Annotated in this window: 57 protein-coding genes and 1 tRNA gene (2 of these 58 cut by a window edge); 26 read left to right on the top strand and 32 right to left on the bottom strand. The window is 46.8% G+C overall.

Annotation, left to right across the window (positions count from 1 at the left end; translation table 11 throughout):
- The 4 genes in view from ASC40_RS00860 to ASC40_RS00845 are tightly spaced (at most 12 nt apart) and all read left to right on the top strand, a layout consistent with a single transcriptional unit that may run on beyond the window.
- A protein-coding gene (locus tag ASC40_RS00860; protein ID WP_055437904.1) for a DsrE family protein crosses the window boundary here: on the top strand, positions 1–64 show its final stretch. The gene continues 293 nt to the left of window position 1, outside the view; 64 of the gene's 357 nt are visible here — the last part of the coding sequence; the start codon falls outside the window, past its left edge; it ends in the stop codon at positions 62–64.
- A complete protein-coding gene (locus ASC40_RS00855; protein ID WP_055437903.1) occupies positions 61–408 on the top strand; it encodes a DsrE family protein in 348 nt (115 codons plus the stop codon). The genes ASC40_RS00860 and ASC40_RS00855 overlap by 4 nt, the downstream gene beginning before the upstream one ends.
- 12 nt (positions 409–420) lie before the next feature.
- Positions 421–759 carry a hypothetical protein gene (locus tag ASC40_RS00850; protein ID WP_055437902.1) on the top strand — a complete coding sequence of 113 codons (339 nt, stop codon included), beginning with the start codon at positions 421–423 and terminating at the stop codon, positions 757–759.
- The gene (locus ASC40_RS00845) at positions 752–1,081 is read left to right on the top strand and encodes a TusE/DsrC/DsvC family sulfur relay protein (protein WP_055437901.1); all 330 of its coding nucleotides are present in this window, start codon (positions 752–754) and stop codon (positions 1,079–1,081) included. Before ASC40_RS00850 ends, ASC40_RS00845 begins: the two co-directional genes overlap by 8 nt.
- Positions 1,082–1,092: 11 nt before the next feature.
- Here the strand turns inward: ASC40_RS00845 and serS are convergent, their stop codons facing one another.
- The 6 genes from serS to lrp form a co-directional block, all read right to left on the bottom strand.
- Positions 1,093–2,385, bottom strand: coding sequence for a serine--tRNA ligase (gene serS, locus ASC40_RS00840; protein ID WP_055437900.1), 1,293 nt, complete (start codon positions 2,383–2,385; stop codon positions 1,093–1,095).
- Between the two features lie 19 nt (positions 2,386–2,404).
- Positions 2,405–2,770: a fluoride efflux transporter CrcB gene (gene crcB / locus ASC40_RS00835; RefSeq protein ID WP_055437899.1), complete on the bottom strand. Its 366-nt coding sequence runs from the start codon at positions 2,768–2,770 to the stop codon at positions 2,405–2,407.
- The gene (locus ASC40_RS00830; protein WP_055437898.1) at positions 2,763–4,103 is read right to left on the bottom strand and encodes a replication-associated recombination protein A; all 1,341 of its coding nucleotides are present in this window, start codon (positions 4,101–4,103) and stop codon (positions 2,763–2,765) included. Before ASC40_RS00830 ends, crcB begins: the two co-directional genes overlap by 8 nt.
- On the bottom strand, positions 4,090–4,728 hold the full coding sequence (gene lolA, locus ASC40_RS00825; RefSeq protein WP_055437897.1) for an outer membrane lipoprotein periplasmic chaperone LolA: 639 nt from the start codon (positions 4,726–4,728) through the stop codon (positions 4,090–4,092). Before lolA ends, ASC40_RS00830 begins: the two co-directional genes overlap by 14 nt.
- Before the next feature lie 25 nt (positions 4,729–4,753).
- A complete protein-coding gene (locus ASC40_RS00820) occupies positions 4,754–7,183 on the bottom strand; it encodes a DNA translocase FtsK (protein ID WP_055437896.1) in 2,430 nt (809 codons plus the stop codon).
- Positions 7,184–7,309: 126 nt separating this feature from the next.
- Positions 7,310–7,801 carry a leucine-responsive transcriptional regulator Lrp gene (gene lrp, locus ASC40_RS00815; RefSeq protein WP_055437895.1) on the bottom strand — a complete coding sequence of 164 codons (492 nt, stop codon included), beginning with the start codon at positions 7,799–7,801 and terminating at the stop codon, positions 7,310–7,312.
- A gap of 156 nt (positions 7,802–7,957) precedes the next feature.
- Between lrp and ald the strand changes: the two genes are divergently transcribed.
- The 4 genes from ald (at position 7,958) to infA (ending at position 11,246) form a co-directional block, all read left to right on the top strand.
- Positions 7,958–9,085 (top strand): alanine dehydrogenase, encoded by a 1,128-nt coding sequence (gene ald, locus ASC40_RS00810; RefSeq protein ID WP_055437894.1) that lies wholly within the window; start codon positions 7,958–7,960, stop codon positions 9,083–9,085.
- Positions 9,086–9,246: 161 nt separating this feature from the next.
- Positions 9,247–10,206, top strand: a complete 960-nt coding sequence (gene trxB / locus ASC40_RS00805) for a thioredoxin-disulfide reductase (protein ID WP_055437893.1) — start codon at positions 9,247–9,249, stop codon at positions 10,204–10,206.
- Between the two features lie 32 nt (positions 10,207–10,238).
- Entirely contained in the window at positions 10,239–10,970 is a 732-nt protein-coding gene (aat, locus tag ASC40_RS00800; RefSeq protein ID WP_055437892.1) for a leucyl/phenylalanyl-tRNA--protein transferase, read from the top strand.
- 57 nt (positions 10,971–11,027) lie between these two features.
- Positions 11,028–11,246 (top strand): translation initiation factor IF-1, encoded by a 219-nt coding sequence (infA, locus tag ASC40_RS00795; protein ID WP_008489926.1) that lies wholly within the window; start codon positions 11,028–11,030, stop codon positions 11,244–11,246.
- A gap of 26 nt (positions 11,247–11,272) precedes the next feature.
- Here infA and clpA read toward each other — a convergent pair whose 3' ends face one another.
- Positions 11,273–13,546, bottom strand: coding sequence for an ATP-dependent Clp protease ATP-binding subunit ClpA (clpA, locus tag ASC40_RS00790; RefSeq protein WP_055437891.1), 2,274 nt, complete (start codon positions 13,544–13,546; stop codon positions 11,273–11,275).
- 42 nt (positions 13,547–13,588) lie between these two features.
- On the bottom strand, positions 13,589–13,897 hold the full coding sequence (clpS, locus tag ASC40_RS00785; RefSeq protein ID WP_055438494.1) for an ATP-dependent Clp protease adapter ClpS: 309 nt from the start codon (positions 13,895–13,897) through the stop codon (positions 13,589–13,591).
- 248 nt (positions 13,898–14,145) lie between these two features.
- Between clpS and cspD the strand changes: the two genes are divergently transcribed.
- The gene (gene cspD / locus ASC40_RS00780) at positions 14,146–14,358 is read left to right on the top strand and encodes a cold shock domain-containing protein CspD (protein ID WP_055437890.1); all 213 of its coding nucleotides are present in this window, start codon (positions 14,146–14,148) and stop codon (positions 14,356–14,358) included.
- A gap of 62 nt (positions 14,359–14,420) precedes the next feature.
- Here cspD and yejK read toward each other — a convergent pair whose 3' ends face one another.
- Positions 14,421–15,464: a nucleoid-associated protein YejK gene (yejK, locus tag ASC40_RS00775; protein ID WP_055437889.1), complete on the bottom strand. Its 1,044-nt coding sequence runs from the start codon at positions 15,462–15,464 to the stop codon at positions 14,421–14,423.
- A gap of 53 nt (positions 15,465–15,517) precedes the next feature.
- On the opposite strand from yejK, the gene ASC40_RS00770 reads away from it, so the two are divergent.
- From ASC40_RS00770 to ASC40_RS00760, 3 genes are all read left to right on the top strand, one after another.
- The gene (locus ASC40_RS00770) at positions 15,518–15,757 is read left to right on the top strand and encodes a DUF1414 domain-containing protein (protein ID WP_245622150.1); all 240 of its coding nucleotides are present in this window, start codon (positions 15,518–15,520) and stop codon (positions 15,755–15,757) included.
- A gap of 15 nt (positions 15,758–15,772) precedes the next feature.
- Positions 15,773–17,377 carry a DUF3413 domain-containing protein gene (locus ASC40_RS00765; RefSeq protein ID WP_055437887.1) on the top strand — a complete coding sequence of 535 codons (1,605 nt, stop codon included), beginning with the start codon at positions 15,773–15,775 and terminating at the stop codon, positions 17,375–17,377.
- 74 nt (positions 17,378–17,451) lie between these two features.
- A tRNA-Pro gene (locus ASC40_RS00760) sits at positions 17,452–17,528 on the top strand.
- Positions 17,529–17,531: 3 nt separating this feature from the next.
- On the opposite strand, the gene ASC40_RS00755 is transcribed toward ASC40_RS00760, so the two are convergent.
- From ASC40_RS00755 to ASC40_RS00735, 5 genes are all read right to left on the bottom strand, one after another.
- The gene (locus ASC40_RS00755; RefSeq protein ID WP_055437886.1) at positions 17,532–19,448 is read right to left on the bottom strand and encodes a sensor domain-containing diguanylate cyclase; all 1,917 of its coding nucleotides are present in this window, start codon (positions 19,446–19,448) and stop codon (positions 17,532–17,534) included.
- A 102-nt stretch (positions 19,449–19,550) separates the two neighbouring features.
- Positions 19,551–20,948: a GTPase/DUF3482 domain-containing protein gene (locus ASC40_RS00750; RefSeq protein ID WP_055437885.1), complete on the bottom strand. Its 1,398-nt coding sequence runs from the start codon at positions 20,946–20,948 to the stop codon at positions 19,551–19,553.
- Complete coding sequence (locus tag ASC40_RS00745; protein WP_055437884.1) at positions 20,939–22,213, bottom strand: DUF2868 domain-containing protein; 1,275 nt, start codon at positions 22,211–22,213, stop codon at positions 20,939–20,941. Before ASC40_RS00745 ends, ASC40_RS00750 begins: the two co-directional genes overlap by 10 nt.
- A 132-nt stretch (positions 22,214–22,345) precedes the next feature.
- A complete protein-coding gene (locus ASC40_RS00740) occupies positions 22,346–22,582 on the bottom strand; it encodes a hypothetical protein (protein WP_055437883.1) in 237 nt (78 codons plus the stop codon).
- A gap of 188 nt (positions 22,583–22,770) precedes the next feature.
- Positions 22,771–24,597, bottom strand: a complete 1,827-nt coding sequence (locus tag ASC40_RS00735) for an ABC transporter ATP-binding protein (protein WP_055437882.1) — start codon at positions 24,595–24,597, stop codon at positions 22,771–22,773.
- Positions 24,598–24,726: 129 nt separating this feature from the next.
- On the opposite strand from ASC40_RS00735, the gene ASC40_RS00730 reads away from it, so the two are divergent.
- Genes ASC40_RS00730 through ASC40_RS00720 form a run of 3 tightly spaced genes read left to right on the top strand, consistent with a single transcriptional unit; the run spans position 24,727 to position 27,693 of the window.
- Positions 24,727–26,406: a carbon starvation CstA family protein gene (locus ASC40_RS00730; RefSeq protein ID WP_055437881.1), complete on the top strand. Its 1,680-nt coding sequence runs from the start codon at positions 24,727–24,729 to the stop codon at positions 26,404–26,406.
- 2 nt (positions 26,407–26,408) lie between these two features.
- On the top strand, positions 26,409–26,681 hold the full coding sequence (locus tag ASC40_RS00725; RefSeq protein WP_055437880.1) for a cory-CC-star protein: 273 nt from the start codon (positions 26,409–26,411) through the stop codon (positions 26,679–26,681).
- 16 nt (positions 26,682–26,697) lie between these two features.
- Positions 26,698–27,693 carry an ArsA family ATPase gene (locus tag ASC40_RS00720; protein WP_055437879.1) on the top strand — a complete coding sequence of 332 codons (996 nt, stop codon included), beginning with the start codon at positions 26,698–26,700 and terminating at the stop codon, positions 27,691–27,693.
- Positions 27,694–27,711: 18 nt separating this feature from the next.
- Here ASC40_RS00720 and ASC40_RS00715 read toward each other — a convergent pair whose 3' ends face one another.
- A complete protein-coding gene (locus ASC40_RS00715) occupies positions 27,712–28,302 on the bottom strand; it encodes a YqaA family protein (RefSeq protein WP_055437878.1) in 591 nt (196 codons plus the stop codon).
- A gap of 23 nt (positions 28,303–28,325) precedes the next feature.
- Positions 28,326–29,702 carry a M28 family metallopeptidase gene (locus ASC40_RS00710; RefSeq protein WP_055437877.1) on the bottom strand — a complete coding sequence of 459 codons (1,377 nt, stop codon included), beginning with the start codon at positions 29,700–29,702 and terminating at the stop codon, positions 28,326–28,328.
- 77 nt (positions 29,703–29,779) lie between these two features.
- Between ASC40_RS00710 and ASC40_RS00705 the strand changes: the two genes are divergently transcribed.
- The gene (locus tag ASC40_RS00705; RefSeq protein WP_055437876.1) at positions 29,780–30,802 is read left to right on the top strand and encodes a zinc-binding alcohol dehydrogenase family protein; all 1,023 of its coding nucleotides are present in this window, start codon (positions 29,780–29,782) and stop codon (positions 30,800–30,802) included.
- A gap of 40 nt (positions 30,803–30,842) precedes the next feature.
- On the opposite strand, the gene ASC40_RS00700 is transcribed toward ASC40_RS00705, so the two are convergent.
- Positions 30,843–31,280, bottom strand: a complete 438-nt coding sequence (locus ASC40_RS00700) for a hypothetical protein (RefSeq protein ID WP_055437875.1) — start codon at positions 31,278–31,280, stop codon at positions 30,843–30,845.
- Between the two features lie 137 nt (positions 31,281–31,417).
- Here ASC40_RS00700 and ASC40_RS00695 point away from each other — a divergent pair, with 137 nt between their 5' ends.
- From ASC40_RS00695 to ASC40_RS00685, 3 genes are all read left to right on the top strand, one after another.
- The gene (locus tag ASC40_RS00695; protein ID WP_055437874.1) at positions 31,418–32,563 is read left to right on the top strand and encodes an efflux RND transporter periplasmic adaptor subunit; all 1,146 of its coding nucleotides are present in this window, start codon (positions 31,418–31,420) and stop codon (positions 32,561–32,563) included.
- A gap of 3 nt (positions 32,564–32,566) precedes the next feature.
- On the top strand, positions 32,567–35,677 hold the full coding sequence (locus tag ASC40_RS00690) for an efflux RND transporter permease subunit (protein WP_055437873.1): 3,111 nt from the start codon (positions 32,567–32,569) through the stop codon (positions 35,675–35,677).
- Positions 35,678–35,742: 65 nt separating this feature from the next.
- Positions 35,743–36,264: a DUF2937 family protein gene (locus tag ASC40_RS00685; protein WP_055437872.1), complete on the top strand. Its 522-nt coding sequence runs from the start codon at positions 35,743–35,745 to the stop codon at positions 36,262–36,264.
- On the opposite strand, the gene ASC40_RS00680 is transcribed toward ASC40_RS00685, so the two are convergent.
- The 5 genes from ASC40_RS00680 to ASC40_RS00660 form a co-directional block, all read right to left on the bottom strand.
- The gene (locus tag ASC40_RS00680) at positions 36,261–36,596 is read right to left on the bottom strand and encodes a hypothetical protein (protein WP_055437871.1); all 336 of its coding nucleotides are present in this window, start codon (positions 36,594–36,596) and stop codon (positions 36,261–36,263) included. The two genes, ASC40_RS00685 and ASC40_RS00680, sit on opposite strands and share 4 nt — an antisense overlap.
- Positions 36,597–36,630: 34 nt before the next feature.
- A complete protein-coding gene (locus ASC40_RS00675) occupies positions 36,631–37,149 on the bottom strand; it encodes a YgjV family protein (protein ID WP_055437870.1) in 519 nt (172 codons plus the stop codon).
- Between the two features lie 68 nt (positions 37,150–37,217).
- Positions 37,218–38,891: a M28 family metallopeptidase gene (locus ASC40_RS00670; RefSeq protein WP_055437869.1), complete on the bottom strand. Its 1,674-nt coding sequence runs from the start codon at positions 38,889–38,891 to the stop codon at positions 37,218–37,220.
- A gap of 11 nt (positions 38,892–38,902) precedes the next feature.
- Positions 38,903–39,358 (bottom strand): DUF192 domain-containing protein, encoded by a 456-nt coding sequence (locus ASC40_RS00665; protein ID WP_055437868.1) that lies wholly within the window; start codon positions 39,356–39,358, stop codon positions 38,903–38,905.
- A gap of 113 nt (positions 39,359–39,471) precedes the next feature.
- Positions 39,472–40,437 (bottom strand): DUF4382 domain-containing protein, encoded by a 966-nt coding sequence (locus tag ASC40_RS00660; protein WP_055437867.1) that lies wholly within the window; start codon positions 40,435–40,437, stop codon positions 39,472–39,474.
- Between the two features lie 236 nt (positions 40,438–40,673).
- On the opposite strand from ASC40_RS00660, the gene ASC40_RS00655 reads away from it, so the two are divergent.
- Positions 40,674–41,609, top strand: a complete 936-nt coding sequence (locus ASC40_RS00655) for a gluconeogenesis factor YvcK family protein (RefSeq protein ID WP_055437866.1) — start codon at positions 40,674–40,676, stop codon at positions 41,607–41,609.
- A gap of 2 nt (positions 41,610–41,611) precedes the next feature.
- Positions 41,612–44,314: a M14 family metallopeptidase gene (locus ASC40_RS00650; RefSeq protein ID WP_082432417.1), complete on the top strand. Its 2,703-nt coding sequence runs from the start codon at positions 41,612–41,614 to the stop codon at positions 44,312–44,314.
- 7 nt (positions 44,315–44,321) lie between these two features.
- On the opposite strand, the gene dcd is transcribed toward ASC40_RS00650, so the two are convergent.
- Together dcd and apbC are read right to left on the bottom strand one after the other, a co-directional pair.
- Positions 44,322–44,906, bottom strand: a complete 585-nt coding sequence (gene dcd, locus ASC40_RS00645; protein WP_055438492.1) for a dCTP deaminase — start codon at positions 44,904–44,906, stop codon at positions 44,322–44,324.
- A 16-nt stretch (positions 44,907–44,922) separates the two neighbouring features.
- Positions 44,923–45,951 carry an iron-sulfur cluster carrier protein ApbC gene (gene apbC / locus ASC40_RS00640; RefSeq protein WP_169782077.1) on the bottom strand — a complete coding sequence of 343 codons (1,029 nt, stop codon included), beginning with the start codon at positions 45,949–45,951 and terminating at the stop codon, positions 44,923–44,925.
- Between the two features lie 142 nt (positions 45,952–46,093).
- Between apbC and metG the strand changes: the two genes are divergently transcribed.
- The 4 genes from metG (at position 46,094) to msrB (ending at position 50,226) form a co-directional block, all read left to right on the top strand.
- The gene (metG, locus tag ASC40_RS00635) at positions 46,094–48,130 is read left to right on the top strand and encodes a methionine--tRNA ligase (protein ID WP_055437865.1); all 2,037 of its coding nucleotides are present in this window, start codon (positions 46,094–46,096) and stop codon (positions 48,128–48,130) included.
- Positions 48,130–49,320 (top strand): class I SAM-dependent rRNA methyltransferase, encoded by a 1,191-nt coding sequence (locus ASC40_RS00630; protein ID WP_055437864.1) that lies wholly within the window; start codon positions 48,130–48,132, stop codon positions 49,318–49,320. Before metG ends, ASC40_RS00630 begins: the two co-directional genes overlap by 1 nt.
- Positions 49,321–49,381: 61 nt before the next feature.
- Positions 49,382–49,756: a histidine triad nucleotide-binding protein gene (locus ASC40_RS00625; RefSeq protein WP_055437863.1), complete on the top strand. Its 375-nt coding sequence runs from the start codon at positions 49,382–49,384 to the stop codon at positions 49,754–49,756.
- Positions 49,757–49,770: 14 nt separating this feature from the next.
- On the top strand, positions 49,771–50,226 hold the full coding sequence (gene msrB, locus ASC40_RS00620) for a peptide-methionine (R)-S-oxide reductase MsrB (RefSeq protein ID WP_055437862.1): 456 nt from the start codon (positions 49,771–49,773) through the stop codon (positions 50,224–50,226).
- On the opposite strand, the gene ggt is transcribed toward msrB, so the two are convergent.
- Positions 50,227–52,023, bottom strand: a complete 1,797-nt coding sequence (gene ggt, locus ASC40_RS00615; RefSeq protein WP_245622149.1) for a gamma-glutamyltransferase — start codon at positions 52,021–52,023, stop codon at positions 50,227–50,229.
- Positions 52,024–52,125: 102 nt separating this feature from the next.
- On the opposite strand from ggt, the gene rrtA reads away from it, so the two are divergent.
- Positions 52,126–52,770, top strand: coding sequence for a rhombosortase (rrtA, locus tag ASC40_RS00610; protein WP_055437860.1), 645 nt, complete (start codon positions 52,126–52,128; stop codon positions 52,768–52,770).
- Positions 52,771–52,772: 2 nt separating this feature from the next.
- Here the strand turns inward: rrtA and ASC40_RS00605 are convergent, their stop codons facing one another.
- From ASC40_RS00605 to cmk, 7 genes are all read right to left on the bottom strand, one after another.
- The gene (locus tag ASC40_RS00605) at positions 52,773–53,084 is read right to left on the bottom strand and encodes a ComEA family DNA-binding protein (protein WP_072243346.1); all 312 of its coding nucleotides are present in this window, start codon (positions 53,082–53,084) and stop codon (positions 52,773–52,775) included.
- Positions 53,085–53,200: 116 nt separating this feature from the next.
- Positions 53,201–53,896: an orotidine-5'-phosphate decarboxylase gene (pyrF, locus tag ASC40_RS00600; protein ID WP_055437859.1), complete on the bottom strand. Its 696-nt coding sequence runs from the start codon at positions 53,894–53,896 to the stop codon at positions 53,201–53,203.
- The gene (gene lapB, locus ASC40_RS00595) at positions 53,897–55,054 is read right to left on the bottom strand and encodes a lipopolysaccharide assembly protein LapB (RefSeq protein ID WP_055437858.1); all 1,158 of its coding nucleotides are present in this window, start codon (positions 55,052–55,054) and stop codon (positions 53,897–53,899) included.
- Positions 55,054–55,314 (bottom strand): lipopolysaccharide assembly protein LapA domain-containing protein, encoded by a 261-nt coding sequence (locus ASC40_RS00590; protein WP_055437857.1) that lies wholly within the window; start codon positions 55,312–55,314, stop codon positions 55,054–55,056. Before ASC40_RS00590 ends, lapB begins: the two co-directional genes overlap by 1 nt.
- 75 nt (positions 55,315–55,389) lie before the next feature.
- Positions 55,390–55,674 (bottom strand): integration host factor subunit beta, encoded by a 285-nt coding sequence (locus tag ASC40_RS00585; RefSeq protein ID WP_055437856.1) that lies wholly within the window; start codon positions 55,672–55,674, stop codon positions 55,390–55,392.
- Between the two features lie 53 nt (positions 55,675–55,727).
- Entirely contained in the window at positions 55,728–57,404 is a 1,677-nt protein-coding gene (gene rpsA, locus ASC40_RS00580; protein ID WP_055437855.1) for a 30S ribosomal protein S1, read from the bottom strand.
- Positions 57,405–57,511: 107 nt separating this feature from the next.
- On the bottom strand, positions 57,512–57,671 hold the 3' end of the coding sequence (cmk, locus tag ASC40_RS00575; RefSeq protein WP_055437854.1) for a (d)CMP kinase. It continues 548 nt past the right edge of the window; the window shows 160 of its 708 coding nt (coding positions 549–708); its start codon lies off the right edge, out of view; it ends in the stop codon at positions 57,512–57,514.

Here is a 57,671-nt window from a genome sequence, read left to right as displayed (position 1 = left end):
AAATGGCGGCCTTACTGAGTTTGCGATGGCTGCTGCTGCGGCTGATCGGGTGGTGCAGCTATGAGCATGGCTATCATTCAAACAACCAGTGCGAACTCACCGCAAGCCAAGCTTGGTCAAGACATGCTGTTAGCCTTGGCAAGCTTAGATTTAAACCCACAATTAGTGCTTAGCGGCGATGGTTTGCGCTTATGGCTGCGCAGTGAAGCTAGTTCCAGCGAAGTTCAATCATTGCATAAACGTTATGCCATGCTTGAGTTATTTGACTGCCCCGCACCATGGGTGCAGGCTGAGGAACTAGCAGCCCACGGCTGGCAAACCGACGATTTTATTGCTCAAGTTGAGGTGCTTGATGCCGACAGCTGGCGCGAAAAAATCAACAGTCTTAGCAACACGCTGGTTTATTAAGGAACAAGTACGATGAATGTCGAAATTGATGCGCCGCACATACCGCAGTCCCCGTTAACAGAGCAAAGTAATCGTGTTTATTTGGTGCGAAATTGGCCTTCTAGCGAATGGCTGAAACGTTGGGTACACGCCGGCGCTACTCTTATATTCAGCGAGCAAGCGCTGCTACACCTTGTTGCCAACCCAGCCATCATCGACACCTTGCCGGTACACCCTTATGCATTGCACTCAGAAATTGAGTTGCTGAATATACAAGACCAACTTCCAGCTTCGGTTATTCAGTTAGGTGACGCGCGCTGGGTAGAGCTAACCATTGAAGCTGACCAATATATGGTGTGGGACAATGTTTGAATTAAACGGGCGCACATACGCAACCGATAAACATGAATATTTGGCAAACTTTGAAGAGTGGTCACCGGAACTAGCCGAATATATAGCAACGCTAGAAAATATCGCGCTAACCGAAGCTCACTGGGAAGTTGTCAATTTTGTGCGGGAGTTTTATAAAACCTATGACACCAGCCCTGCTATGCGCGTATTGGTAAAAGCTATTGGAAAGAGTTTGGGTGCCGACAAGGCCAATAGCATGTATTTATATAAGCTATTTCCGAAAGGCCCAGCCAAACAGGCAACGCGCATTGCGGGCTTACCCAAGCCCGCAAAGTGCATTTAAACACACCCTATTTAGCCTATTTTTTCAACGCCGCCCATATAAGGTTGCAAGGCTTTTGGAATAGTCACTGAGCCGTCAGCTTGTTGATTATTTTCAAGCAGCGCAACCAAGGTGCGCCCTACCGCAAGGCCTGAGCCGTTTAATGTATGCATTAATTCTGGCTTTTTGGCGCCTTTACGACGAAAACGCGCTTGCATGCGGCGAGCTTGGAAATCCCACATGTTTGAGCATGAGCTAATTTCACGGTATTTCTGTTGTGACGGCACCCATACTTCAAGATCATAGGTTTTCGCAGCGCCAAAGCCCATGTCACCGGTACACAACAACACTTTGCGGTATGGCAGCTCTAGCAATTGCAGAACTTTCTCGGCGTGACCGGTTAGCATTTCAAGGGTATCCATTGACGCTTCCGGCTGCACTAACCACACCAACTCAACCTTATCAAACTGGTGTTGTCGAATTAAGCCACGGGTGTCACGACCGTGAGAGCCCGCCTCGCTGCGGAAACATGGCGTGTGCGCTACATATTGAATGGGTAGCTGATGTTCGTCTGCAATTTCATCACGCCATAAATTGGTCAATGGCACTTCAGCTGTTGGAATTAACGATAATGGCACTTGATTTTCGGTTGCGCCTTTGACATGAAATAAATCTTCACCAAATTTCGGTAATTGGCCAGTGCCATATAGGGTTTCTTGATTCACCAAATATGGCACGTAGGCTTCTTCATAGCCGTGCTCGGTAGTGTGCAGATCAATCATGAACTGCGCTAATGCACGGTGCAAACGGGCTATTTGGCCTTTCAACACAACAAAGCGCGCACCCGCAAGTTTTGCACCTTGGTCAAAGTCCATTCCATTGACAATGTTCGCTGCAACATCAACGTGATCTTTAGGCTCAAAAGTAAATTCACGCGGCGTACCCCAGCGGCTAACTTCTTGATTGTCATCTTCATCGGCGCCCATGGGTACACTTTCGTCTGGCAAATTCGGTACACCAGCAATAATGTCTTGCAGTTGCGTTTGTACCTCATTTAATTCAGCTTTTGCGGCTTCAAGTTGCGCACCAAGATCATCAACGGCGGCCAACAACGGCGCAATATCTTCGCCTTTAGCTTTGGCTTGGCCAATAGATTTTGATCGGGCATTACGCTCAGCTTGTAGCGATTCAGTGCGCACCTGCAAGTCTTTGCGTTGTTGCTCAAGCGCTTCTAAACGCTCAACATCTAACAAAAAGTTACGAGCAACTTTCAGGCGCTCTGCGGTTTGTGCGAGTTCACTACGAAATAACTTAGCGTCTAACATGTGGTTCCCAATCGTTGGTTTAAATCTTTATCCATAACGCCAACAGCACTGCACCAAGGCAGCCGAAGACGTTGAGCAATGCGTATAATGTGGCTTTTAACCAGTCGCCGTGTTGTAACAGCAATACCAGGTCTAACGAAAATGTCGAAAACGTGGTAAATGCGCCTAGTACACCCACCCCTAAAAACAACCAAAGTTGCTGCTCTGCGGCGGGCGCTGCGTATTGTGCTGCGAATAGCCAAGCCAATAAAAATGAGCCTGCTATGTTAACGATTAGTGTTGCGAAAGGAAATAAATTACTAAAATTTATTAGCAATAAACCCACACCGTAACGCGCGCTTGCGCCTAACGCTCCGCCTAGTGCTACCCACAAAAAGTTAGTCATGGTTGTCTCGTTGCCAAGGGCTATTTTGGTTGTGTTGTTGTAACCAATTTAATTTGTCCAACAGCTGTTTTTCAAGGCCTCTATCACTGGGCTGATATAATTGAATGTCTTTTAGTTCATATGGCACATAACGTTCACCGGCAACAAACGCGTGTGGGTAGTCATGGGCATAGCGATAATCAATCCCGTACCCTTCTGCCTTATGCAGTTTGGTTGGCGCGTTAGTTAAATGCTTAGGTACCGGCAAATCGGGATATTCTTCGGCGAGTTGCTTAGCTTGATTAAACGCGCGATAAACCGCATTGCTTTTCGGTGCCATGGCACAAAAAATCAATGCTTGGGCGATAGCACGCTCGCCCTCTGCAGGGCCTACGCGCGTAAAGGTGTCCCAGGCGTTCAATGCTAATTGCATTGCCCGTGGGTCTGCGTTGCCAATGTCTTCAGACGCAATAGCCAAAACGCGGCGCGCAACAATCAACGGGTCACCACCGCCATGCAGAATACGCGCATACCAATATAATGCACCATCGGGTGACGAGCCACGAACCGATTTGTGTAGTGCCGAAAGCAATTCGTAATAGGCATCGCCTTGCTTATCAAACGACGCTTGGCGTTTGCCCACAGCTTCTTGCACTAGCTTCAGGTCAATACTGTCATTAGTGGCCGCATCGGCACAAATTTCTAAAAAATTAAGCGCCTTGCGTGCATCACCAGCGGCACTATGAATAAGAAACTCGAGTGCTTCAGGGCTTAGGGCTAACTGGCGCTCCCCTAACCCTCGTTCTCGGTCGGTTAACGCTTGGGTAATTACGTGGTTAATTTCTTCGTCGGCAAGCAGCTGTAAACGATATACACGCGTACGCGACAGTAACGCGTTATTTAATTCAAACGCGGGGTTTTCGGTGGTTGCTCCAACAAAAATAATGGTGCCGTCTTCTATGTGAGGCAAAAACGCATCTTGTTGGCTTTTGTTAAAGCGGTGTACTTCGTCAACAAACAAAACTGTGCGCTTTTGCTGCACGTTTGCACGCTGTTTCGCGGTTTCAATAGCGGCCCGTATATCCTTAACACCCGCGGTGACGGCACTAATACGGTCAAGTTCAGCCGAGCCACTTAACGCGACTAACTCTGCTAAGGTTGTTTTACCAGTTCCGGGCGGGCCCCACAGAATCATGGAATGCAAAAGCCCCCGGCTTATTGCCTCATACAAGGGCTTACCAGGGGCTAGAATATGTTGTTGGCCGATATATTCAGACAACTGCCGCGGCCGCATTTTGGCGGCCAATGGTCGAAAGTCTGGCGCGAACGCTAATTCGCCATTAGCGCTGGTCATCCACATCAACTCCGTCGGGTATCTCAAACTGGAACAATGATTCACTGAGCGCCTGATTTAGCACCACGTTTTCTAAATTAATGGTACTAATTTGACCTTGCCCATCGTCCAGAATTATACGCGTAATGGCTGCGTCAACGCCGTCTTCGGCAAAAACCAGCTGTAAACTTTGAGAACTATCAGCATTAGGCTTAGGTTGCAAAGCAAAGCTATTACCCTCTGCTTTAACGTCATACTGTTGCCAAGCCCCACTTTCTCCGTCTAAAAGCAAGAGTAATGGGCTTTGTGAAACGGCATTAGTTTGGTCATACACCGTAACTTGTTCTACAAATGGGTTGTAGTACCACAAGTTTTCGCCGTCAGCGATCATTAGCGTTTCGTCAGGCGCATCGGTCTGCCAATGCAATAAATTCGGGCGAGATAACGCCATATTACCGTGTAACTGCTGCACTAATTCGCCGTTTATGTCGGTTACCTGTTGGCTAAAATCAGCTCTCAAAGTTGTGAGGTCGTGCAACCGTTTCAATAATGCTTGACGATCCGCTTCGGTGGCCCCAACCGGCGCACTTGCCAAATAAATAGTTGTGCAAGCTGCCGTGGCAGCAATGTATTTCAATAACTTCATAATGATTTATCCATTACAACTTAGGTTAATCACGCGGTGCACGCGGCGCTATAACTTCCCGCTGACCATTATTGCCTGCACTACTAACGACACCACTTGCTTCCATTTGTTCCACAATACGGGCCGCGCGGTTATAACCAATTCTAAATTTGCGCTGTACACTCGACACGGAGACCCGGCGCGTTTCTGTTACAAAGGCGACGGCCTCATCATATAACGGGTCGCTTTCTTCATCACCTAGGTCAAGCTGCTCGCCAGGTAACAAATTATCTTCGTCTAGGCTGCCATTAAGTATTTCGTCCAAGTAATTGGGTTTACCACGTTTTTTCCAATCGGCAACCACTGCGTGAACTTCATGGTCGTCCACAAATGCACCGTGCACACGCGTTGGAACACCGCTACCTGGAGGTAAATAAAGCATGTCGCCCTGCCCCAACAATTGATCGGCTCCGGGTTGGTCTAAAATGGTGCGTGAATCAATTTTTGACTGCACTTGAAAAGCAATACGCGTTGGAATATTTGCTTTTATTAATCCGGTAATAACGTCTACCGACGGGCGCTGTGTTGCCAAAATTAAATGAATACCAGCGGCACGTGCCTTTTGTGCAATTCGTGCAATAAGTTCTTCAACTTTTTTACCGACAATCATCATCATGTCGGCAAATTCATCTATAACCACCACTATACTTGGCAGTTTTTCTAAATAAGGTGGCAACTCGTCCATTGAATCGCCTGGCTTCCAAATTGGGTCACGTAGCGGTTCGCCAGCTTCAATGGCGTCCAACACTTTTTGGTTATAGCCTTTAAGGTTACGCACCCCAAGCGCTGACATGAGTTTATAGCGGCGCTCCATTTCGCCAACGCACCAACGTAACGCATTAGCGGCATCTTTCATGTCGGTAACTACTTCGGTGAGCAAATGTGGAATACCTTCATAAACCGAAAGCTCAAGCATTTTGGGGTCGATCATAATGAGCCGCACGTCTTCTGGAGAACTCTTGTAAAGCAAGCTCAAAATCATTACGTTCACACCAACCGACTTACCTGAGCCAGTTGTACCGGCCACCAACAAGTGTGGCATTTTGGCCAAGTCGACCACCACAGGTGCGCCAGAAATACCTTTACCGAGAACCATGGTTAACGGGGCAGCACTTTGCTGGAAAGCGTCGCAGGCTATCACTTCGCTAAAGAATACAGTTTCGCGGCTTTTATTGGGTAACTCTAAACCCACGTAAGACTTGCCGGGAATTACTTCCACCACGCGCACTGAAATAGCGCTTAATGAGCGCGCGATGTCTTTATCTAAATTAGAAATTTTTGATACTTTTACGCCCGGCGCTAAATCAAGCTCAAAGCGCGTAATAACTGGGCCGGGCTGTACGTTGGCCACTTTAACTTCAACGCCAAAGTCTTGCAGCACAGCTTCAACTGTTTGGCTAACTTGAGCCAATTCTTCAGGCGTTAACGGATTGCCGGTTTTGCTTGGTTTATCTAGCAATTCAATTGACGGTAGCGGGTCACCACTGAGAGAATTACCGCTGCCGTTTGCTTCAGCGCTTGTTGAAACCTTCTCCACAACAGTATCTTCCGCTTCATTTTCTGTTTCGAGCCTGTCGGCATCAGTGCTTGAAGCCTTGTTCGCGACTGACTTGCGCGCTGGTTTAGGTGCAAAGCGTGCATGCTCGTCGGGCTTTTCAATGGCGTCGTCATCATCATCGTCGACCGCACTAATTGCAAGATCGAGATCAAGTTCGGGCTCTTGGCGTATTTGCGTTGCCGGTAACGTTTTATGGCTAGGTGCTAACGCTGGCTTTCTATCTTCTTTTACTGCTTTTGGAACGCGCTCTTTGCGTGGACGATCTTTTATCCAATGCACTAAACGCTGGCTATTTTTAATCAAGCCTAAAGTACCGGCAATAGTGACCTCACCCAATTTATCAGCCAACAAAATCCACGAAATGCCGGTAACCAACGTCAAACCTGTGCATAAAAAGGTGAGCAACAATAAAGTGGTGCCAATGACATTAAAATACGGTAATAACGACAAACTTATCACATCGCCCACTACCCCACCGGCAGAAAACGAGTAAATATTACTGAAGTTTAAAGAAGCTAAAGCAGAAGCACCTATTAGCGTGAGTACCAAACCGATTAAACGCAAACCAACGGCTAAATAATCCAACTCAAGTAATCGATGCGGTTGGCGAAACATCACATAGCCCAAAGCGGCAAGACCAAAAGGCAATAAATAGGCAACAAAACCAAACGCAAACAGCAAGGCATCAGCAAACCACGCACCAATGGCGCCGGCGGCATTATGTATAGTGCCCTCGTAGCCTGTTTGTGACCAACTTGGGTCGGCTGGGTTAAAGCTGGCGAGCGCTAAAAACAAAAATATCGCAAAAGCGCCGCACAGTATCAGGCCAACCTCAAGTACGCGTTGGACACCGCTCATGTAAAACTCCGGAGACCTAGATGATGTGCCATGGTTGATTTATTCCCTATTGTCGTTCTTATGTTCTATTTGTTGTTATTGTAGCGCGCCTTCATGGCTTATTCAGCTATTTATACCATGCTTTTCTTAACCTTTAATCAATACTTTATTGTCGTCTTTAATTTCTTCCATCACCACATAGGTGCGTGACTCGTTAACGCCCGGCATAGTCAAGATGGTTTCGCCTAACAACTTACGATACGAAGGCATATCTGGCACGCGAGCTTTAATGAGAAAGTCAAAATCACCAGCAACCAAATGACATTCCAATATTTCAGGAGTTTCACGCACTGCATCGCTAAATTCAGCGAATGCGTCGGGCGAGGTGCGGGTTAGTGTAATTTCGACGAACACCATAAGGTTGGCGCCCAATTTAGCAGGGTTAATTCGGGCGTGATAACCGTCAAGTACACCTTCACGTTCAAGCTTACGCACGCGCTCATTACAAGCGGTTGGACTTAGCCCGACACGTTGCGCAAGGTTGACGTTACTTATGCGCCCATCATCTTGCAAAATTCTCAAGATCTTTCGGTCTAGGCGGTCAATAGTTATTTCCACCGGTTCTTCAGGTTCAAACATACTTTTTCTCTGTTTAGGTATTATAAAACCTATTTATACGCTATAAAAAGGCTAAAAAAAAGCACGAAACACACCGTGGTTATCATCTATAATGCCGCCGTTTATTTCATACAAGTCATTATTCAACGACAAATACAGAATTGGAGAAGCACAACCATGCTGATTGGTGTACCTAAAGAAATTAAAAACCATGAGTACCGCATTGGTCTTACCCCTGCCGCAGTGCGTGAATATGTTGCACACGGCCATCAGGTAATGGTTGAACAAAATGGTGGCTTAGCCATTGGCTTCACCAATGAAGATTATGAGCAAGCCGGCGCAACTATTATTGCCGACGCCAAAGAAATCTTTGCCAAAGCCGAAATGATCATCAAAGTAAAAGAGCCTCAGCCACACGAGTGCGAGCAATTGCGTGAAGGTCAAATTCTTTATACTTACTTGCATTTAGCGCCAGACCCAGTGCAAACCGAGCTGTTAGCAAAAGCCGGTGTTACCGCCATTGCTTATGAAACAGTAACTGATCGCAATGGTGGTTTACCATTGCTAGCGCCAATGAGCGAAGTTGCGGGCCGTATGTCTATTCAAGCTGGTGCGCACCATTTAGAAAAAGCTAATGGTGGTAGTGGCACCCTGTTAGGCGGTGTGCCTGGCGTAGCTCCAGCTAAGGTATTGGTTATTGGTGGTGGTGTTGTTGGTACCCAAGCGGCCAAAATGGCTGTTGGTATGGGCGCTGATGTAACTATTCTAGACCGTTCTTTACCGCGTTTGCGTCAACTTGACGATATTTTCGCGGGCCGTGTAAAAACAATCTACTCTACTGTCGATGCAATTGATGTGTTCTCGCGTGAAGCCGATTTAGTGATTGGCGCGGTACTTATTCCAGGCGCAGCAGCACCTAAATTGCTAACTCGCGAACATTTACAAAACATGAAGCCAGGTTCAGTGGTTGTTGACGTTGCAATTGACCAAGGCGGCTGCTTTGAAACGTCAAAAGCAACCACCCATCAAGACCCAACTTATGTGGTTGAAGACGTAATACACTATTGTGTTGCTAACATGCCAGGCGGTGTTGCGCGCACCTCAACGATTGCACTGAACAACGCCACCCTGCCATTTGGTTTGGCGCTGGCTAATAAAGGTTTAAAAGCCATGGCTGACGATCCACACCTACTGAATGGCTTGAACATGCACAAAGGTAAAATTACCTACAAAGCAGTGCATGACGACTTAGGCGCGCAATTAGGTCTTGACTATTTAGACCCAGCCGAAGCTGTAAAAGCGTAAGCGTGCTTAAACCTAACTTGCGATGCAACTAGGCTGTTAGGCAAGCTTGACAAGACCCGCGTCGGATTTCCTGCGCGGGTCTCTTGTTTCATAGGCTTGGAATCCCTACAATCGACCCCATGCTAGTGATAACAAATTAAAATATACGGAGTACATTTCTTATGGCAGACGCCAAACATTGCCGCCTACTTATTCTTGGGTCAGGCCCGGCTGGTTATACCGCCGCAGTTTACGCCGCTCGTGCGAATCTCAACCCAGTGTTAGTAACCGGTATGCAGCAAGGTGGGCAATTAACCACAACAACGGAAGTTGAAAATTGGCCTGGTGATCCAGAGGACTTAACTGGCCCAGACTTAATGGTTCGCATGCAACAACATGCCGAAAAATTTAATACCGAAATGGTGTTTGATCACATCAACCGCGTAGATTTCAGCGCGAAACCATTAAAACTATTTGGCGACTCTGGCGAATACACTGCAGACGCCGTTATTATTGCCACCGGCGCTTCAGCCAAATATTTAGGCTTAGACTCAGAGCAAGCGTTTATGGGTCGTGGTGTGTCAGCGTGTGCAACCTGTGATGGTTTCTTTTATCGCAATCAAAAAGTTGCCGTTGTTGGTGGTGGTAATACTGCGGTTGAAGAAGCGCTCTACTTAGCCAATATCGCCAGCGAAGTTCACGTGATTCATCGTCGCGATACCTTCCGCGCAGAAAAAATTTTGGTCGACCGTTTAATGGACAAGGCCAATAATGGCAACGTTACTTTGCACCTCAATAAAACGCTTGATGAGGTACTTGGCGATGACTCAGGCGTAACTGGCGTGCGTATGAAAGACACTCAAGACGGCAGCCTAAGTGACCTTGACGTTATGGGCTGCTTTATTGCTATTGGTCACCAGCCAAATACTGGAATTTTTGCTGACCAACTCGAAATGCACGACGGCTACATTGTGGTGAAATCAGGCTTGCACGGCAACGCCACAGCAACTAGCGTACCTGGGGTATTTGCGGCCGGCGACGTGATGGATCATATCTATCGCCAAGCAATTACCTCTGCCGGCACCGGTTGTATGGCTGCTTTAGATGCTGAGCGCTATTTAGACGGCTTAACCAAAGCCTAAACGTTGAGCTAGTGACGTTTTAGCAGGAGGAACTGGTGTTTCAGCTTAGTGCAGCCGCACATCAGTTTCCTTCTGTTCAGCTCGCCCTTAGCGAACCTAATGGCTTATTGGCCTTTGGTGGCGATTTATCCGTCGAACGCCTGATTGCAGCCTACGAACGTGGTATTTTTCCTTGGTATGCCGAGCAAGACCCTATTTTGTGGTGGAGCCCTAATCCACGCACCATCATAACCCCGCAAAGCTTACATGTAAGTCGCTCAATGCGACGCCTTCTGCGTAAAAGCAACCTTGAAGTTACTTTAAATCATGCATTTAGCGATGTCATAAACGCCTGTGCCAACGTCCACGAAGCGGCGGGTCGTGGCGTTTGGATTCATCCTGAAATGATTTCAGCATATTTACAGTTGCATGAACACGGCCGCGCTCACTCTGTCGAGGTTTGGCAAGAAAAGAAACTAGTAGGTGGAATGTACGGTGTTAGTGTGGGCCATGTATTTTGTGCCGAAAGCATGTTTCATACTGTTACCAATGCCAGCAAAATCGCTTTGATTACCTTCGCTCAGCATTTTTTTAGCGCCGGTGGCCGATGTATAGACGTGCAGATTAGTAATTCGCACACCGAAACTCTTGGCGCTCATAACATAGCTCGTGAACAGTATTTGCGCTTCTTGAACCCATCATCAAGCCGGTTTTGTTCAGATTTTTGGACAGTTCGCAGGTTAAAAGCCCCGATTAACGAATGTATAAGTGGCATTTGTCGGTAAAAACCGCTAAAATTCTGGCCACTTTTCGTAGCATCACATGAATTATCGAGGATTTGAATGGCAAAAGAAGACAGCATTGAAATGCAAGGTACGGTTCTAGATACCTTACCAAACACAATGTTTCGCGTAGAACTAGAAAACGGTCACGTGGTGACTGCACACATTTCTGGCAAAATGCGCAAACACTACATTCGCATTTTAACCGGCGACACCGTCACGGTTCAGCTTACTCCATACGACCTAACGAAAGGCCGTATCGTCTTCCGCGCTCGTTAATACGTGTTCGCTTGCAGTTCAACAGCCTAGTCGGCTGTTGAACCGCGCGCTTCACGCTCTTCAATTGCTAAGTTTAGCTCACCTTTAACGACACTAACTCGCACGGCACCGCCCTGCGCAAGTTTACCAAACAGAATTTCGTTGGCTAACGGCTTTTTCAGGTGCTCTTGAATAACCCGGGCCATGGGTCGAGCGCCCATGGTTTTGTCGTAGCCTTTTTCTGCCAGCCATTTTACAGCAGCAGGATCAAGTTCAAGCGACACATGTTTTTTATCTAACTGCGCTTGTAGTTCACACACAAATTTATCCACCACTTGCTCTATCACGTTTTGGTTTAAGTGATTAAACCAAACAATGCTATCAAGCCGGTTTCTAAACTCAGGTGAAAATGTTCGGTTAATTTCCACCATTGCGTCTGGCGCATGATCTTGTTGTTGGAAACCAATCGACTGCCGCACGGTTTCCTGCACCCCAGCGTTGGTTGTCATAACCAAAATAACGTTGCGAAAATCTGCTTTACGGCCATTGTTGTCGGTTAACGTGCCGTGGTCCATCACCTGCAACAAAATATTGTAAATATCGCTATGCGCTTTTTCTATTTCGTCAAGCAGCAGTACACAATGCGGATGCTTAATAATGGCATCGGTTAATAAGCCGCCTTGATCAAAACCAACATAACCCGGTGGCGCACCAATTAAACGGCTAACCGCATGGCGTTCCATATATTCCGACATGTCAAACCGCTGAAACTCAATACCTAGGGCTTTTGCTAACTGTTGCGTAATTTCTGTTTTACCTACCCCAGTTGGGCCTGCAAAAAGAAACGAGCCAATAGGTTTTTGTTCGGCACCTAAGCCCGAGCGCGACAATCGAATTGCGGAAGTGAGCTGTTCAATGGCTTGATCTTGCCCAAACACCACTAATTTCAAATTACGATCAAGGTTTTTTAACAGCTGTTGGTCGGTACGTGATACCGACTGTTCAGGAATTCGCGCCATTTTAGCGATAATGCTTTCAATGTCTTGCGCGCCAATCGTTTTCTTGCGACGCGATGGCGGCAGCAAGCGTTGGCTAGCACCGGCTTCGTCAAGAACATCAATCGCTTTGTCTGGCAAATGACGCTCATTAATGTAACGCGCCGATAACTCTGCGGCAGCACGAATGGCTGGTTGCGTATATCGAATACCGTGATGCGCTTCGTATCGTTCTTTTAAGCCTTGTAAAATTCGAGTTGTGTCGTCAACCGAAGGCTCTAAAACATCTATCTTTTGAAAGCGGCGCACTAATGCACGGTCTTTTTCGAATATATTCTTAAATTCAGCATAAGTGGTTGAGCCAATGCATTTAAGCTCACCGCTACTTAACAATGGTTTCAGTAAATTTGAGGCATCTAACACCCCACCACTGGCCGCGCCTGCCCCAATAATGGTGTGAATTTCATCGATAAACAGAATAGCGTCCGGTTGATCAGCTAACTCTTTTAATAGTTGTTTGAAACGCTTCTCAAAGTCACCGCGATACTTGGTTCCAGCTAACAAGCCACCCATGTCTAACGAATAAATAACCGCATTGCTGATAACCTCAGGTACCTCGTCGTTAACAATACGATACGCCAAACCTTCGGCGATAGCAGTTTTACCAACTCCCGCTTCCCCAACTAATAATGGGTTGTTTTTGCGCCGACGGCACAGCACCTGTATACAACGTTCAAGCTCGTCGTCACGGCCAATGAGTGGATCGATACGCCCATCTCGCGCGCGCGCATTCAAGTTACTACAAAAACGTTTTAGAAAGCTTTGTTGCTCTTCAGCTTGGCTTTCCATATTATCTGCGTCGGAAGACTCTTGCTGCGGGTTTTCATCATCAATTTTAGATAACCCATGCGACAAGTAATGCACCACATCAAGCCGTGTAATATCGTGTTTATTGAGTAAATACACCGCATGCGACTCTTGTTCACCAAATATGGCCACCAACACATTGGCACCGGTTACCTCGCTATTGCCAGACGACTGCACGTGAAATACAGCGCGTTGCAGCACACGCTGAAAACCTAAGGTTGGCTGCGTGTCGGTATCGCTACTTTCATCATCAAAACTCGGTGTGCTGCGTTCAACGTAACTTAAGAGTTCTTGTTTTAAGTGAGTAAACTCAAGCCCACAAGCCCGCAGCGCCTGTGACGCCTCCGGGTTATCTAATAAAGCTAATAACAGATGCTCGACAGTCATCAGCTCATGACGACGGTCGCGCGCAATGCGAAAAGCATCATTTAACGTAATTTCTAGCGCTTTATTTAACATGAGTTACTCCTTTTAGGCCAACCAGCGTACCGCGCACAAACATTAGGCTTTTTCCATGGAACATAACAGCGGATGTTGATGTTCCCGTGCATACTGGTTCACTTGCACTACTTTGGTTTCTGCTATTTCGGCAGAGTAGACGCCACAAATTGCGCGCCCTTTATAATGAATGGTAAGCATAGTGTCCGTTGCCCGCTCTTGGTCCATTCGAAAAAACTTAATGAGTACTTCCACCACAAAATCCATGGGCGTGTAATCATCATTATTTAATATCACCTTATACATGGGTGGTGGCTGCAGCTTACTTTTATCAGCTACCTGTTCATCATGAACTTGGTGATGGCGTGTCATACCCATGACGCCCCTTAACTTATATATAGTCGGTTATTAAACAATTGGCTTAATAAAATTTTAAGATTGATGCAAAAGTTCAGACTAAATAATCAATTTGTTCAGAAATCACACAAAAAACGCCTTGACTATCACTCAAACTCACCTAGAGTAAAACATGGTGTTAACAAAGCAGTTTTTCAACGCTTATGTTGGCAACCATTCTAACAATAACTAAATTTTAAATGCAGAATAAAGGAAGTAGAAGTATGGCAACCGGTAAAGTGAAATGGTTCAATAACTCAAAAGGTTTTGGCTTTATCGAGGCGGAAGATCGCGAAGGCGATATTTTTGCACATTACTCAACTATTGAAATGGAAGGCTATCGTACCTTGAAAGCTGGACAAGACGTTGAGTTTCAACTCGAAGAAGGTCCTAAAGGGTTGCACGCAACCAACATTACTCCGGTGCAAGGTAAGTAAATACCCCATCGCACCAAATTAACAAAAACGCCGGCTTGCCGGCGTTTTTTGTTCTCATTCACTCAGCTATCAATGCCAAAGTAACGGCGCAACTGCTCTCGTAAATTCGGTGGTGTGCCGTGTACGGTCAGCTTATCGGTATTAGGGTCGTACTCTATGCGGCTTCCTAATAGCTCTTGGTCAAAACCAAGGCTTAAACCACCGCCCTGCCCCTGAAACTTAACCAACTTACGAAGTGTTGTTCTATCTGCGCGAATTTCCTCTGGCAATGGTTGCTCTTGGCTGGCAGTGAAGTCTGCGAAACTACGTTCGGTTGGCACCGACTCTCGGAGTTGTTCTGACAAGTCTTTCACACGTACCGGCTCGTTGTTTTGCCAAGACGTGTCGCAAATGTCGTACACCGATTTACGCAATGCGTTAGCTTGTTCGGTGGGAAGCGCTGCGTCCTTCACATAACTGTGCAAGCTTTCAACCAACTGTTGAGACTGCTTTTTGGCATTCAAGCCTTCAGCACAGCCAAGAAAGTCTAAAAAGAAATCTGAAACTTTACGGCCAACACGTCCTTTAATAAATGAAATATAGGTGGCCGAGTCAGGCTCTTCCTTCCACTCGGTAAGGTTAATTGTTGCAGCTAGCTGAACCTTATTTATATCTAGTTGAGAAGAACGATCTACTGAAAGGTCTGGCGCAATAGTAACTCCGTCTTTGCTAGGCAAAAAAGCTACAACTAAAAAGTCTTGGCCGCGTTCCGTGTAGCTGGCAATGACAAGAAAACCAGGTTCTAAAATGCCGTAATGCTGTAACTGTTGGTGCAAAATTTTTGCCGATTGCTGTGAAAACTCGACAAACTCTTCTTGTCCAGCACGCCATGCATCAAGTTTAGCGGGGAATTCACTCATTTGATGTTGCTCGGCATCATCAACCTCAGCATCAATAAAGCGCGCATACCCTTTGCTTGGTTTGGCGTTATAAACCTCGGTTAATTCATTTAATAACAAGCTTACTTCGTCATTAATCGCTAAGGTTTCTGGCGCAACGCGTAAGCCAATTTGCCCGTCGTTGGTATAAAACTGATGGATAATGCTATGTTTCACATCGGCTTGCATGGTATCTCGGTGTCCTTGTTTATTCCCTGTGGTACTATAGCGGCAAGTTTAACATGTTGAGAGTAAAAACGATGCCGATTGTTTCTAAGTATGACGTTGAAACCCAACAGCAATTATTAGAAGCTGTACTAAATGTATTAGAAGAACACCAAACACCCGCCGATTTGGCCTTGATGACTTTAGGGAATGCGGTGTCAAATGTGATTTCAGCGCGTTATAAACCAGAAGATGCTTACAAGGTCGCTGAACAATTTGGTAAAGTGCTGCTACAATCGATGGCAAAACAAGCATAAAGGTAATACTGGCCCATGAATAAACGTAAGCAGCGCCGCGACAAAATAGCCCGTCTTATTAGCTGGGGGCACTGGTTTACGTTTTTCAATATTTTGCTGGTGCTTGCTATTGGTACACTCTATATCGAAGCAAGTGAAATGCCAGAAACGGCTTTAGGCGTGTTGTATTTAATCGTTAATTGGCTTGGGCATTTTGCTTTTTTGCCGTTTATTACCTTTATTATTTTATTATTTCCGTTTTGCCTACTTATTCCTTACACCCGTATTTTGCGGGGCATCGCCACTTTAGTTGCCTCATTGGGGTTAATCGCATTAGTTGCCGATGCCTTGTTCTACCGCAATTATGGTTACCATTTAAATACTTATTCGTTATCGCAGTTAGCCACCGATGCCGAGTCTATTTTTGCCGGTGCTAGCTTTCTTATTTTACTGGGTATGTTGCTCATATTTGTCGTGCTACTTGTATTTGAGTTAGCGCTGGCCAACATTGCTTGGAAACGTCTTGATAAACTGCGCGAGAAACATTGGGGTGCCTCGTTTGGTGCGGTTTTCGTGTTGTGCTTTTTAAGTAGCCACAGCATTCATGTTTGGGCTGACGCGGTGTTTTATACACCAATCACCAAGCAAGACGATATGTTTCCGCTAAGTTATCCAACCACAGCAAAAACCCTAATGAGCAAGCATGGGTTATTGGTCGAGCAGCGCCACGAAGCAACGCAGCAACTCATTCGTAGCGGTACATCCATTCAATTGCATTACCCAACCCGTGAGTTGCAATGCGCGCGTGTGCCAGAAGCTCCGAATACCCTTGTTGTGGCCATTCAGTCGTTGAATGCTGACGGTTTACAAAACTTACAAGGCGCAGTACCTGAGCTCGCCCGTTTTAATTCAACGGTTATTGGTCATCCCGATACTGACAGCGGCATGTTTGAGCTTATTTATGCGCTGCCTGACCTCTATGAAACGCCGATCAATCATGCCAATAAACTCCCTGTCTATTTGTCTACTTTGCTTGATTATCGTGTTGACGTCACAGTAAACAACCTGTCCGAACAGGTGACCTTGCCGCGTGCGTTTGACGCGTTTCCTGGCTTTAATCTAACCCAGCCAAATGCAATTTTAGGTATTGCAGTGGCTGATCAGGTAACCCCTGAAATCATCGCCATAATTAAAAATCATTTACAACGTAAAGCCCGTATTTTCGTTGTTGGGGTTTCACCTACGGCCACAGGCACACAAGAGCCCTTTGCCCCACAAGCCATGCAGGTCGCATTATTACACTCCCCTAACGTGCAGCTTAAAGCACAACCTATGGTAATGCTGACGGATATTATGCCAACAGTGCTCGGTAGCTATATGAGTTGCGTAGACAACGCCAAAGCTTATGCTATTGGGTTAGATTTACAAAACGATGAGCAAAACTTACCGTTACTCACTAGTTTTGGACAGAAATTAGTTGTTTATGACGAAGAAATGACATCAATCATCAATGCCGATGCGAGCATACGTACGTTTAGCAACGACGACTTAAAACTTCTTCCAGGAGTGTCACCGGCGACACCTGTTTTAGTTGACGGAATTCGTAAATTAAAGAGGTTCAGTGGTGAGCAAACCGAGTAGATGTCTAATTAATCAGCAGTTAAACGTCTAGCTCTTGCCTATTTGCGATTATTCAGTAATATAGCGGGCTCGGTCGGCGTGTAGCGCAGCTTGGTAGCGCACTGTCATGGGGTGTCAGGGGTCGCTGGTTCAAATCCAGTCACGCCGACCAATTTTATTCCTTCGGCGCAATCTGATAGCGTTGTCGCCCATTCTGCTTAGCAACATACATTGCATTATCCGCAGCACTTAATAATGCCGTCGCTGTAAGCCCATTGCCTGGGTAAAATGCAATACCTATTGAAGCACCAACTTGTACCGTAATCTCACCAATTCTAAACGGCTTTTGTAACGCTATAAGTAATTTGTCGGCAATTGCACCAGCATCATCTCGGTGCTTAATTTGATTAATGATCACCACAAACTCATCACCACCTAAACGTCCAATAACATCGTTTGCGCGCAGCGCCTCTTTCACGCGTGGCCCAATGGCTTGCAGTAAAGCATCACCAACAGCGTGGCCATAGGTGTCATTAACCGGTTTGAATTTATCAAGATCAATAAAAAGCACAGCAAAATCGTGGGTGTGATCGGCCGTAGCTTTCTCTATAGCTTCTTTCAGTAGATGTTCAATGGCAAAGCGATTCGGCAAGTGCGTTAGTGCATCTGTCATCGCTAAAGTTTCAATACGTTTCTGTGCTGTTTTCTCAGATGATATGTCATTAAAAATATGAATCAGCTGGGTTGCTATACCCTCACTATTGCGTACCGGCGAAATGGTCTGTAAGGCGGGGAACTTTGACCCAGTTGGACGCACGTACCACACTTCCCCCTGCCAGCTTTCATGCTGCCGAATATGCCGCGTTACGTCTTCGCGCATTGCAGTAGTCACTTTTTCATGATCAACAAAGTTTAGTAGGCTTTTGCTTTTTAAATGGGCAACATCGGTATCAAACAATCGTGCCACAGCGCTATTCGCGCGAATAATGGTTAGTTTGGCGTCGGTAATCACGATTGCTTCATGGGTTTTCTCAAACACAGTATTCGCAAGCACTAATTTATTGTTCGAATCTTTAAGCTGCATGGTACGTTCAATTTGTACTCTAATAATTGGCTGCAGCCATTGCCGAATCAAATATGCTCCCACTAATGCAGAGAATAGAATGCCGCCTAAAATCCACAGTAAACCTGACTGCAAACCATAGGCTAATGTTTGATTAGGCGTTGTAACTATTAGGCCCCATTGTGAATCTCGAAAAGGAACGAAATAATGACTTAGTCCTTCATCTGAATTTGACTGCGCATGAAAAACAAATGCCTGATCACCGTAACCTGCTAACGCAAGCATCTGCGGTTCTGTTAAACGGTCATGTTCAAGTGCTTGGGTATGCGGATTAAACTTTAAATAAACACGATCACGGGTGTTCACCAGCTGAAATTCGGTTTCTGGCCCAAACTGATTCAAATTGCGAAGAATTCCTTGTATCGCAAAACTATTAAACAGCAAAATATCCACACCAATAATTGCCTGATGTTCATCATCATAAACCGGTGATGTTGCCGAAATATAAATCGCGGTTTCGGAACTAGTATTGGATTCATCAACAGTGGTATGAGCAACATAGTAGATAGGCTTCCCTGCTAGTTCGGAAAGCGAAATGTCAGTGGGTAGCTCGTTATTATCCGCCGGGCCGGGATACTTAGAAATTAACTGCAACTTGCTATCTAGACGATACCCCATAATAAGCTCTGGAATAAGTCGCGATGCATCTTCTAGACGCGACTGCGAGTCATGAGTTAGCTGCGATTTGGTTATATTTCCAAGATAGTACTGATAAAGTTGCTGACGAATATGTGAGCGACTCGAAAACTGTGCGGCAATTGATGAATAATGCTCAAGTTGCTGTTGTACGGCGATGGCTTGCGCGTTCGCATAAGCTAACGCTAGATTATTTGTTGATTTTTCAACATAAAAATAAAGTGGTACTAAAGTGCTTAAACTGGCAATGACTCCTGTTAATAAAATACCGATAACAACGCGACGAGTCAGTTGATTAAATGAACGCGGTATTTTGGCCTGCCCTTTTGCCATGACTTGGCATCCTTGTAGTCATCACCTACTGTGACACATTTAGTATAACGCCAACCAATGAATTAAAAACGCCTCTTTGTGGGTACTGCTTAATCCCCTCGGTTAGCCCTGTTGCCAAAAGCCGCGGCACAGCTCAGTAATGTCATGAACACACAGCTGACGATCGTTATCACGAATAAAGCTGCGCTGGCTCAAGCTTGACCATTGTGGGTTGCGTCGTGCCACTTTTAACCGTGTTGATAACGCACGCAAGAACTGATCGCGCAATTTGGTCGACTGCGTTACTAACAGCAACTGCTGAGAACCGTGGCCTCGGGTTGCCAGTTGTTGCAGCAAATTCATTTGACGCAGCGTCAGCAACTTAATGATTTCGTCATCAACTATTAATTCGCGTTCGCCCCGCATGTGGCTTAATACTTTTTTACCATAATGAGTCCAGCCTTGCCATAAGCCGCCTATCGCTGCACCAAGTGCGGTTCCCGCGCCCAAACTTGCGCCACCCACCATCAAATCAAGGCCAGCACCAACAGCAGCACCACTGCCTACACCTACGCTAGTTTTAATACCAAAGTTTTTTAGTGTTTCACTCTCGAACAAATCATCTTTGTAATCGCCATCGCTTAAGCGTAGTTGCTGCAAACGCACGTGCTCAATTCGAAAGGCATACAGCGCTAGCATCTCGGTAACACAGTTGCGCTCGCGCCGCTTTACTAACTGCTGCATGTTATCAATAAGCACGCGCAATGGTTTTTCGGTTATTTGTGCAGGAACATTTTCTGAATAAGCAGCAACGTCAACTAATAACTCGGCAATTTGGGTTAGACCGGTATTTAAACGGTGCTCACGCTGTTGCTGACGATAGTCTGCGAGTTGTTGTAATTGTTCATGGAACCCCGGAACAATCGCCCCTAGTCGGCTGAATAATATCGACTCACCACCTTCGGGAGGGCTTACTGCGTCGAATTCAATATACGCATGTAAGTTCACTTTAGTGAGAGCCAGTTTCCACTGGTTCATGTTATTGGGCTTTTGCCCGGTAAAATTAAGCACCGGCAAAATTGGCTTGCCGCAGCGCGCTAATACGCTCAGTTCATCCTGGTATTTAGGAAGCACCGGATCGCGCACGTCAATCACATACAGCGCAGCGTGACACTTCAATAGTTGGCGCAGTACTTTGGATTCTTGCTCAAACTCACTCGCCGCAATTTTGGTGTTCAAAAAGTGACGTACTTGCGCAGGGCCGTCATGGCGAAAACTTGATTCACTGTGTACCAAATGATCAAATAAATCAGATCCGGCCTCTAAGCCTGGAGTATCAAATAATCGCATCAATACATGCCCGTTGGCATCCACATCAATGCTCGTTACTTCGCGCGTTGTGCTTGGCCGTGAGTCTACTTCACCAAATTGGCTGTCGTGCAATAAGGTGCGCATTAATGACGTTTTGCCAGTGTTTGTATGCCCGACAACCGCGAGCATCAATGCATTACTTAATTCCATATGATGCCCTCCTCGGTTAAGCCTTTCTGCCAGTGACCAATGCGCTCGTCATCAGGGTTTTCACTAATAACAAGCTGTACTTCAACATGAGTACAATATTGTTGTAACCGCTGAATAAAACGCAGCGCAGCGCGATCTGGGGTTAATTGCGCATTCACACGTACCACAAGCGTCGCCACCGGAGCATCGTCAAGCCGTTGTAGTATGCGCTGGCGGTCATCGCTACGCGCAATAACGCCGCCATACCAGGTTTCATTTTGATGCCGTTGTAACCAGTTTTGATCATGTTCGTGGTCAAGGCTTATAACTAACTCACCCTGGCCTGGCTTTGGCTCACGGGTTTGCCAGTCATCCATTCCTGCCACGTCACTGTCGGCATCAATTAATTCAGTCGCCGCAGAAGTGGTTAGTTTGCGTATAACCGGGGCATAACCAGGTAGCGTTAAGTCAATTCTCATGGCCGCCACGCGACGTAATACCAGCAATAATGAGCCAAATAACGCAACTGCACGCCAAGCCACACCGTAAACAACAATGCAGGCCAGTAACCAACGCCCTGCATTCAATTGTTCGCTGGCTGCCGGGTTATCCCACATAGCCGCCACAGAAGGCGCATCTACGCCGAATAATGACGGAATAAAGTTAAGCACACTAACCCACACCTGAAGGCTGTCGGCGGGCCAGATTGTGGTCGCCCAGGTAAAGGTATATGCACTTGTGCTTAAATGAAAAAACAACACAAACCAAACCATCAACATAAACAATGTCCAATAACCATGCGTTAATACGGCACCAGCTGGCTTGGTTAATCGATACTGATTAGCAATGGTGAGTAAGGTATTGTTAAATTGCTGATTATATTGGCGCTGGCCAATATGCTCTAATAGCCACAATGAAATGCGCCCAATCCATCCAAAACTGTCTTTGAGCAACAGTGATACGCACCATAGAATGAATAAAATCAGATGCAAACCAAGCAGCATCATTAGTGCATAACTTAGTGAAATGGGTTGATTAACTGATAAGGTACCGCGAACCAAAGCAACAGCACCGAGCACAGCGAACACAGACAGTAAAATAGCGATAAGACGACGAAAGTGGTCCCACAAACGAAGTTGGTGAACCAGGCCTAAGCGTGCCGCAAGCAGCTCGGCACGTTTAAATACGCGCTGCTCCATAGTCGGCATTTGACGTGCTTGATGGTCGATTGCGTCAGCGCGCTGAAAGCCATTTTGTAGTTCATAACGGCGAACTAGCTCCGCCATCCAAATGGAACGAAATCGGGAGAATAATTTGAACATAATACCGCTGTCTACTTCGCTAATTGGGGTGCAGCTCTGCACCGTTTATTATAATTGTTATTTAACCCGAGAAGCGACGCTAATACAACGGCGGAATTACAGTTGTGTGCGTTGGCGGCAACTAGCCTCTGACAGATCGTGGTTAACACTTACATAATGATCATTCGGGCAGACTAGCTTCACATTTTTTCGCTTCGAAGACGGTGCAATTTCACTAAGTTTTACTGCCCAATCAGACAGACTTACCTCTGGCGTAATATCAATTTGCTGGTCTTGGTTATAATATTTAAACGCTGCACCAGCGAATATAAGCAGCAATAATAATTTACGCATAGCCACTTCCACCTTGTCGAAGCAATCGACTGTTAGACAAAACACTGCTCTAGTCTAAGTAAAACTTGTAATTTGCACCGTAAGTTTCAGGTAAATTCATTGTAAATATTTGTACTCTTTTTATCGGCAATTATTTATATCACTTTATAGCAGCAGAGTAATTACCACGAATCACTACGCTCGGCAGATTAGTCAGGTAAAAAACCGCCTGACTGACGGGCCCATAATTGCGCATAAATACCACCGTTTGCGAGTAACTCTTCATGGCTACCCTGCTCAACAATCTGCCCTTCGTCCATAACAATCAGGCGGTCCATAGCGGCAATAGTCGACAACCTATGGGCGATAGCAATCACCGTTTTGCCTTCCATTAAGCGGTATAAATTCTCTTGAATAGCAGCTTCAACTTCAGAGTCAAGTGCTGAGGTTGCCTCGTCGAGAATGAGAATAGGCGCATCTTTTAACATCACCCGTGCAATGGCGATGCGTTGGCGTTGACCGCCCGACAATTTGACCCCGCGTTCACCCACATGAGCATCATAACCTCGGCGCCCCTGCGCATCTTCTAAATCGGCGATGAAGAGATCAGCTTCGGCTTTGTGCGCTGCTTGCTCGATCATTGCATCGGTGGCATCAGGGCGGCCATAAGCAATATTGCCACGTACCGAACGGTGTAATAGTGACGTATCTTGGGTCACCATACCAATGTGTTGGCGTAGGCTTTCTTGCGTCACGTTGGAAATATTTTGTCCGTCAATGGTAATCGCCCCATGGTTTACTTCAAAAAAGCGCAGTAACAAATTCACCAAGGTTGACTTACCTGCACCTGAACGCCCAACTAAGCCAATTTTCTCGCCAGCTTTAATGGTTAAATTCAACTGCTTTAAAACTGGTTTATCGGCATTGTAATGAAAATCAACTTGGTCGAATCGAATCTCACCATTTGACACGGCTAGGGGCTTAGCATTGTCTTTGTCTTGGATGTCTTGTTGCACAGACACTGTTTTAATACCGTCTTGCACGGTGCCGATATTTTCAAACAGCGAGGATATTTCCCACATAATCCATTGACTCATACCCCATAAACGCAATACCAAACTCAACGCAACAGCAATGGCGCCCACGCTAATTAACGAGTCAACCCACAATTGAATAGCTAGGAAGCCAACCGAGAATAACAACAACGAATTTAAAATATATAAACAGGTGTAGAGCTTGGTCACCAAGCGCATTTGTTTATGCACGGTTCCCAAAAAGTCACTCATACCTTCTTTTGCGTACGTCAGCTCACGTTGCGCATGGGAAAACAATTTTACGGTTTGAATATTGGTGTAACTATCAACAATACGCCCGGTCATAATTGAACGGGCATCGGCTTGAGCAGCAGCTACTTTGCCTAAACGCGGCACGAAATAGCGCAACAGCACAATATACAGCCCTAACCAAGCAAGCAGCGGTAACGCCAAACGCCAATCCGCACTGGCAACAATGGCCACAGTGCCGATAAAGTATACGGTCACGTAATTCAGCACATCAAACAGCTTGATCACGCACTCTCGCACGGCCAAGGCGGTCTGCATTAGTTTGGTGGCTATGCGTCCAGCAAACTCGTCTTGGTAAAAAGTAATTGATTGGTTCAGTAAATATTTATGCACCAACCAGCGAATTCGCATTGGGTAATTACCAAGCAGCGACTGATAAGTGATTAATGAATGCAGCACCACCAATAGCGGTAAGCCAATGAGCACCACTGCCGCCATGCCAGTTAAACTCCAAAACTGCTCACTAACAAAGGTTGCACGGTTCTGCGAGGCTAGCCAGTCGACAATATTACCAATGAAACTAAACAACCAGACTTCGGTTATGGCAATGAGCATCATTAGCGCGCCAGCCGCAAAAATATAGGGCCAAGCCCCCTTGCTGTAATAAATACAAAACGCCACTAAACCTTTTGGTGGCTGTTCAGGCTGCCCTTCTGGAAATGGCGGTAAACGTTGTTCAAACCAGCGAAACATTGAGGATCCTTCAACAGGTGAATTGCGTAGAAATAAGCTAGACTTTGGTCGAATGTCCGTCTTAACTAGGTATGAAGTACCATAACGCAGTTATTGTCGTCCTTATAATAAACCAAAAAAGGTAATACCATGAACGCAATTTTGCTGATGTTACTCGGTTTAGGAGCGATGTTTCTTGGCTATGTAATTTATTCGAAATTTATAGCCGAGAAAATATTTAAACTCGATCCTAACTTCCGAACCCCGGCTCATGAATTTGAAGACGGTATCGACTTTGTTCCTACCAACAAATACGTACTTTGGGGGCACCACTTTACCTCAGTTGCGGGCGCAGCTCCGATTATCGGCCCTGCTATTGCTGTTATTTGGGGTTGGGTTCCGGCTTTTCTTTGGGTTGTTTTCGGTACCATTTTCTTTGCGGGTGTACATGACGCCGGTGCCATTTGGGCCTCCAACCGCAATAAAGCACGGTCAATTGGCGCTTTAACCGGTGATGTGGTCGGCAAACGCTCACAAAGCTTGTTCATGATCGTTATCTTTTTAGTGCTGTTAATGGTGAATGCGGTGTTCGCAACCGCTATTTCAGGTTTGCTGATTAACTTCCCAAGCTCTGTTGTGCCAGTGTGGGGTGCTATTTTTGTGGCGTTAATTATCGGCCAGGTTATTTTCCGCAAATGGATGAACCTAGGTACGGTATCTATTCTTGGCGTCATTGCTCTGTATGCGCTGATATACGCAGGCCCTAGCTTCCCTATCGAGCTACCAGAAACGGTGTTTGGCGTGTCAGACAATGCGCAATGGATTTTAGTCCTCTTTGCCTATGCGGCCATCGCCTCGTTGTTACCTGTGTGGATGCTACTACAGCCGCGCGATTATATTAACGGCCTACAGTTGTTCATCGGTTTGTTTTTAGTTTACGGTGCGGTGTTAATTAGTGGCCCTGAGCTTGTCGCGCCAGCGTTCAATACGAATGTACCCGAGGGCACGCCAAGCCTAGTTCCGTTGCTCTTTGTTACCATCGCTTGTGGTGCTATTTCTGGCTTCCATGGTTTAGTCGCGTCAGGTACCACCTCAAAACAATTAGACAAAGAAACTGATTTGCGTTTTGTTGGTTATTTTGGCGCCATTGGTGAAGGTTCGCTGTCTTTAGCAACCATTATTGCAGTCACTGCAGGTTTTGCGACGTTAGCCGACTGGCAAGCGGTGTACCACAGCTTTGGTCAAGGCGGTGTCACAGCGTTCGTGCAAGGCGGCGCCAATATTCTGCAAAATGGCTTGGGCCTTGATGTCGACCTAGCACAAACATTGCTCACGGTTATGGCCGTGTTATTCGCGGGCACCACCATGGACACGGGTCTGCGTTTACAGCGCTATATTTTTCAAGAGTGGGGCAACATTTATAACATCAAATGGATGGAAAAAGCGGCTCCGGCGACATTGTTAGCCGTAGGTACCTGTTTATTACTAGCCTTCGGCGCTGGCGGCGCTGATGGTTCAGGTGGCTTATTAATTTGGCCGTTATTTGGTACCACCAACCAATTGCTAGCCGGTTTAACGTTGTTGGTTGTCACCACTATGTTGGTTAAATTAGGGCGCCCCATGTACGTGACCCTCATTCCGCTGCTGTTCTTATTGGTTATGACTATTTATGCCCTACTCATCCAGTTAATGGGCTTTTACCACAAGTCAGACTGGTTCTTATTCAGCTTAGATTTAGTCGTGCTGATTGCGGCCATTTGGATTGCGCTTGAATCGGCGGGTGTATTGACGCGTTTAGTGCGCGAGAATAAAGCAAGTAAGGCTAGTTAAGCATGAAAATACGTGCCATTGTCGACTGGGTAAAAAATGCCAACGCCTATGCCACAGAGGTATATAACGCGCCATACCGGTCGGCAATTGCACGAGCTAAACGGGACGAAGACGATTTATTCATGATGTTGGTTTTTTCTGAACTCATGGGTGTTCCGAATCCCGCTTCATATTACACGCTTGAGCTGCAACCCTTGTTGCTTGAGCGTTTTCACCAGTGGCACCTGCGAATGGGCATGGAGCACTCCCCGCTTGATGGTTTTCGTTGTTGCTAAGCGTTAAGGTGCTTAAATGTTCAGTGTAGATGATAAACAAATTGTATTTGTTGGCGGCAAAGGTGGCGTGGGTAAAACCACCATTTCATCGGCTCTTGCGCTTCAGCAAGCTAAACATGGCCGCAAGGTTTTATTAATTTCTACTGACCCAGCACACAGCCTAGCCGATGCATTTGATAAACCAATTGGTGACACCATTACGTCAATGACAGAGCGCGTTGATGCGCTTGAAATTGACCCCGATGCTGAAGTTGAAGCACACATTACCCGCGTAATGAAAACCATGAAGCGCTTTAGTAAGCCTGACATGTACCCAGAAATAGAACGGCAAATGCGCTTAACGCAACAATCACCCGGTGCACAAGAAGCCGCTCTTCTAGAACGCATTGCCCGGCTTATTGACGAAAAACCTGCCGATTATGATCTGATCATTTTCGACACCGCCCCTACTGGGCACACTTTGCGCTTATTGACATTACCAGAGGCAATGGCAGCTTGGACGCAAGGTTTATTAAAACAGACTGAGCGCAGTAAAAAGCTTGAAGGTGTGCTCGAACACTTAAGCCCTAAAGCCGGTAAAGACATTACCAACCCAATGGCCGACCCTAAACAACATGAGTCTGCCGAGCTTGATGAGCGAACCGCTGAAATTAGTGAGACATTATTGCGGCGTCAACGTTTGTTTCATCGCACACGGCATGTGCTAACAGACCCGAGCAAAACGGCACTTATTTTTGTGTTAACCCCAGAAAAATTACCAATTTTGGAAACAGCTCGCGCAGTTACCGCCCTGCGGCAAGAAAAACTACCCATTGCTGGATTAGTTATTAACCGCAACTTGCCTGACCATGCAGACGGTGAGTTTTTTGCCAAACGGCGCGCGCAAGAAGCTCAGTACCGCAACGAAATAGAGCATGAATTTCAAGACCTTCAACGGGTTTATTTACCGTTATTCCCCACTGATCTGCACGGTCTTGATGCGCTGAAGGACATTGCTGAGCAATTACCCTAATACGAAACAGAAATTAGCTTAAATAAACAGGTACACAACGTAGACCGAGAGCGCAGCAGCTAACACCGCCCAACCCGCTTTACGATTGTATTGTTGCCACCAGCGCAGCACTGCTTCACCAAACCAATAAACCAACAACGCTAGGCCATAATAGCGAATACCCCGAGAAATAAGAGCCGCCAGCATAAATAATCCATACGGGTATTCAGCACTACCAGCGCTGAGCATACCCACTTGAAACGGAATAGGTGAAACGCCTACTAACAACAACGTAGCGAACCCATGCTCGGCAAAACGCGCGGTAAAGCTTTCAAAGGCATCTTGATAACCTAGCCATGTGAGCAGCGCGTCACCCATGTCTTCAAATAACCAAAAACCGACAGCGTAGCCAACACTTGCCCCAAACAAGCACCCTAACAGGGTAACGGTTGCAATAGACCATAGCCGATCGCGTTGGTGCATCAGCAAGGGAATAAGAATAAGCTCTAGAGGAATAGGAATGATCAGCGACTCTAAAAACGACGCCACAAAAATAGCCAATAAGACATAATTCGAGTCGGCAAAGCGCGCTAACCAGCGGTCAGCGCGTTTATTGTTCGTTTGCTGCACAGGCGTTATTCCTCTGGCACCGGTTATTCACCAAAAGCACCAGCAGCACCAGGGAACACTACCGGGCTTTCATAACCGTCTTTGCTGACACTTGCCACGCCAAAAAAGTAATTGTCTATCACTACATTTTTGAGCGTCGCCTCAGTCACATTACCCACGTATTGGCTAAACTCCCAGTTCGGTGCGTCGGTATGACGCCAGTATATGCGGTAGCCTTTCACATGCGCTTTTTCAGCGGCGCTAGCCGGCGCCCAGCTAAGCGTCGTGTCAGCGCTTACCGCCCCAGTAATTTTCACTTGTGCCGGTGGGCTTGGTGCCCATGCCATACTGGCTAAGCTCACGGCGTTCAAAGCGGTAAGCTTCGCCGCATAATCAAAGTCGACACCGTCAATAGTATCGCCGTAAACAATACCGTTTTCGGTACGAAGGTCTTGATGCTGACGATGATAGTTTTCGTTGGTTTCCATAATACGAACACCAGGAAAACCTAAATCGTTAAATGGGCGGTGATGCCCACCGCGACCAAAACGATCTAACCGGTAAATCACCATAGTGTCTAAATTTGGAATATAGCGGTCTGCCATCCAATCAATGTAGCGCGCGAGGTTTCGGCTTGGCGAATCAACTTCACCGCCGGTAAAGCGGCGACGACGCATATCTGCTTCGGTTTCGTCTTGGCGTGTGCCCTCGGCAAAAATACGAGCCGTGGTGTTATTAATAACGCCATTAATACCTTCAATATTACCGATCATGTCGTTATTTAGCACCGCTTTAATGCGCCAACCGTCTTTTTGTGCTTGTTCGGCCATAATACGGCCACCAAAAAGCCCCTGCTCCTCGCCAGCAAGCGCAGCATACACAATGCTACCGGCGAATTTATATTGGCTAAGTACTCTTGCAGCTTCGATGGTACCGGCGACGCCTGAGGCGTTGTCATTGGCACCTGGCGCATCCGAGGTATAATCCATGACGTCGGAAACCCGTGAATCAATATCGCCCGACATAATGACATAACGATTCGGGTCGACCGTACCACGCTGCACCGCAATGACACTAACAACTTCGACAGGGTCAGGAATACGGGACTCCCCCTTAATCACTCGCGATTGGTAGTACACATCAAGACATCCACCACAAGCCGCTGATATTTTATCAAATTCAGCCTTTATCCAGCGTCTTGCGGCACCAATACCGCGCGTATCTGAATCGGTTTCTGATAAAGTATGACGAGTACCAAAACTAACCAACTTATTTATGTCAGCTTCAATGCGCTGAGCCGATACCTGCGCTTGTATATCATGCAGTGCTGGTTGGTCTACATACTCCACATCGGCACTTGCAGTACTAACAAGCAATACTGAAAACAGCCCGACTAAACTCGCCTTAGGGTACAAATTCATTGCAGGTTCCTCTGGTTGAATGGGCGACAGTGTCATAGTATTGATGTTATACGTGAAGCGACTATGAGGAAGCAACCATGAAAGCTGTTGGTTATCGGGAATGCGGTACTATTGACCGCAACGATGCCTTACTTGACATAACCCTTGCAGACCCTGTGTTAGGGCCTAATGACGTGCTTGTTGCGGTATATGGCGTGGGCGTGAACCCGGTCGATACTAAAATTCGCAGCCGCAGAGGCCCGCTTGAAGGCGAGTTCGCCGTTTTAGGCTGGGATGCAGCTGGGGTCATATTGAGCGTTGGCGAAAACGTTCACGACTTTAAAGAAGGTGATGACGTCTGGTATGCCGGTGAGCTCAATCGAAACGGCTGCAACGCGCAGTACCAAGTGGTCGATGCGCGCTTAGTCAGTCGCAAGCCCCGCTCATTAAGCTTTGCTGACGCAGCTGCAATGCCGCTTACTTTCTTAACCGCTTGGGAGCTATTGTTTGATCGCTTACATTTAAGCCGAGACGAGTCTGCAACATTGTTAATTACGGGGGCTGCCGGTGGGGTTGGCTCGGCCTTGCTACAACTGGCTAAATTATGCCCCAAGGTAAAGACCATTGCGACGGCGTCACGGCCTGAAACTCAGCACTGGGTAAAGCAAATGGGCGCCGATATTGTCATTAATCACCACCAACCTTTGGCCGCTCAATTAGCCAAGCACAACATAGAGCAAGTGAGTCACGTAGCCAGCCTAACGCACACCGATCAACATTTTGAAGCTTTGGTTGAGTTGCTGGCACCGTTCGGACACTTTGCCCTAATCGATGATCCGCAACGTGCACTTGATGTTAGGTTGTTAAAACAAAAGAGTATTGCACTGGTGTGGGAGTTTATGTTTACCCATAGCCTATTCAAAACTGAAGACATGCACCGACAAGGGCAAATTTTTCGTGAAATAGCCGAGTTAACCGATGCGGGTAAGTTAACTTCGACTCGGGTCGCTCACTTTGGTGAACTAAATGCCGAAAATTTAAAACGCGCGCACCAGTTACTGGAATCGAGCCAAAGTATCGGCAAAATTGTACTTGATGGATATAACGCGCCGCTTGATTAACCAAGCGGCCGCTGCAATAAGCAAAGTAACACTATGACAATTAGCAGTCGGCCAACTCAAAACGAAGCTCAAACAGGGTTGCCTCATTTTGGTCTAAATAACGAATGACCAAAAAGTCAGCTTCTTCACGATAAAACGCCAATGAGTCTATGTTACAAAAAGCTTCAAGCATGGCTGGTTGCAATTGCGCTCGTATCTTGTCCTCATCATGTTGATACTTATCAACACCAACTAATGTGTAAATAAAGCGCATGCCATAATTAAGTACTTCGGCGCGTTCGAAACGTGTTTGACTATCGAGTAACTTTGGTAAGTCTCGATTTAGCTTGCCAGAGCGCTCTAGTAACTGTTGATACAACTGGTTACGATTTTTTGCGTCGCTCTGCAGCCCTAAGCTGCTGTAAGCCCAAATTAATAAAAGTCCAGTAACCAACACCGCAACTGCTACAGTTAACTGGCGTTTAAAGGCATTTGTCATATTATTTACCTACATATTTGCACTTATTTTATCGATAGCACGTATCGAAATTATCGTGATACCCCACTTACAAACATACATGAATGTATGTATAATTCTGGGGTTAAAAAATCACACACTTAGTATGAGGTACATACATGCAACAACGTCTACGTAAACCGTTGTTTGTTTCAGTTTTAGCAAGTTCATTAATGCTTGCTGCTTGCGGTGACGCACAACAACAAAATGGCCAAACCGGTCAACAACAACAAATGACTGTCGGTGTGGTAACGGTTGAAAGCCGTAATGTTGATTTAACCACAACCCTACCTGGTCGCGCGAGCGCTTTTCGGGTGGCGGAAGTTCGTCCGCAGGTAAGTGGCATATTGCAGTCACGCTTGTTCGAAGAAGGCTCAATGGTTGAAGCCGGCCAACAACTTTACCAAATTAATGCAGACATGTATGAAGCCGAGCTGGCGAGTGCTGAGGCTGAAATTGCTCGCGCAAGCGCGGCTGTTAAATCCAGTAAATCACGTTTTCAGCGCAGTAAAGGTCTACTCAAAGACAAGGCTATAAGCCAACAAGACTTTGATGAAGCAGAGGCCGCTTATTTGCAAGCCGAGGCACAGTTAAAAATGGCTCAGGCGAACCTGACTCGGGCCAAGCTCAATGTTGAATATACGCGCGTTGAAGCACCAATTTCTGGTCGAATTGGTCGTTCACAACTTACCGAAGGTGCCCTACTGAGCGTGGGCCAAGCCCAGCCATTAACCACCATCACGCAACTTGATCCGATTTATATCGACATTGCGCAAAGCACCAGTGATTACCTTAAATTACAAGCAGCAATTGCCGATGGTCGTCTTGTCACAGATAGCGAAAATCGTGCGCAAGTTCGTGTGAGTGTCGGCGAGGCTGGTAACTACAACACCACCGGCGAGCTATTGTTCAACGAGGTAACCGTTGACCCGCAAACAAGCGCTATTACCCTGCGCGCCAAGTTGGAAAATTCAAACCACGCCATTTTGCCAGGCATGTATGTGCGTGCAGAAGTTGGTACCGGTTCACTGAAAAACGCGTTGCTGGTGCCACAAACTGGCGTTTCACGTGACCCACGCGGCCGCGCTATCGCTATGGTTGTGAATCAAGAAGGTAATGTTGAGCAACGTTACATAAGCGTTGAGAGCACTATTGGCAGTAACTGGATTGTGACCGATGGCCTGAGTGTTGGCGATAAAGTCATTGTTGAGGGCTTACAGAAAATTCAGCCTGGTATGCCAGTACAAACTGAAGAAGTGAAGTAATTTATGGCTAAATTTTTCATTAACCGACCAATTTTTGCCTGGGTAATCGCTATTGTGATTATGCTTGCAGGTGGTCTTGCGGTAACGCAACTACCGGTAGAGCAGTACCCAGAAATTGCACCACCTTCGGTACAAATAAACGCAAGCTACCCTGGCGCTACTGCTGCCACACTAGAGGAAAGTGTCACGCAGGTTATCGAACAAAACATGAATGGTATTGATAACTTGAAGTACTTTGCATCAACCAGTGACTCGGCAGGTAACGCAAGTATCACCCTAACCTTTGAAGCCGGTACCGACGCAGATATTGCCCAAGTGCAGGTTCAAAACAAGCTGCAGTTAGCGCTACCGCTGTTACCACAAGCGGTGCAAGATCAAGGTCTGGTGGTTGCTAAATCAAATAATTCATTTTTGTTAGTTGCGGCTTTAACATCGAACAATCCGCAAATTACCCAGATTGATTTAGGCGATTATATTGCCAGTAACCTGCAAGACCCCATTGCTCGTACTGCTGGGGTTGGTAATGTGCGCCTATTTGGTGCGCCCTATGCAATGCGCATATGGTTAGATCCCGACAAGTTAGTGCGCTACAACATGAGCACCCAAGACGTGGTTTTGGCATTGCGCGAGCAAAATAACCAAGTTGCAGCGGGTCAGATTGGTGGCACGCCAGCTGTTGAAAATCAGCGACTAACTGCCTCAATTATTGCGCAAACACGGCTAGAAACCGTTGAACAGTTTAAAAACGTGCTACTTCGGGTAAATAGTGACGGTTCCAAAGTTACTGTTGGCGATGTCGCAGAAGTTGAACTTGGGGGCCAAGACTACGGCACAATTGCGCGCTACAACCGTCAAGCGGCAAGTGGCCTTGCGGTAAACCTAGCGACCGGCGCAAACGCCCTAGATACAGCCGCTGCCGTGAAAGAAAAGCTCAACGAGCTGCAGCAGTTCTTCCCTGAAGGCGTGGAATTAGTTATTCCTTATGACACCACGCCATTTGTTGAAATATCCATTCAAGAAGTGGTTAAAATTCTGTTTGAAGCAGTGGTTTTAGTCTTTATCTTGATGTTTATTTTCTTACAGAACTTGCGCGCAACAATTATTCCATCGCTGGCTATTCCTGTAGTGTTGCTCGGTACATTCGGCATCATGTCAGCGCTAGGCTTTTCCATTAACACCCTAACCATGTTCGGTTTGGTGCTGGCCATCGGCCTATTAGTGGATGACGCCATTGTTGTGGTGGAAAACGTTGAGCGCTTAATGAGCGAAGAACAGCTCAGCCCGCGCCAAGCAACGATTAAATCTATGGGGCAAATCACCGGCGCACTTGTAGCTATCGGCTTGGTCATGGCGGCAGTTTTTGTTCCTATGGCCTTCTTTGGTGGCTCAACCGGTGCGGTGTACCGTCAATTCTCTATCACTATTATCTCGGCAATGTCTTTGTCAGTATTAGTGGCGATTATTTTCACGCCCTCACTGTGTGCGACAATTTTAAAGCCATTAGACCACACCCACGAAGCCAAGGGCATTTTGGGCTGGTTTAACCGTAAGCTCGACAGTGCCACCAAAAAATACACCAACTCGGTACAATCAATTATTAAACGCAGTATGCGTTTCTTGCTGGTTTACTTGGGGTTAGTTGTGGTCCTTGGGTTTTTGTTTGCCCGTATGCCAAGCTCGTTTATTCCGAACGAAGACCGCGGTGTTTTCTTAACGCAAATGCAATTGCCTTCGGGCGCAACGCAAGAACAGTCGCGTCAAACCATGGCCAAAATTGAAGACTACTACCTCGACCAAGCGGCCGGTGTTCGCTCGGTATTCTCGGTTGTTGGTTTTAGCTTTAGTGGCCAAGGGCAAAACTCTGGCCTTGCCTTTGTGCGCTTAACAGACTGGGACGAGCGCACAACGCCGGAATTGCAAATTGACGCAATTATTGGCCAAGCATTTGGCTTCTTCTCACAAATTCGAGAAGCGATGGTATTTGCGTTTAATTTGCCCTCTATTCCGGAGTTAGGCACGGCAAGTGGATTCAACTTGTATTTACAAGACCGTGGTGGCCTTGGCCACGAAGGGTTACTTGAGGCACGCAACCAATTACTCGGGATGGCAGCGCAAGAAGAGTCGCTAACAGGCGTACGCCCCAACGGTTTAGAAGACACGGCACAGTTACGTATTGATGTCGATTATGAAAAAGCCAAAGCGCTTGGAATAAGTATTAGTGATATTAATAGCACCCTGTCTAATGCGTTTGGTACCACCTATGTAAATGACTTTGTCGACCGTGGTCGGGTCAAACGTGTTTACCTGCAAGGTGTACCTGAAGCCCGCATGACACCTGACGACATAGGCAAATGGTACGTGCGTAACAGTAACGGCGAAATGGTTTCATTTGCCTCATTCTCAACCACCGAATGGGACTTTGGCCCGCAGCGTCTTGAACGTTATAACGGTGTACCGGCCATGAATATTCAAGGTGAAGCAGCCCCAGGGTTCTCATCGGGCGATGCCATGCTGAAAATGGAAGAACTCATTGGTAGATTACCCACCGGTATTGGTTATGAATGGACCGGTATTTCACTTGAAGAACGCACCTCGGGTGACCAAGCACCATTGCTTTACGCTTTGTCACTACTTATTGTGTTCTTGTGTTTAGCGGCGCTATACGAGAGTTGGTCAATTCCGTTCTCAGTTATGTTAGTTGTGCCGCTAGGTATACTCGGCGCAGTTATTGCAGCGACTATGCGAGGGCTTGAAAACGATGTTTACTTCCAAGTTGGCCTGTTGACCACAGTCGGTGTTTCGGCCCGTAACGCCATTCTGATAGTGGAATTTGCGAAAGATTTACAAGCACAAGGTAAAGAGCTACTGCAAGCCACTTTAGAGGCCGTTCGTTTACGTTTGCGCCCTATTTTAATGACCTCGTTAGCATTTACCTTCGGGGTACTACCACTAGCCCTATCAACCGGCGCCGGCGCGGTAAGCCGTCAGGCAATTGGTACCGGGGTTATCGGGGGCATGCTTGGCGGCACTATTTTAGCCATTTTCTTTGTGCCGTTATTATTCTACGTTGTACGCCGTACCTTCCCACCAAAAGCGGCCTATGACGACGAATAGAGACTAGCGAGATATTCAAGCTACGTGATAAGGTTGAGTTGTGTTTCACAACTCAACCTTTTTTTATGCTGCATCGTTACTTTGTTATTGCGTTAGCTTTATTGGCTGTATTAGTCGGTGTGCAATTACCAAATTTCATCACCCAATATGAGCAACGGCTTGATGCTCAGTACACTGAAGCTATGGTGTACTACAAGGAATATCAACGTATTGCCGATACCTATCTAAACGGCGATATGCAAGCGCTTATAGAAATGCACGAGCAAAGTGATAATCCCGTTTTCAAAGATGAAGCCGTACCTATTCGTGAGCTAGTTCGCAGAGTAGAGCTGTACCGCTTCGAGCAACAACAGCTTAATCAGGGCTACTTACAGAAAATTTGGTTTGTTGCTTGGCAGGCTAATCCAGAACTGCGTGATAATACCTGGAGAATGTATAGCTTTAATGTACCGCTTACGCGCCAAGCGGTATTTACGGGAGTGATTGCTGCCCTACTAGTCGTGTTGTTATTTGATGGCTGTGTCGGTGGGTGTAAGTTTGCATACCGTCGCTGGCGCCGTCGACATTCAACAGCGCCGCAGCATTAACGTTTATCGTTTTTTACCTGATATTCGCCTTCAATAACATCGCTATCTTGACGATTCTGTTGGTACTCACGCTCACTACGATAACGAGCTTGCGCTTGTTTTTGAGCTTGTCGCGTGGCTTTTGAAAATTGCCACATTTGCTTCATCTCGCGACGCTTACGCCACATCAATGGTAGCAGTAATATCCAGCCAAACAGCAACAAAACTAAGCCGACTGCAAGCCCCAATACCAGCAACATTCCAAAGATTAACCAACTCAAAATTACCACAATGGGGTTGGCGCCCGGCTGCGGCTTTATTTTTTGTTGCCAGTGTTTAATATAAATTAGCATGTGAAATCTCCTGTTACACCCCAGTATATGGGGATTATTTCAATTCAGACAACCGCGCTGCCCGATGATCTTGTAACAATTTGAGAATAATGCTGGTTAAATTAACAATATTAAATACTGTCCCTGACACACTACCGACAATTACTGCATACGCTAGGCCAAGCAGCTCCGCCAGCAAAAACCAACGGCGTATTTTTACTGGGTCTTCTAGAACTATTGCACCAACGGTAAAAATAATGGATGAAATATAAGCCATCAATAATGGCAAAATATCCACATCACCGGTTAATTCCCAAATAAAGAAGCCGATATTAATAGCCACAAATGACCACAATACAAATGGCCCGCGCCAGCGCAGCGCTATTAAATTTCGGACTACCGCAATACCGGTGACGACACTACCGGCAATAGCATCGAGCATAAAAAAGTGAATTGACAAAGCACCTAAAGCACATGCACTGACAACACGGTAGCGGTTCGCCGTACCTTGTCGGTATGCAATAAAGTTTGCCACTAAAGCAAATAATCCAAAAAGTTCTGCTACAGAAATCACATATCACCCATAAAAAAACGGCAATGACGGCAAAACGCCGTCATTACCGCTTTGCTTAAATACGTTAATTATTTGCGTTGTTCGGCCGAAGCATCGCGAATACCACGAAACTCGTTGCCTTGATACCAGTTCGGCCAATCATCGCTGTTGGCCAGTTCATTGCCAACCCAATAATATAGCCATAAATCTTGCTGCACGCCGCGTAAATCCCAGCTTGGATCAAATTCATCAGCTGGCTTATGATACGCAACTTGGACGTATTCAGCACGCTGTTTCTGGCCATATTCTACACCAAATTCAACATGATCATTACCGCCTTTAGCATACAACATTGGCACCCCACGTTTAGCAAGGTTAAAGTGATCTGAACGGTAAAACGAACCGGCCTCTGGTGTTGGTTCAGGCGCTATGTAACGGCCTTGTTTCTCGACGTATTTTGCCAGGTAATTCTCCATTTCAGAATTACCGTGACCAACCACAACCATGTCTTGCATAGGGCCATACACATTCAACACATCAGTATTTATACCACCAACTGCTTTACTTAATGGCAGCATAGGGTTATCTGCATACCAGTCCGAACCCAGTAATCCACGCTCTTCTGCAGTAACCAACACAAACACAATTGAACGCTCTGGTTGTGGTTGACTGGCAAAAAATTCAGCCAGCGCCATCACCCCAGCAGTACCACTAGCGTTGTCTTGCGCACCGTTAAAAATACCATCATCCGGATTCACAGGGTCGACCCCTAAATGATCCCAATGAGCCATGTAAATAACGTGCTCTTCAGGGCGTGATTTGCCTTCAATATAACCAATTAAATTTGGCGATGATAAATAATCAAATTTAGTACTCACCGAAACGGTCATGGCCGTTTTTAACGGAACTGGTTTGAAGTCAGGTTGCTGAGCCGCAGCGCGCATTTCCGCATAGTTGCTATCCACTAAAGCAAATAATTCATCGGCCTTGCTATCAGTAATCCAACCTTCAATGGCAACCCGGTCCATGTTTTTGTTGTCGCGGGCTAAATCAAAACGCATTGGTGAACCGCCAGCAATAACTCCCCAACCATAACCAGCAGGACCCGTTTCATGAATGACTATCGCGCCAGCAGCACCTTGGCGAGCCGCCTCTTCAAATTTGTACGTCCAACGGCCGTAATAGGTCATGGCTTTGCCATTAAATACTTCAGCGTCTTGCGTGTCATAACCAGGGTCATTGACTAACATGACAACAGTCTTGCCCTCTACATCAAGCCCTTCGTAGTCATTCCAACCAAATTCAGGGGCAACAATACCGTAACCCACAAATACCATTTCGCTTTCTGTAAGTTCGGTTTGCTCTTGTACGCGTGGGCTCCACGCCATCATATCGCGGCGATATTCAAATGCTTTAAGTTGTTCAGAACTAAACGACATATCTGATACTTGCGTTGGCAGCATGCGCACAAGGGGAACCTGTTGCTGATAATTATTTTCTTCAGCGTTGTATGGTTTAAGACCCCATTCACGGAACTTACCTTCAACAAATGCAACGGTTTTACGCTCCCCTTCAGAGGCTGGCGCTCGTCCTTCAAACTCATCAGAGCTTAAGGTTTCCAAATAATCTGTATAGTTTTCATTAAAGCTATAGGGGTCAACCGCAGCATGAGCGGCTTGAGTTTGATCTGCGGTTTGCTCGGCAGGGCTGCACGCGACAAGCGAAAGCCCCGCAATTGCAAACACCAGCAGGTGCTTATTCATGGTGTTCTCCTCTAGTTACAGCGTTTGAAGTGACGCCCTTCGTTAATATTGTAGTTGGCAAAATAGCCCTTATTGAGCTCCACCGCGCTATAGTAGTTTACCTGCGGCGGATAGGCTGGGCAGCGATTCGGGTCGATACTTGCACAAGGTTCCATGGTGATAATTTTCACAATTTTCATTTGCTCATCAAGGAACGCAATGTCCAATGGAATGAGTGTACGGTACATCCAAAAACCAGCGTAACCAGGTCGCTCCTCATCATAGGTAAACCACATGCCGGCATGCTCACCTAATTGCTCACGCATCATTAAACCACGTTGGCGCAATTCAAAGGTGTCGGCAATTTCCACGGTTATGGAATGTGGATGATCATCAATACACAGATTTGTTGTCTTTGTACTCGCGTCTGCCTGAGCAACAAACAACGCTACAGCGTTTAACATAGAGCAAGCAATTATGCGTTTCATGGTTAAAACCTAACTGATTCAAAAACAAGGTGGCTTAGTATGGCGTGATTAAGCACAGAAAAAAAGACAAAAAAAAGCCCCCAACCAAGGGGGCTAACGGGAGAGACACGAAATTATTCAAAGATTACGGTCGTTGTTTCACCTTCACTGCCTATTGTGACATTTTGGGTGCTGATAAAATCAATGGCATCGTCAGCTTCAGGATCATCTTCGGTATTGCATGTCCAAGCAGCGGTATAATCGCCAGAAGCTAAGTAGCCAACTTCGAAGTTATATGCAGTCGCACCATCAAAGTAAACTGTGGTTGCAGTGTACGGTTCTTCGTTCTCAGTACCACCGAAATCAGCAAGTGTCGTGGCATTCAAATCTGCCCCTTGATAGAAATACACCGTTGCGACTGGCGTCGAAATATCGGCCGGAGCCACAGTACATTCGTTTTCAATCAATAACGCCTCAGCAAGCGAGCCCTCGACGTGGCCAATTGTCATATTATCCACAATTCGCACACCGCGTGGCTTGAGAAAATACCCTGCTTGCCCCACCGGATTAACTAAAGCCTGACGCAAATCGAACTCTACGGTATAAGCAACGTTGCCGCCGGCATCTAAAGTGAAGCTATCAAACTTCAGTTCATTCGATGGCACAGACAATGGAATACGCTCTTCACCTACAAGTACATACGAACCCTCGGCCATTTCTAACCGCAATTGACTATAATTTCCAGCCGGCACTTCTACGCCAGAAAGTAAATTTTCAGAGGCTGAACCAGTAAATTCAAGCAAGTTAATGCCGCGTGTATTCGCAATTACATCACCGTTGGCATCGGTACACACATCATTTTCCTCAATCGTGTTTGTATCCTCACCAATAGTGAATGTCTGGGTTCCTTCGCTATTACCAATCAGCTCGACACTATGAAAACAAGCCCACACTTCGTCGGCGGCATCAACAGGAGCATCACTGACCCCAAGAGTAAACATAGCTGTGTTTGGTTCATCATCTGACGAGCCACACGCGGAAACTAAAGTGGTTGCAGCTAACGCTGCTGCGACAGTTGTAAATTTATTGAATTTCAACATAAAACACCCTCTGTGTTATGAAACTTGAGGTAGTTATAGCAAACTCGAATAGCATTACGAGGAGATTTACTTGAGCTTTACTAAATAGCCAATTCAGTTAGCAACGAATACTGTATAAATAAACTTCACTTAGTTTGGCTGAAGCCAATTAAGCACTCAATTGCCCACATCAAGCGTTGATTGTGTATGACTTAGCGCTTAAAGTAGCAACATCAAAACAACATAGTTAGCAAACCATGACCGAACATTTGGTTCAATTATCAGTACCGCGACCAAGCTCACACGCCATCGCACAGTTAAAATGCGTTACTGCCATTGGTGGTGGTCACGGTCTCGGTCGTGTGCTCTCTACCCTGTCATTTCTAGAACGTCGTCTTATTGGCATTGTCGCGACAACCGATGACGGTGGCGCGAGCGGAAAGTTACGGCGCAGCCATGACTGTATCGCTTGGGGCGATATACGCAATTGCCTCTCGCAATTGGCGCAACAGCCGTTAGCCGCCGATGTCCTGAATTATCGTTTCGAATCTGAGCACGAATTACATGGGCATAATTTGGGTAATTTGATTTTGTACACATTGGACCAAGTCAGCGCCCGGCCGTTAGACGGTATTCAGTTATTAAGCCGTTTGCTCAATATCAATACGCGTTTGTTACCCATGTCAGAAATGCCCGTTGATTTAGTGGCATCAACTCATGATGGCTTGGAATGCTTTGGTGAGCTGCATGTCGATGGCTTATTACATATGCCGCAAAAACTTGCATTATCGCACCCCGTAGTTGCAACCCCAGAAGCACTGGCTCACATTCGCCGTAGCGAATTGATCATTCTCGGGCCTGGCAGCTTCCTTACATCCGTGATGCCGCCGCTTTTGGTCAACGAATTTGTGCAAACTATCGCAGCAGCCACCGCCCCTGTCATTTTTATTGATAATCTAGCGCCAGAGCATAGCCCTGCAGGGGAAATGCCTATTAGCCAGCGCTTAGAGTGGATGAACCAGCAACTGGGCGAATCCTTAGTCGATGGAGTCATCACTAATCGTCCTGATGCTAAATTAAAATTACCCGTGTTTGACCATGTCAGTGCTGCTCCAGACGCACCGCACCGGCATGACCCAAGCTCTTTATTGGCAGCATTGAATGCCGCGGTAACCTATTTTCTTAAGGATTGATCATGCAGTTTAAAGCACGCATCGCTCACGCTCTTGTTGGCGCGCTGTTTACGGGCACGCTTTTACTTAGCACACCCACCCATGCGTCCGAGCTATCGTTAGTCGAAACTCAGCAAGCTCAAGCGTTAGGGCTCGCTGTACCCTACTCTGCCAAGGTTCCCACTATCGAGAGTGTGCTAGGTTATCCGGCCGCATCACGAATTAGCAGTCCAGCAGCCATTGAGGCCTATTTCGTTAAATTAGCGGAACAATTTCCAGCGCAAGTTAAATTGCACTATTACGGAAAATCATGGGAAGGCCGAAATCTTTACTATGTCGCTATATCAAGTGCTGAAAATATTGCGGCTTATGCAAGCTACCAACAGGGTATGCAACAGTTAAGTGCCGCCGATAAAACCAGTCGTGAACAAGCAAATAAACTTATCGCGGAACTGCCGGCCAGTATTTGGCTATCTTATGGCGTACACGGAAATGAAATTTCTTCACCTGAAGCAGCAATGTTAACGGCCTATCATTTACTTGCGGCCGAAGACGAACAAACGGCCAGTTGGTTGAATAACACCGTGGTATTTATTGATCCCGTTCAAAACCCTGACGGACGTTCGCGTTTTGTCTCGCGCTATTACATGACAGCAGGCCTAGAGCACAGCGCAGACCGCCACTCTGCAGAACACAATGAACCCTGGCCTAGTGGTCGTTCAAATCATTACCTATTTGACTTAAATCGCGACTGGATAGCCCTAACGCAGCCAGAAATTAGTGGCCAAGTTACAGCGCTATTAGAAAATATGCCGTTGGTCTTTGTTGATTTGCACGAAATGGGCGGTGACAGTAGCTACTACTTCACCCCCGAAGCTGACCCGTATAACCCTCTAATTACCAAGAAACAACGTGAAACCTTATGGTACATCGGCGAAAACAACGCACAGTGGTTTGATGAGCGCGGTTATGACTACTTTACTCGCGAAATTTTCGACGCTTTCTATCCTGGTTATGGCGCTAGCTGGCCGCTTTATCACGGTAGTATTTCAATGACCTATGAAATGGCCTCGGCTCGTGGTCATGTTTTTCGCACTAAAAATGGGGATATTTTAACTTATGGCGATGGCGTACAACGTCACTTCGTCGCCTCCGTTGCCACCATTGAAGCCGTAGCCCAACAACGCCAACAACTGCTGAAAAACTTTTGGGACTATCGTAATCAAGGTATTGAAGCCGGCAGCGACAGCAAACAACGGGTTTATTTATTTGCTGGTCAACAAGACCCCGCCGCCACACAGCGTTTAGCCGGTTTGTTAACACGCCATGGCGTACACGTGCAGCAAGCCAAAGAAGCGTTTTCTGCATGCGGTGTAAAATACCCTGCTGGTAGCTTTTGGGTTGATACAGCGCAGCCCGCACACTATATGGCGCGTACTTTGCTTGATAAAAATATTGCCATGGATGATAAATTCATCGCCGAACAAGAACGCTTGCGAGCTAACAATTTACCCGACCAAATTTACGATGTAACCGCTTGGTCTTTGCCGTTAATGTTTAACCTTGATTACCAAACCTGTAGCCGTGCTCCGCGCGTTGAAAGCCAGTTAGCAACCGAGCAGTTAGTCAAACCAGGTACGGTACTCAATGCTGACGCCGAGGTAGGTTTCATTGTGCCCTGGGGCGACATGAATGCGGGGCGTTTTTTAACCGAAGCATTACGCGAAGGTTTGACGGTGAAGCGCAGTGACCTTGCTTTTACGCACAAAAATAAACAACGCTACCCTGCTGGCAGTTTAATACTAACCCATGCCCAAAACCCTAATCTAAAAGCTGCCGTGCAAAAACTCGCGGTAAGTTCGGGGGCCACCGTGCACGGTGTTGACAGCAGTTGGGTAACTGACGGCCCGAACTTTGGCTCTAACAACGTTAAATTGGTTCATGCACCAAACATTGTCATGCTTTGGGATGAACCGGTATCAAGTTTAAACGCTGGGCATTCACGTTATGTCATTGAGCAACAGTTTGGCTATCCGGTAACGGCCATGCGTGCCGCACAACTATCGCGTGCAGACTTATCGCATTATCAAGTGCTTATACTTCCAAGTACATATGGCAGCCTAAGCGCAGCGCTGGGCGAAAACGGCGAAGCCAATGTCACCAAATGGATTGAGAATGGCGGCGTATTGATCACCTTTGGCAATGCCACTGAGTGGGCGGTGCAATCCGATTTACTCAACAGTGCACTAGAGCGCGTTATAAATGAAAGCCCACAAGGCCATGGTAGCGAGAAAAAAGTGGACGGCTTGTTGATTCAATCAAAAGCCGAGCACATGCATTATATTACCCCAGACGCTGCCGACCCATACTGGACCGCTGGCGTGTTGACCAACCTCGATGTTGACCTTGAACATTGGTTAAGTGCTGGTGTGCAGCCAAACTTAATCAGCGTGACCGTGGGCAACCAAATTTATCGCCCACTGAGCATTGAGCATGGCCGAAATATCGTCAGTTATAGCAAAAATGTGCTTGCAAGTGGCTATTTATGGGAAGAAAACCAACAGCAATTAGCTTATAAGCCTTTCTTAATGTGGCAACCACGTAAGCGCGGCATGGTTATTAGCTTTACCCAAGAGCCGACTTATCGTGCTTATTTAGACGGTTTAAACGTGTTGTTGTTAAACGCAATATTTGGTGGCGCTGCGCACGCAACGCCACTGCGTTAAGGCTAGGTTACTTGTCGGCGCCAATGCGTGAAGCAACGGCGCCGCGTTGATCTTTATACTTTGCGTCTTTACGGCTGCTGTATGGGCGCAAACAGTCTTCATCAAGCAATTCAAAGCTTAACGCACCAATTTTCATTAGAGGCCGCAAAGCCAGCGGTAACTTGCCACTGTTAAAGAACTCAAGTACCACCTGCCCTGACCAACCCGGATCAATACGGTGTGCAGTAACATGCACCATGAGCCCTAACCGAGCCAGCGACGAGCGCCCATCAAGCCAACCGACCATATTACTTGGCAACGTCACAGACTCGTGGGTGACGGCCAACGCGAATTCTCCAGGATGAATAAAAAATGCTTGGTCGGGCGTCAAGACAATGGGATCGCTCATGACGTTGTTTATCGCGCGGTCAATGTCTTCTCGCGGGCCGCTAATATCAATATATGCCGCAGCGTGATCTTGTAATACACGAAACTCATTGCCTAAGTGAATATCAACAGTCACGCCGCTAATATCTTCCGGCACTGGGCGCGGGTCTAGTACAATGCGTCCATCATCTAAATAGCTTTCTATTTGTCCATCGGTTAATCGCATACCACCACTCTCTTCATTATTGTTTGGTTTGCTGTTGGGCTTGCGCATAAAGCTCTATAGCTAATTGTTGTGCACTGTTGCGCATCATAACACTCAATTCATGCTCTGGCTCTGCGCTTTGCAGCGGCTTGCCACAATCTAACCCAGCTCGAATACGGCTATCAAGCGGCCATTGCCCTAGCAGCGGAACCTGCTCGCGCCGAGCGACTTCTGCACCGCCTTCGCTACCAAAAATGGCATCTTGGTGGCCGCACGCAGAGCATTGATAATAACTCATGTTTTCAATAAGCCCAGTAATAGGCACACCCACTTTTCGAAACATGGTAATGCCCTTTTCAGCATCGGCTAAAGCCACTGTTTGCGGCGTGGTCACCACAACTGCACCAGTAATAGGTAGTTTTTGTGCAAACGTTAATTGAATATCGCCGGTACCTGGCGGCATATCAACAATTAAATAATCTAACCGTGGCCACTTGGTGTCACGAAACAATTGCTGTAATGCGGCACTTGCCATTGGTCCGCGCCAAATAGCTGCGTCTTTGGTGTCGGTTAAGTAGCCTAGCGAGCTTGCCCAAATACCATGACGCTGGTGCGGTATCATTTTTTGCTGTGCATTCACTTCTAATTTTTGTTCTTGGCCACCCAACATGGTTGGTAAGGAAGGCCCATATACATCAGCATCGAGAATACCTACATTTGCACCAAGTTGGTGCAAGGCTAAAGCCAACTGAACACTTACCGACGACTTGCCTACCCCGCCTTTACCCGAAGAAACCACAATCACGTTGCCAAATGTCATGGGTAACTCGGGTTGCGAGTTCGGCAGCTTCTGTACAGCAACACGCAGTTGCCAGTTATAGGTACCAAGTATTTTATCGGCTTTGAGCGGTTCAAGCATAGCTTCACTAGCAGCAAAAGGCAGCGTTAACACCGCTTGTTTTTCGTCAATAGTCACCCAACTTGCCGAAATCGGCATGTTCAATCCGGGTAAACGAATTTGCTCTAGTGCTTTTTGCCAATCTTTCGACTTGAATAACCCAAACATTTTATTCTCCGCTTACGTTATGAAATAACGACTCTAAAACTTGGCATGAAAGCCGCATGATACGGACACTGCGGCTAGATTGCTAGCGCTGATTCAGGTACACTTCAAGGCTTTCAGAAACTCGAATTTAATGGAACGATTCATGCCAACAGCAACTCGCAAAATACTGGTTACGAATGCGCTACCCTACGCCAATGGCCCCATTCACATAGGCCATATGCTTGGTTATATTCAGGCTGATATTTGGGTACGCTTTCAAAAGCTTCGCGGCCACGAATGTCACTATGTATGTGCCGATGACGCACATGGCACGCCTATTATGCTTAAAGCACAACAACTAGGTATTGCGCCCGAGCAAATGATTGCCGACATGAACGCAGCTCACCAAGCTGATTTTGCTGATTTCCATGTAGCATTTGATCACTATCACTCAACGCATAGCGACGAGAACCGCGAGTTGGCTGAGCTCATCTACACGCGTTTACGCAAAAATGGCTACATTAAAACAAAAACCATTGAACAGTTATTTGACCCGCAAAAAGAAATGTTTTTGCCCGATCGTTTCGTCAAAGGTACCTGCCCAAAATGTGGCGCCGAAGACCAATACGGCGACAACTGCGATGTTTGTGGTGCAACCTACTCGCCAACTGAGTTAAAAAACCCCAAGTCTGCCGTTTCAGGTGCTACCCCAGAGTTGCGTCAATCTGAGCACTACTTCTTTGACTTGCCAGCCTTTGAAGACATGCTCAAAGCATGGACACGCTCGGGGTCATTGCAAGACGAAATGGCGAACAAGCTGAACGAATGGTTTGAGTCTGGCCTACAAATGTGGGATATCAGTCGCGATGCGCCTTATTTCGGTTTTGAAATTCCTGACGCACCGGGTAAATATTTTTACGTTTGGTTAGACGCGCCAATTGGCTACATGGGCAGTTTTAAGCACTACTGCAACACCACGGGTAAAGCCGATTTCGACACGTACTGGCAAGCAAACAGCGACGCTGAGCTGTATCACTTTATTGGCAAAGACATTATTTATTTCCACAGCCTGTTTTGGCCATCTATGCTCAAAGGCGCCAATTTCCGTCAACCTACGAACGTGTGGGCGCACGGGTTTATTACGGTAAACGGTACCAAAATGTCGAAGTCAAAAGGCACGTTCGTGATGGCACGTACCTACCTTGACCACTTAGATCCCGACTATTTGCGCTACTACTTTGCCGCCAAACTAACGAATCGCATTGACGATCTTGATTTAAACCTGACCGATTTTGCCCAGCGTGTTAACGCAGACTTGGTGGGTAAAGTGGTTAATATTGCTAGCCGCTGCGCTGGTTTTATAAGCAAGAAGTTTGATGGAAAATTGGCAGCTCAGTTAACTGATACAGCGCTAATTGATGAATTTCAGGCCGCCGGTGCTGCAATTACTGAAGCTTACGAAAAACGTGAGTTCTCAAAAGCTATGCGCGACATTATGGCATTGGCTGACAAAGCCAATTTCTACATTGCCGAAAAAGAGCCATGGCAGCTAATTAAAGACCCAGCCAAAGCCGACGAAGTGCACCAAATTTGCTCCGTGGGCATTAACTTGTTCCGCTTACTCATGGTGTATTTAACCCCTGTTGTGCCGGACCTTGCTAAGCGCGTACAAGAATTCTTGAACGACGAATTTAGCTGGAATAGCTACCAAAAAGTATTAACCGACCACGCAATTAGCCCGTTCAAAGCGCTAATGCAACGTATTGAAATGGACAAAGTAAACGCCATGATTGAAGACTCAAAACAACAAAATGAAACCGCTAACACGCCAGTATCAACCAGTAATGGCGAATTAGAGCGCGACCCAATTAGTGCCGAAATTGCCTATGACGATTTCGCTAAAATTGACCTGCGCATTGCACGTATCGCCAATGCGGAACACGTTGAAGGTGCCGATAAGTTATTAAAGCTTACTCTTGATCTTGGTGGTGAAACCCGTCAAGTATTTGCGGGCATTAAATCAGCTTACGCACCGGAAAAACTCATTGGTCAACACACGGTTGTGGTTGCCAACTTAGCACCTCGAAAAATGCGCTTTGGCTTGTCTGAAGGCATGGTCTTAGCCGCTGGGCCGGGTGGCGAAGAATTGTATATTTTAAACCCGCACGATGGTGCTAAACCTGGCATGCGAGTGAAATAATGGCCATTACCGTTCACCTGCACCCAGGTAAAGATAAGTCATTACGCCGCTTGCACCCGTGGGTGTTTAGCGGTGCTATTGCCCGTATTAAGGGCTCGCCTAAAGCAGGCGAAACGGTATCCATTCACAGCGCCGAAGGCGACTGGCTTGGCTATGCGGCGTGGTCGCCACAGTCACAAATTCGCGCACGGGTGTGGAGCTTTAACCAAGGCGACACCATTAACAGTGCTTTTTTTGCCAACCGTATTGCGGCTGCAAAAACCTTGCGCGACGGCTTAGCCATTGCCAGCAACGCCTACCGCTTAGTGGCCGCTGAAGCCGATGAACTGCCCGGTGTCACTATCGATAAATACGACAACTGGCTGGTTTGCCAGCTGCTAAGTACAGGTGCTGATTATTGGCGTGATGCCATTGTCAGCGCGCTACGTGAACAGTTCCCTGAGTGCTCTATTTACGAACGCTCTGATGTTGATGTGCGCCAAAAAGAAGGTTTAGCCCCGCTTACCCAAGTGCTATACAGCGCCGACGGAAGTGCTCCACCCGCTCACATTTGGATTCATGAAAATGGTCTTGAGTTGGGTGTGGATATTCAAAATGGCCATAAAACCGGCTACTACCTTGATCAACGTGATAGCCGACTAGCCGTGCAAAAATATGTGCCAGGCAAACGCGTACTCAACGCGTTTAGCTATACCGGCGGTTTTGGCCTGTATGCAGCAGCTGCCGGCGCGGCAGAAGTAGTCAATTTAGATGTTTCAGCACCAGCGCTTGAGCAAGCCACCGCGAACCATGAACGTAATCAGCTCAGCACAGCAAACCTTGAAAACCGCCAAGAAGACGTGTTTGAAGCCCTGCGTAATTTTTACCAGAATGGTCAACGTTTCGATGTTATTGTGCTAGACCCACCTAAGTTTGTAGACAGCAAAGCAAACCTTGTTCGCGCCTGCCGCGGTTATAAAGACATTAACCGCCTTGCCTGCATGATTTTGAAACCTGGCGGCACACTGCTCACGTTTTCGTGCTCAGGCTTGTTATCGGGCGACTTATTTCAAAAAGTAGTCGCTGACGCAGCGCTCGACGCTAAACGCCCAATGCATATTATTGAGCGACTGTATCAAGGTGCCGACCACCCAGTTCGCACCAATTTCCCAGAGTCTTTATATTTGAAGGGGTTGGTACTTCGCGGCTGAGTTCGCTAGTATTTAATTAACCACAACAAACATTGAATGCATTAACAGAAGGAATTGCACCATGAGTGGCGGTACTATTTTCGATAAGATCATTGCCAAAGAAATTCCAGCTGACATTGTCTATGAAGACGAATTAAGTCTGGCGTTTAAAGACATTAATCCACAAGCGCCAGTACATGTGTTAATTATTCCCAAAAAACACATCGCGACCATTAATGACATTGAAGAATCTGATCGCGAGTTAATTGGGCATTTATACGTCGTTGCTGCGCGCCTTGCTCAGCAATACGGCTTTGCCAAAGACGGTTATCGTGTAGTCATGAACTGTAACGAAGACGGCGGACAGTCGGTTTACCATATTCATCTGCATTTACTTGCTGGGGTAACCATGGGTTGGCCGCCTTTTGCTAATAATAAACCAAAGCAAGTTGATTAAGTTGGCGCTGATTTATGTCTAACTTCAAAAAGCCAAGTGACCAAGAGTTAAAGCAACGTCTAACCGACATGCAATACTACGTGACCCAACAAGACGGTACCGAACCGCCCTTCCAAAATTCATATTGGAACGAGCGGCGGCAAGGTATTTATGTAGATGTCGTAAGTGGCGAACCACTGTATTCGTCGGCAGACAAATTTGATTCAAGTTGCGGTTGGCCAAGTTTTACCAAGACCATTTCGGACGCCTCGGTTACAACCCATACCGATTTGAAATTTGGTATGCGCCGCACAGAAATTCGCAGCACCCAAGCCGACTCACACTTAGGTCATGTGTTTAATGATGGCCCAATGCCATTGGGAACGCGTCACTGCGTAAATTCAGCTGCGGTTGAGTTTATTCCGCTAGAAGACATGGAAGCACGCGGCTACGGCCAGTGGATTCCAACCGTAACCGCTAAAAACGACTAATTACAACCCCGTAGCAATACCTTCACGGCGCGGATCGGCGCCGCCATACAACCCGCCTTCAGGGCGTAACGTAATTCCGTGAAGGCCGCTATTTAAGTCCTGTACCTTCACGGTGTGGCCGCGAGCCTCTAACGGCGCTGCCAACGCTTCCATGGCGGTGCCTTGCTCTAAATTTGTCACGCCATTTAAGTTGGTGACATGGGGCAAATTAATCGCGCTCTGCATGTCTAAATTCCAGTCCAGCAGCCCCACCAATGTTTGTGCAACATAATTAATAATACGTGCACCGCCCGGCGAGCCCACAGCGTGCAATGGTTTACCTTGCTGATCAAAAACAATAACAGGTGCCATAGAGCTACGTGGCCGTTTACCAGCTTGCACTCGGTTCGCAACTAACTTGCCATTTTGTTCAGGTACAATCGAAAAATCTGTTAACTGATTATTTAGCAAAAAGCCTGCCGCCATCACACCGGAACCAAACCCCATTTCAATACTGGAGGTCATTGAGAAAACATTGCCTTGGGCATCGACAATGCTCACGTGCGTGGTATTGGGAAATTCTGGTGACTTGTCATCAGCGTAACTTAGGTTGGCATTCAGCTCGCTAGGCGTAGCGGCCTGCGCTTTGCCCATATCTTGTTCATTAATGAGCTGGGCACGACGCGCTAAATACTGTTTATCCAGCAACTGTTGCACCGGTACTTCAACAAAATCGCTATCGGCAATGTAGCGATTGCGATCAGCAAATGCCAAGCGCGATGCCTGCGTAAAGTAATGACTGGCTAGCTCGCCGTTGACGGGTAAATCTGCAACAGGAAAGTTTTCAAGCAGCCCCAGTATCTGCAACACGGTAATACCACCAGAACTTGGCGGCCCCATGCCACAAACCTCATAAACTCGGTATTCTGTACACACAGGTTCACGCACTATGGCTTCATAGTTTGCTAGGTCTTGCGCACTCAGCAAACCTGGGTTAAGCGGCGAGTTTTGCACTGCTGCGACAATTTTATCGGCAATTGGTCCGCGATAAAACGCATCCGCGCCCTGCTCCGCAATCAGCTTTAAGCTCTGTGCTAACTCGGGGTTATTGCGCACAGTTCCGGTGGTCAGGGCTTCACCATTGGGGTAAAAATAATCTTTGCCAGGCGACATTTGAGTGAGGCCGGGGCTTAGCTCCATTGCCAATAATTTAGCCAAGCGTGGCGACACTTCAAAACCGTGCTCAGCGGCATTAATGGTGCTTTGAAATAACGTAGACCAAGGTAATTTACCCCACTTATCATGCGCCAGCTCTAGCCCACGAAGAATACCTGGGGTACCAACCGAACGACCGCCTGTTACGGCTTCCATAAAGCTAGCTGGCGGCTTGCCCTGCGCGTCTAAAAATAAGGCTGGTGTTGCTGCCTCTGGCGCAGCTTCACGGGCGTCAATGGTATACAAGCGCTGTGACTCGGCATGCCAGTACAAAATAAAACCACCGCCGCCAAGGCCAGATGACTGTGGCTCGGTAAGTGTCAGCATGGACTGTACAGCAATAGCCGCGTCAATTGCGCTACCGCCCTGCGCAAGAATCGCTTCACCTGCCCTTGCCGCGGCCGGCGTTGCTGCTGCCACCATATAGCGCTGGCTTAGAACACCCTTTTTCTCGGTAAAACCAGTAGCAGCTTCAGGGTCATAGGCCACGCTGGTGCCATGAGCTTGGTTTGCTTGAGACGTTGAGGGTGAATTTGATTTATTAACTGGCGAATCACTGCATGCACTAAGTAATACAAGCGCAAACAACATAAATAGACGCATGATCATACCTTTCTACTGAAAAATAAACGCGGCTTGGTTTACAGCCTCCGTAACTAGACTCTATCATACGTACTCCTGCAGTCACGAACAACGATCATTGCCATGCATAAAATAAATGAAGCCATTCAAGTGATTATTTGTAGCCTAGTTATTGCAGCTGTCGCTATTTGGTTGCCGTACTATCAAGCAGAAACCGGCTCGCTACTTAACCAATATGACTTTGCACAAGCTCTCGCTTGGCAAGAGCCCTGGCGTTTATTGACTGCTCATTTTTTCCATTTAGATGCTCGTCACGCGCTCTACAATGCGTTAGGCCTGCTTATGGTTTCTGTATTTTTCGCGCGCCACTTTGACGTGAGAACTTGGTTAAATGCAATATTGGTTATCGCAACTTTGGCATCGGTACTAGTTAGGCTGGTGGGCATACCTGAACGTTTTGTTGGCTTATCGGGTGTCATTCACGGCTTATTAATGATGAGCCTGCTGTTGGAGTGGGCAAAACAAAAATACGCATTCAACGACTGGCTACCGCCACTGTCCATTGCATTATTAACGCTCAAAGTAGTGTTGGAAATAACCGGCTTATTAAACAGCCAGATACTACTTAGCCAAGGCAATACCTTTGGCTATGTTCATGGCGCTGGACTAGTTGCTGGGGTTGTTGCATGGCGACTGCATCGGCGGCGGTTAGCTTCATTGACAGCTAATCCAAATAAGCCAACCACTACCGAAAGCAGTCAAGAATAGTATTACAATACAATACGGTCTTTGTTGAGTTCTAGCATGCGCGGGCCAATGCCCTTTACCTGCATCAGTTGATTCACATCGCTAAATTGGCCCAATTCGTCGCGCAATTTAATAATGTCTTTCGCCCGTTTAATGCCGACACCGGTCAGCGCGTAAGCTAACTGCTCGGCGTCGGCGGTATTGATATTTATTTGGGTTTGCTGTGCGGCTGTTTGCCATGGTGCCAAAACGGCTGCTGAAACCGGTGTTGTTGCCAACATCGGTGACAACATAGGCAGCATAAGAGCCGCTGAAAGAAAGGTTTTCCGTAACATATGAATACACTCCTGATAAACCGTTAGTTCAAAAACATAAATGGTTTTGTGCTTTTAATTTGCGCACTACAGAAGTGTATTCAAGCCCCTGAATAAAGGCGAATAATTATCACGGATTAAGCTGTCAGAGATTCATGTATTGCGTTCAATGCTGCCACCGGATCACTCGCTTGAGTAATTGGACGCCCAATCACCAGCACTTCAATACCAAGCGCCGCAGCTTCTGGTGGTGTCATCACGCGGCGCTGGTCGCCTTGTTCAGCGCCCACTGGGCGAATACCCGGGGTAACACGAATAAAACCGTCACCGCACTGTTGGGCAATCATTTGGGCTTCTTGTGCTGAACACACAACACCATCTAACCCAGCTGATTTGGTTAATTGCGCTAAACGCAGCACCTGCTGCTGAGGTGACACCGTAATACCAATTTCTTGCAAGTCGTCCTCGGTCATGCTGGTTAATACGGTAACGGCAATTAAATGGGGCTTGTTGGGCATATCCGCAATAGCATCGCGCGCCGCTTCAAGCATCCGGCGGCCACCACTGGCATGCACGTTTACCATCCACACTCCCAACTCAGCCGCTGCGCGCACTGCTTTGCCAGCCGTGTTTGGAATATCATGAAACTTTAAATCAAGAAATACCTTAAAACCGCGCTTAACTAGGGCTTTAACAAAGTCAGGCCCGGCACTGGTAAAGAGTTCTTTGCCAACTTTTAAACCACATTGCTGCGGTGAAAGTTGGTCAATTAATGGCCATGCCGATTCAGCATCGGCATAATCTAGCGCTACAAAAATCAACGAATTAGACATCTATTCTCCATCTAGCCCTATAATGGGCTTAATTTCACCCCAAGTACGGCACGACGGACAGTGCCAATACAAAGTACTACCTGAAAATCCGCAATGACGACAACGGTACTTTGGCCGCTGCTTCATTTGTTGCTGCACTAAACGTTGCAGCATTTTCAAACTGTCACGTGCACTGCCCACATCGGCGGCACGAATATGAAAGTCCATTAACTTATGGAAACCTTTCATGGTTGGGTTTTCCACCAGCGAATTCTGAACGAATTGTTCAGCTGCCTCAATGCCGTTTTCACGAGCTATCATTTCTGACAACATAACTGCGGCAGTCGTGGAATGCGCACTTTTCACGCACTGATGCAAAAACTGAATTAATCCGCCTTGATCATCAACCTCATCAAAACAAGCTTTAATAAGCGGTAGCGCCTCGCTAACAAACTCTGGGTCTTCATCTAAAATACCCATGAGTATTTTCTGTGCCTTGCGATATAAACCTTGGTTGTACCACATGCGCCCAAGCGCCAACGCTGCACGCACGCAATCGGGATCGTGCTGCCGAGCCTTCAAATAGTATTTTTCGGTTGGCTCTGGTTCTGTTTGGCGTTCAGCAAGCTCACAATAAAGCTGGGCAACAAGCACCTCTGCTGTGCGGTCAAAACGCATGAGTTTTAACGCAACTTTTATCGCTTTATCCCATTCATGGGTGGCTTCATATAATTCTAATAAATGACGCTGGCAGGCCTCGCGAAATTGTTTGTCCCCTTGCAAGGCCAACAGCATTTCTTCAGCGCGGTCAAAAATACCAGCGGCTAAGTAATCAAGGCCTAACTCAAACATGGCCTGACGGCGTTCTTGTTCGCTAATGCTCGGCCGCGACGTTAGGTTTTGATGTATTTTTATCGCGCGATCAAGCTCTCCGCGACGCCGAAATAGCTTCCCTAGCGCCCAGTGTGTCTCTAGTGTGTCAGAGTCGACATCAAGTAATTCAATGAATAAATCAACCGCTTTGTCGGGTTGATCTGAAAGTAATAAATTAAGGCCAGTTACGTATTGGCGGGAAAACTGCTCTTGTTCTTGTCTATTTTCATTACGAACGCTGTTGCGACCCATGAACCAACCATAGGCAGCGGCAACTGGTAATAGCAAAAACAGCAGCTCTAACATCAGGCTTGACTCTTATCGCTCACAAGTTGTTTTTTTAGTTTACGGTTTTCGCGACGCAACCCAAATTGCGCAGCTAGCATGCTGAATAAGCCAATAATAAAGCCTAGCGCTAAGAAAATGGCGCCAACGGTTGCAACGCTAACTTGTTGCTTAGCTATAATAAAATCAACCGCAATAACCTGATTATTTAATGCGCCAAAGGCAATGGCAATAAGAAACAAAATAATCAGCGGCAGGCTAACAAATATGAATCGAATCATGATCTTTCCTGTCATGCGCTAAAAAAAACGGCATGCTTAATATAGCATGCCGTTCTTATTAACTCGACGTTAAAATTATCCGATATTGTCGACCCGCTCTCGCAGTTCTTTACCGGGCTTAAAGTGCGGAACGTGCTTTGCGTCCAACTGCACCTTTTCGCCCGTTTTCGGATTACGCCCCTCGCGTGGGGCCCGATAATGCAGGGAAAAACTACCAAAACCACGAATTTCAATTCGTCCACCAGAGGCCATTTGCTGGGCCATCTGTTCGATAAGTTCTTTCACCGCATCTTCAACCTGACGCGGAGACAGCTCTGGGTACAACTTCGTCAACTGGGTAATCAGTTCCGATTTTGTCATCACTTTCTCCTCTAACAATGCGTCAATGCTTTCGGGCCTACGCTAAGAAGCTTTTAGTCGTCGCTTTTAGCTGCTTTGAAAGCTTCAGCCATTGCGTTTGTGAAGTCGCCTTCGTCTTGCTGCTTGTTCACAGAGTCAATAGCTTCTTTCTCTTCAACTTCGTCTTTCGCACGGATAGACAAGCTTAAGGTACGGTTCTTACGATCCACGCCCATGAAGCGCGCTTCAATTTCGTCACCAACGCTTAATTCAGTGGTCGCATCTTCAATGCGGTCACGTGAAATGTCAGCAACGCGAACGTAACCTTCAACGCTGTCAGCCAGCTCAACTTTGGCACCTTTGGCATCAACTTCGATGACCTTACCTTTAACAATAGCACCTTTTTTGTTGGCCGCTAGGTAATTGTTGAACGGATCTTCTTCTAATTGCTTGATACCTAGAGAGATACGCTCGCGCTCAGCGTCAACTTGCAATACCACGGCAGTTACTTCTTCGCCTTTCTTGAAGTCGCGTACTGCTTCTTCGCCAGCTGCGTTCCAGCTGATATCTGAAAGGTGAACCAAGCCGTCGATGCCGCCGTCTAAGCCAATGAAGATACCGAAGTCAGTGATTGACTTGATCTTACCTGATACTTTGTCGCCCTTGTTGAAGTTCTTCGCGAACTCTTCCCACGGGTTAGCTTTACACTGTTTCAGGCCAAGTGAAATACGACGACGCTCTTCGTCAATTTCAAGAACCATAACTTCAACCACGTCATCCAAGTTAACAACTTTAGATGGGTGTACGTTTTTATTGGTCCAATCCATTTCAGAAACGTGTACCAAACCTTCAACGCCTTCTTCGATTTCAACGAAGCAGCCGTAGTCAGTTAAGTTGGTTACACGACCAGTCAAACGGTGGCCTTCTGGGTAACGCGCAGCAATATCAGCCCATGGATCAGCGCCCAATTGCTTCAAGCCAAGCGATACACGAGTACGCTCACGGTCAAACTTCAATACTTTCACGTTGATTTCGTCACCAACGTTAACCACTTCGCTTGGGTGCTTAACGCGTTTCCAAGCCATGTCGGTGATGTGCAACAAGCCATCAACGCCGCCTAAGTCTACGAATGCGCCGTAGTCAGTCAGGTTCTTAACGATACCCTTAACTTCTTGGCCTTCTTGTAGGTTCTCAAGCAACTCGTCGCGCTCTGCACTGTTCTCAGTTTCAATTACTGCACGACGTGAAACAACAACGTTGTTGCGCTTCTGGTCAAGCTTGATAACTTTGAACTCTAATTCTTTGTTTTCTAGGTGCGTTGTTTCACGAACTGGACGAACGTCAACCAAAGAACCTGGTAAGAACGCACGTACGCCACCTAAATCAACTGTGAAGCCGCCTTTCACTTTACCGCTAATTAAACCGGTAACAGTTTCTTGGTCTTCGTAAGCTTTCTCAAGCTGCAACCAAGCTTCGTAGCGCTTCGCTTTCTCGCGAGACAGGATGGTTTCACCAAAGCCGTCTTCTACTGCATCCAATGCAACGTCAACTTCGTCGCCAATTTGAACTTCAACAACGCCTTCAGCGTTACGGAATTGTTCAACAGGGATAGCACTTTCAGATTTCAAACCAGCGTCAACAAGAACAACGTCACGGTTGATAGCTACGATGGTGCCTTTAACGATAGAACCTGGGCGAGTTTCGACCTCTTTGAGGCTTTCTTCAAACAGTTGTGCAAAATTTTCTGACATATGTGTTAACTACTTTTAGTTAAGTACGTCCACCAAGCAATCCCGAATGGCGGGGTTATTAAAATTGATCTGATGGCTGTCCTTGCTACAGACCCCTAAGCGAGCAGCTATTCGACGCTGCTAGTCTCAGATTTAGAGAGCTTGCCATGAGCAAACTCCAGAATTTGATCAACCACTTCGGTAATACTCAAATTCGTTGAATCTATAAATAGCGAACCCTCGGCAGCACGCAGTGGCGCAACCGAGCGGTTGGTGTCCCGTTCATCG

It is taken from the genome of Pseudidiomarina woesei, assembly GCF_001418345.1.
GTDB classification, from domain to species: domain Bacteria; phylum Pseudomonadota; class Gammaproteobacteria; order Enterobacterales; family Alteromonadaceae; genus Pseudidiomarina; species Pseudidiomarina woesei.
Note: the sequence above shows the minus strand (reverse complement) of the source record. Positions and strands in the feature narration are given on the sequence as shown.

Bases quoted from the DNA above. Each gene is read 5' to 3' on its own strand.
- ASC40_RS00855 (WP_055437903.1), top strand. From the start codon at position 61: ATGAGCATGGCTATCATTCAAACAACCAGTGCGAACTCACCGCAAGCC.
- ASC40_RS00850 (WP_055437902.1), top strand. From the start codon at position 421: ATGAATGTCGAAATTGATGCGCCGCACATACCGCAGTCCCCGTTAACA.
- ASC40_RS00845 (WP_055437901.1), top strand. From the start codon at position 752: ATGTTTGAATTAAACGGGCGCACATACGCAACCGATAAACATGAATAT.
- serS (WP_055437900.1), bottom strand. From the start codon at position 2,385: ATGTTAGACGCTAAGTTATTTCGTAGTGAACTCGCACAAACCGCAGAG.
- crcB (WP_055437899.1), bottom strand. From the start codon at position 2,770: ATGACTAACTTTTTGTGGGTAGCACTAGGCGGAGCGTTAGGCGCAAGC.
- ASC40_RS00830 (WP_055437898.1), bottom strand. From the start codon at position 4,103: ATGACCAGCGCTAATGGCGAATTAGCGTTCGCGCCAGACTTTCGACCA.
- lolA (WP_055437897.1), bottom strand. From the start codon at position 4,728: ATGAAGTTATTGAAATACATTGCTGCCACGGCAGCTTGCACAACTATT.
- ASC40_RS00820 (WP_055437896.1), bottom strand. From the start codon at position 7,183: ATGAGCGGTGTCCAACGCGTACTTGAGGTTGGCCTGATACTGTGCGGC.
- lrp (WP_055437895.1), bottom strand. From the start codon at position 7,801: ATGTTTGAACCTGAAGAACCGGTGGAAATAACTATTGACCGCCTAGAC.
- ald (WP_055437894.1), top strand. From the start codon at position 7,958: ATGCTGATTGGTGTACCTAAAGAAATTAAAAACCATGAGTACCGCATT.
- trxB (WP_055437893.1), top strand. From the start codon at position 9,247: ATGGCAGACGCCAAACATTGCCGCCTACTTATTCTTGGGTCAGGCCCG.
- infA (WP_008489926.1), top strand. From the start codon at position 11,028: ATGGCAAAAGAAGACAGCATTGAAATGCAAGGTACGGTTCTAGATACC.
- clpA (WP_055437891.1), bottom strand. From the start codon at position 13,546: ATGTTAAATAAAGCGCTAGAAATTACGTTAAATGATGCTTTTCGCATT.
- clpS (WP_055438494.1), bottom strand. From the start codon at position 13,897: ATGACACGCCATCACCAAGTTCATGATGAACAGGTAGCTGATAAAAGT.
- cspD (WP_055437890.1), top strand. From the start codon at position 14,146: ATGGCAACCGGTAAAGTGAAATGGTTCAATAACTCAAAAGGTTTTGGC.
- yejK (WP_055437889.1), bottom strand. From the start codon at position 15,464: ATGCAAGCCGATGTGAAACATAGCATTATCCATCAGTTTTATACCAAC.
- ASC40_RS00770 (WP_245622150.1), top strand. From the start codon at position 15,518: ATGTTGAGAGTAAAAACGATGCCGATTGTTTCTAAGTATGACGTTGAA.
- ASC40_RS00765 (WP_055437887.1), top strand. From the start codon at position 15,773: ATGAATAAACGTAAGCAGCGCCGCGACAAAATAGCCCGTCTTATTAGC.
- ASC40_RS00755 (WP_055437886.1), bottom strand. From the start codon at position 19,448: ATGGCAAAAGGGCAGGCCAAAATACCGCGTTCATTTAATCAACTGACT.
- ASC40_RS00750 (WP_055437885.1), bottom strand. From the start codon at position 20,948: ATGGAATTAAGTAATGCATTGATGCTCGCGGTTGTCGGGCATACAAAC.
- ASC40_RS00745 (WP_055437884.1), bottom strand. From the start codon at position 22,213: ATGGCGGAGCTAGTTCGCCGTTATGAACTACAAAATGGCTTTCAGCGC.
- ASC40_RS00740 (WP_055437883.1), bottom strand. From the start codon at position 22,582: ATGCGTAAATTATTATTGCTGCTTATATTCGCTGGTGCAGCGTTTAAA.
- ASC40_RS00735 (WP_055437882.1), bottom strand. From the start codon at position 24,597: ATGTTTCGCTGGTTTGAACAACGTTTACCGCCATTTCCAGAAGGGCAG.
- ASC40_RS00730 (WP_055437881.1), top strand. From the start codon at position 24,727: ATGAACGCAATTTTGCTGATGTTACTCGGTTTAGGAGCGATGTTTCTT.
- ASC40_RS00725 (WP_055437880.1), top strand. From the start codon at position 26,409: ATGAAAATACGTGCCATTGTCGACTGGGTAAAAAATGCCAACGCCTAT.
- ASC40_RS00720 (WP_055437879.1), top strand. From the start codon at position 26,698: ATGTTCAGTGTAGATGATAAACAAATTGTATTTGTTGGCGGCAAAGGT.
- ASC40_RS00710 (WP_055437877.1), bottom strand. From the start codon at position 29,702: ATGAATTTGTACCCTAAGGCGAGTTTAGTCGGGCTGTTTTCAGTATTG.
- ASC40_RS00705 (WP_055437876.1), top strand. From the start codon at position 29,780: ATGAAAGCTGTTGGTTATCGGGAATGCGGTACTATTGACCGCAACGAT.
- ASC40_RS00700 (WP_055437875.1), bottom strand. From the start codon at position 31,280: ATGACAAATGCCTTTAAACGCCAGTTAACTGTAGCAGTTGCGGTGTTG.
- ASC40_RS00695 (WP_055437874.1), top strand. From the start codon at position 31,418: ATGCAACAACGTCTACGTAAACCGTTGTTTGTTTCAGTTTTAGCAAGT.
- ASC40_RS00690 (WP_055437873.1), top strand. From the start codon at position 32,567: ATGGCTAAATTTTTCATTAACCGACCAATTTTTGCCTGGGTAATCGCT.
- ASC40_RS00685 (WP_055437872.1), top strand. From the start codon at position 35,743: ATGCTGCATCGTTACTTTGTTATTGCGTTAGCTTTATTGGCTGTATTA.
- ASC40_RS00680 (WP_055437871.1), bottom strand. From the start codon at position 36,596: ATGCTAATTTATATTAAACACTGGCAACAAAAAATAAAGCCGCAGCCG.
- ASC40_RS00670 (WP_055437869.1), bottom strand. From the start codon at position 38,891: ATGAATAAGCACCTGCTGGTGTTTGCAATTGCGGGGCTTTCGCTTGTC.
- ASC40_RS00665 (WP_055437868.1), bottom strand. From the start codon at position 39,358: ATGAAACGCATAATTGCTTGCTCTATGTTAAACGCTGTAGCGTTGTTT.
- ASC40_RS00660 (WP_055437867.1), bottom strand. From the start codon at position 40,437: ATGTTGAAATTCAATAAATTTACAACTGTCGCAGCAGCGTTAGCTGCA.
- ASC40_RS00655 (WP_055437866.1), top strand. From the start codon at position 40,674: ATGACCGAACATTTGGTTCAATTATCAGTACCGCGACCAAGCTCACAC.
- ASC40_RS00650 (WP_082432417.1), top strand. From the start codon at position 41,612: ATGCAGTTTAAAGCACGCATCGCTCACGCTCTTGTTGGCGCGCTGTTT.
- dcd (WP_055438492.1), bottom strand. From the start codon at position 44,906: ATGCGATTAACCGATGGACAAATAGAAAGCTATTTAGATGATGGACGC.
- apbC (WP_169782077.1), bottom strand. From the start codon at position 45,951: ATGTTTGGGTTATTCAAGTCGAAAGATTGGCAAAAAGCACTAGAGCAA.
- metG (WP_055437865.1), top strand. From the start codon at position 46,094: ATGCCAACAGCAACTCGCAAAATACTGGTTACGAATGCGCTACCCTAC.
- ASC40_RS00630 (WP_055437864.1), top strand. From the start codon at position 48,130: ATGGCCATTACCGTTCACCTGCACCCAGGTAAAGATAAGTCATTACGC.
- ASC40_RS00625 (WP_055437863.1), top strand. From the start codon at position 49,382: ATGAGTGGCGGTACTATTTTCGATAAGATCATTGCCAAAGAAATTCCA.
- msrB (WP_055437862.1), top strand. From the start codon at position 49,771: ATGTCTAACTTCAAAAAGCCAAGTGACCAAGAGTTAAAGCAACGTCTA.
- ggt (WP_245622149.1), bottom strand. From the start codon at position 52,023: ATGCGTCTATTTATGTTGTTTGCGCTTGTATTACTTAGTGCATGCAGT.
- rrtA (WP_055437860.1), top strand. From the start codon at position 52,126: ATGCATAAAATAAATGAAGCCATTCAAGTGATTATTTGTAGCCTAGTT.
- ASC40_RS00605 (WP_072243346.1), bottom strand. From the start codon at position 53,084: ATGTTACGGAAAACCTTTCTTTCAGCGGCTCTTATGCTGCCTATGTTG.
- pyrF (WP_055437859.1), bottom strand. From the start codon at position 53,896: ATGTCTAATTCGTTGATTTTTGTAGCGCTAGATTATGCCGATGCTGAA.
- lapB (WP_055437858.1), bottom strand. From the start codon at position 55,054: ATGTTAGAGCTGCTGTTTTTGCTATTACCAGTTGCCGCTGCCTATGGT.
- ASC40_RS00590 (WP_055437857.1), bottom strand. From the start codon at position 55,314: ATGATTCGATTCATATTTGTTAGCCTGCCGCTGATTATTTTGTTTCTT.
- ASC40_RS00585 (WP_055437856.1), bottom strand. From the start codon at position 55,674: ATGACAAAATCGGAACTGATTACCCAGTTGACGAAGTTGTACCCAGAG.
- rpsA (WP_055437855.1), bottom strand. From the start codon at position 57,404: ATGTCAGAAAATTTTGCACAACTGTTTGAAGAAAGCCTCAAAGAGGTC.